This is a genomic window from Stenotrophomonas sp. I18B00994, assembly GCF_014145825.1.
Classification (GTDB): Bacteria; Pseudomonadota; Gammaproteobacteria; order Xanthomonadales; family Xanthomonadaceae; genus Stenotrophomonas; species Stenotrophomonas maltophilia.
The window spans coordinates 1-57,671 of sequence record NZ_JACIUW010000004.1 but is presented as its reverse complement, the minus strand read 5'-3'; the positions used below and the strand labels follow the sequence as shown (position 1 = coordinate 57,671).

General features: G+C 66.1%; 45 protein-coding genes and 1 tRNA gene (1 of these 46 running past the window's edge). 16 read left to right on the top strand and 30 right to left on the bottom strand.

Features of this window, described 5'->3' with window-relative positions:
• Window positions 1–2,382: the 5' portion of a TonB-dependent receptor gene (locus H4O10_RS05580; protein WP_049433601.1), read on the bottom strand. It extends 642 nt beyond the left edge of the window; the window shows 2,382 of its 3,024 coding nt (coding positions 1–2,382); it begins with the start codon at window positions 2,380–2,382; its stop codon lies beyond the left edge, outside the window.
• A gap of 316 nt (window positions 2,383–2,698) precedes the next feature.
• Between H4O10_RS05580 and H4O10_RS05575 the strand changes: the two genes are divergently transcribed.
• Together H4O10_RS05575 and H4O10_RS05570 are read left to right on the top strand one after the other, a co-directional pair.
• Window positions 2,699–3,193 (top strand): VOC family protein, encoded by a 495-nt coding sequence (locus tag H4O10_RS05575; RefSeq protein WP_049403590.1) that lies wholly within the window; start codon window positions 2,699–2,701, stop codon window positions 3,191–3,193.
• A 76-nt stretch (window positions 3,194–3,269) separates the two neighbouring features.
• Window positions 3,270–4,853, top strand: a complete 1,584-nt coding sequence (locus tag H4O10_RS05570; RefSeq protein WP_033835307.1) for an NAD(P)/FAD-dependent oxidoreductase — start codon at window positions 3,270–3,272, stop codon at window positions 4,851–4,853.
• 140 nt (window positions 4,854–4,993) lie between these two features.
• Here the strand turns inward: H4O10_RS05570 and H4O10_RS05565 are convergent, their stop codons facing one another.
• From H4O10_RS05565 to H4O10_RS05535, 7 genes are all read right to left on the bottom strand, one after another.
• Window positions 4,994–5,668: a rhomboid family intramembrane serine protease gene (locus H4O10_RS05565; protein WP_005410509.1), complete on the bottom strand. Its 675-nt coding sequence runs from the start codon at window positions 5,666–5,668 to the stop codon at window positions 4,994–4,996.
• Between the two features lie 93 nt (window positions 5,669–5,761).
• Complete coding sequence (locus tag H4O10_RS05560) at window positions 5,762–6,100, bottom strand: MGMT family protein (RefSeq protein ID WP_239667810.1); 339 nt, start codon at window positions 6,098–6,100, stop codon at window positions 5,762–5,764.
• Window positions 6,097–7,017 (bottom strand): DMT family transporter, encoded by a 921-nt coding sequence (locus tag H4O10_RS05555; RefSeq protein WP_180845721.1) that lies wholly within the window; start codon window positions 7,015–7,017, stop codon window positions 6,097–6,099. The genes H4O10_RS05560 and H4O10_RS05555 overlap by 4 nt, the downstream gene beginning before the upstream one ends.
• A gap of 159 nt (window positions 7,018–7,176) precedes the next feature.
• Window positions 7,177–8,535 (bottom strand): glutathione-disulfide reductase, encoded by a 1,359-nt coding sequence (gene gorA, locus H4O10_RS05550; protein ID WP_033835312.1) that lies wholly within the window; start codon window positions 8,533–8,535, stop codon window positions 7,177–7,179.
• Window positions 8,532–9,785 carry an FAD-dependent oxidoreductase gene (locus H4O10_RS05545; protein WP_049453179.1) on the bottom strand — a complete coding sequence of 418 codons (1,254 nt, stop codon included), beginning with the start codon at window positions 9,783–9,785 and terminating at the stop codon, window positions 8,532–8,534. Before H4O10_RS05545 ends, gorA begins: the two co-directional genes overlap by 4 nt.
• 3 nt (window positions 9,786–9,788) lie before the next feature.
• Window positions 9,789–11,033 (bottom strand): DUF418 domain-containing protein, encoded by a 1,245-nt coding sequence (locus tag H4O10_RS05540; protein ID WP_049453181.1) that lies wholly within the window; start codon window positions 11,031–11,033, stop codon window positions 9,789–9,791.
• Window positions 11,034–11,132: 99 nt separating this feature from the next.
• Window positions 11,133–11,615 (bottom strand): peptidylprolyl isomerase, encoded by a 483-nt coding sequence (locus H4O10_RS05535; RefSeq protein WP_012480915.1) that lies wholly within the window; start codon window positions 11,613–11,615, stop codon window positions 11,133–11,135.
• A gap of 73 nt (window positions 11,616–11,688) precedes the next feature.
• On the opposite strand from H4O10_RS05535, the gene H4O10_RS05530 reads away from it, so the two are divergent.
• Window positions 11,689–12,267 (top strand): C40 family peptidase, encoded by a 579-nt coding sequence (locus H4O10_RS05530; protein ID WP_180845720.1) that lies wholly within the window; start codon window positions 11,689–11,691, stop codon window positions 12,265–12,267.
• Between the two features lie 197 nt (window positions 12,268–12,464).
• The gene (locus tag H4O10_RS05525) at window positions 12,465–13,172 is read left to right on the top strand and encodes a C40 family peptidase (RefSeq protein ID WP_223224737.1); all 708 of its coding nucleotides are present in this window, start codon (window positions 12,465–12,467) and stop codon (window positions 13,170–13,172) included.
• A 347-nt stretch (window positions 13,173–13,519) separates the two neighbouring features.
• Here the strand turns inward: H4O10_RS05525 and H4O10_RS05520 are convergent, their stop codons facing one another.
• Window positions 13,520–14,854 (bottom strand): dicarboxylate/amino acid:cation symporter, encoded by a 1,335-nt coding sequence (locus H4O10_RS05520; RefSeq protein WP_005410518.1) that lies wholly within the window; start codon window positions 14,852–14,854, stop codon window positions 13,520–13,522.
• 153 nt (window positions 14,855–15,007) lie between these two features.
• On the opposite strand from H4O10_RS05520, the gene H4O10_RS05515 reads away from it, so the two are divergent.
• Window positions 15,008–16,714: an alkaline phosphatase gene (locus tag H4O10_RS05515; protein ID WP_049453183.1), complete on the top strand. Its 1,707-nt coding sequence runs from the start codon at window positions 15,008–15,010 to the stop codon at window positions 16,712–16,714.
• The gene (locus tag H4O10_RS05510; RefSeq protein WP_033835317.1) at window positions 16,711–17,256 is read left to right on the top strand and encodes a WG repeat-containing protein; all 546 of its coding nucleotides are present in this window, start codon (window positions 16,711–16,713) and stop codon (window positions 17,254–17,256) included. Before H4O10_RS05515 ends, H4O10_RS05510 begins: the two co-directional genes overlap by 4 nt.
• A 440-nt stretch (window positions 17,257–17,696) precedes the next feature.
• Here the strand turns inward: H4O10_RS05510 and H4O10_RS05505 are convergent, their stop codons facing one another.
• Complete coding sequence (locus H4O10_RS05505) at window positions 17,697–18,701, bottom strand: LysR family transcriptional regulator (protein WP_012479753.1); 1,005 nt, start codon at window positions 18,699–18,701, stop codon at window positions 17,697–17,699.
• Between the two features lie 140 nt (window positions 18,702–18,841).
• Here H4O10_RS05505 and H4O10_RS05500 point away from each other — a divergent pair, with 140 nt between their 5' ends.
• Window positions 18,842–19,543, top strand: coding sequence for a pirin family protein (locus H4O10_RS05500; RefSeq protein ID WP_005409043.1), 702 nt, complete (start codon window positions 18,842–18,844; stop codon window positions 19,541–19,543).
• Window positions 19,544–19,587: 44 nt separating this feature from the next.
• On the opposite strand, the gene H4O10_RS05495 is transcribed toward H4O10_RS05500, so the two are convergent.
• Together H4O10_RS05495 and H4O10_RS05490 are read right to left on the bottom strand one after the other, a co-directional pair.
• A complete protein-coding gene (locus H4O10_RS05495; RefSeq protein WP_049397314.1) occupies window positions 19,588–21,792 on the bottom strand; it encodes a TonB-dependent siderophore receptor in 2,205 nt (734 codons plus the stop codon).
• Between the two features lie 132 nt (window positions 21,793–21,924).
• Window positions 21,925–22,620 carry an alpha/beta hydrolase gene (locus H4O10_RS05490; RefSeq protein ID WP_012479750.1) on the bottom strand — a complete coding sequence of 232 codons (696 nt, stop codon included), beginning with the start codon at window positions 22,618–22,620 and terminating at the stop codon, window positions 21,925–21,927.
• Window positions 22,621–22,804: 184 nt separating this feature from the next.
• Between H4O10_RS05490 and H4O10_RS05485 the strand changes: the two genes are divergently transcribed.
• The gene (locus H4O10_RS05485; RefSeq protein ID WP_012479749.1) at window positions 22,805–23,944 is read left to right on the top strand and encodes an MFS transporter; all 1,140 of its coding nucleotides are present in this window, start codon (window positions 22,805–22,807) and stop codon (window positions 23,942–23,944) included.
• Window positions 23,945–24,025: 81 nt separating this feature from the next.
• Here the strand turns inward: H4O10_RS05485 and H4O10_RS05480 are convergent, their stop codons facing one another.
• Window positions 24,026–25,144: an alpha/beta fold hydrolase gene (locus tag H4O10_RS05480; RefSeq protein WP_005409039.1), complete on the bottom strand. Its 1,119-nt coding sequence runs from the start codon at window positions 25,142–25,144 to the stop codon at window positions 24,026–24,028.
• A gap of 183 nt (window positions 25,145–25,327) precedes the next feature.
• On the opposite strand from H4O10_RS05480, the gene H4O10_RS05475 reads away from it, so the two are divergent.
• From H4O10_RS05475 to H4O10_RS05460, 4 genes are all read left to right on the top strand, one after another.
• On the top strand, window positions 25,328–26,674 hold the full coding sequence (locus tag H4O10_RS05475; RefSeq protein WP_012479748.1) for a cytochrome c: 1,347 nt from the start codon (window positions 25,328–25,330) through the stop codon (window positions 26,672–26,674).
• Window positions 26,671–27,597 carry a c-type cytochrome gene (locus H4O10_RS05470; RefSeq protein WP_049397316.1) on the top strand — a complete coding sequence of 309 codons (927 nt, stop codon included), beginning with the start codon at window positions 26,671–26,673 and terminating at the stop codon, window positions 27,595–27,597. The genes H4O10_RS05475 and H4O10_RS05470 overlap by 4 nt, the downstream gene beginning before the upstream one ends.
• Before the next feature lie 120 nt (window positions 27,598–27,717).
• The gene (locus H4O10_RS05465; RefSeq protein ID WP_012479746.1) at window positions 27,718–30,096 is read left to right on the top strand and encodes a TonB-dependent receptor; all 2,379 of its coding nucleotides are present in this window, start codon (window positions 27,718–27,720) and stop codon (window positions 30,094–30,096) included.
• A gap of 8 nt (window positions 30,097–30,104) precedes the next feature.
• Window positions 30,105–32,213, top strand: coding sequence for a phospholipase C, phosphocholine-specific (locus H4O10_RS05460; protein ID WP_044569819.1), 2,109 nt, complete (start codon window positions 30,105–30,107; stop codon window positions 32,211–32,213).
• A gap of 23 nt (window positions 32,214–32,236) precedes the next feature.
• Here H4O10_RS05460 and H4O10_RS05455 read toward each other — a convergent pair whose 3' ends face one another.
• The 4 genes from H4O10_RS05455 to H4O10_RS05440 form a co-directional block, all read right to left on the bottom strand.
• Complete coding sequence (locus H4O10_RS05455; protein WP_012479744.1) at window positions 32,237–33,832, bottom strand: alkaline phosphatase D family protein; 1,596 nt, start codon at window positions 33,830–33,832, stop codon at window positions 32,237–32,239.
• 10 nt (window positions 33,833–33,842) lie between these two features.
• The gene (locus H4O10_RS05450; RefSeq protein ID WP_049418559.1) at window positions 33,843–36,776 is read right to left on the bottom strand and encodes a TonB-dependent receptor; all 2,934 of its coding nucleotides are present in this window, start codon (window positions 36,774–36,776) and stop codon (window positions 33,843–33,845) included.
• A 141-nt stretch (window positions 36,777–36,917) separates the two neighbouring features.
• Entirely contained in the window at window positions 36,918–37,940 is a 1,023-nt protein-coding gene (locus H4O10_RS05445) for a FecR domain-containing protein (RefSeq protein WP_049397323.1), read from the bottom strand.
• Complete coding sequence (locus H4O10_RS05440) at window positions 37,937–38,452, bottom strand: sigma-70 family RNA polymerase sigma factor (RefSeq protein ID WP_005412945.1); 516 nt, start codon at window positions 38,450–38,452, stop codon at window positions 37,937–37,939. Before H4O10_RS05440 ends, H4O10_RS05445 begins: the two co-directional genes overlap by 4 nt.
• 38 nt (window positions 38,453–38,490) lie before the next feature.
• On the opposite strand from H4O10_RS05440, the gene H4O10_RS05435 reads away from it, so the two are divergent.
• Together H4O10_RS05435 and aceE are read left to right on the top strand one after the other, a co-directional pair.
• The gene (locus H4O10_RS05435; protein ID WP_049397324.1) at window positions 38,491–38,889 is read left to right on the top strand and encodes a hypothetical protein; all 399 of its coding nucleotides are present in this window, start codon (window positions 38,491–38,493) and stop codon (window positions 38,887–38,889) included.
• 245 nt (window positions 38,890–39,134) lie between these two features.
• Window positions 39,135–41,807, top strand: a complete 2,673-nt coding sequence (gene aceE / locus H4O10_RS05430) for a pyruvate dehydrogenase (acetyl-transferring), homodimeric type (RefSeq protein ID WP_049397326.1) — start codon at window positions 39,135–39,137, stop codon at window positions 41,805–41,807.
• Between the two features lie 58 nt (window positions 41,808–41,865).
• Here the strand turns inward: aceE and H4O10_RS05425 are convergent, their stop codons facing one another.
• Window positions 41,866–42,348, bottom strand: coding sequence for a hypothetical protein (locus tag H4O10_RS05425; RefSeq protein WP_033834139.1), 483 nt, complete (start codon window positions 42,346–42,348; stop codon window positions 41,866–41,868).
• A gap of 226 nt (window positions 42,349–42,574) precedes the next feature.
• Here H4O10_RS05425 and H4O10_RS05420 point away from each other — a divergent pair, with 226 nt between their 5' ends.
• Together H4O10_RS05420 and H4O10_RS05415 are read left to right on the top strand one after the other, a co-directional pair.
• Window positions 42,575–44,905: a TonB-dependent receptor gene (locus H4O10_RS05420; protein WP_049397330.1), complete on the top strand. Its 2,331-nt coding sequence runs from the start codon at window positions 42,575–42,577 to the stop codon at window positions 44,903–44,905.
• Between the two features lie 120 nt (window positions 44,906–45,025).
• Complete coding sequence (locus tag H4O10_RS05415; protein WP_080354117.1) at window positions 45,026–45,487, top strand: DUF4189 domain-containing protein; 462 nt, start codon at window positions 45,026–45,028, stop codon at window positions 45,485–45,487.
• A 74-nt stretch (window positions 45,488–45,561) separates the two neighbouring features.
• On the opposite strand, the gene H4O10_RS05410 is transcribed toward H4O10_RS05415, so the two are convergent.
• The 12 genes from H4O10_RS05410 to folP form a co-directional block, all read right to left on the bottom strand.
• A tRNA-Ser gene (locus H4O10_RS05410) sits at window positions 45,562–45,654 on the bottom strand.
• A 78-nt stretch (window positions 45,655–45,732) separates the two neighbouring features.
• A complete protein-coding gene (gene csrA / locus H4O10_RS05405; RefSeq protein ID WP_004152909.1) occupies window positions 45,733–45,936 on the bottom strand; it encodes a carbon storage regulator CsrA in 204 nt (67 codons plus the stop codon).
• Between the two features lie 147 nt (window positions 45,937–46,083).
• Window positions 46,084–48,732, bottom strand: a complete 2,649-nt coding sequence (gene alaS / locus H4O10_RS05400) for an alanine--tRNA ligase (RefSeq protein ID WP_049397331.1) — start codon at window positions 48,730–48,732, stop codon at window positions 46,084–46,086.
• 109 nt (window positions 48,733–48,841) lie between these two features.
• Entirely contained in the window at window positions 48,842–49,333 is a 492-nt protein-coding gene (gene recX / locus H4O10_RS05395; RefSeq protein WP_005409024.1) for a recombination regulator RecX, read from the bottom strand.
• 110 nt (window positions 49,334–49,443) lie between these two features.
• Window positions 49,444–50,481: a recombinase RecA gene (gene recA / locus H4O10_RS05390; RefSeq protein ID WP_005412937.1), complete on the bottom strand. Its 1,038-nt coding sequence runs from the start codon at window positions 50,479–50,481 to the stop codon at window positions 49,444–49,446.
• A 204-nt stretch (window positions 50,482–50,685) separates the two neighbouring features.
• Window positions 50,686–51,321, bottom strand: a complete 636-nt coding sequence (gene lexA, locus H4O10_RS05385) for a transcriptional repressor LexA (RefSeq protein ID WP_044569808.1) — start codon at window positions 51,319–51,321, stop codon at window positions 50,686–50,688.
• A gap of 207 nt (window positions 51,322–51,528) precedes the next feature.
• Window positions 51,529–53,211: a 2-polyprenylphenol 6-hydroxylase gene (ubiB, locus tag H4O10_RS05380; protein WP_012479735.1), complete on the bottom strand. Its 1,683-nt coding sequence runs from the start codon at window positions 53,209–53,211 to the stop codon at window positions 51,529–51,531.
• 34 nt (window positions 53,212–53,245) lie between these two features.
• Window positions 53,246–53,740 carry a nicotinamide-nucleotide amidohydrolase family protein gene (locus tag H4O10_RS05375; protein ID WP_044571262.1) on the bottom strand — a complete coding sequence of 165 codons (495 nt, stop codon included), beginning with the start codon at window positions 53,738–53,740 and terminating at the stop codon, window positions 53,246–53,248.
• Between the two features lie 120 nt (window positions 53,741–53,860).
• Window positions 53,861–55,171: a ribosome rescue GTPase HflX gene (gene hflX / locus H4O10_RS05370; RefSeq protein WP_005412934.1), complete on the bottom strand. Its 1,311-nt coding sequence runs from the start codon at window positions 55,169–55,171 to the stop codon at window positions 53,861–53,863.
• A 14-nt stretch (window positions 55,172–55,185) separates the two neighbouring features.
• The gene (gene hfq / locus H4O10_RS05365) at window positions 55,186–55,461 is read right to left on the bottom strand and encodes an RNA chaperone Hfq (protein ID WP_004152891.1); all 276 of its coding nucleotides are present in this window, start codon (window positions 55,459–55,461) and stop codon (window positions 55,186–55,188) included.
• Between the two features lie 96 nt (window positions 55,462–55,557).
• Window positions 55,558–56,511 carry a tRNA (adenosine(37)-N6)-dimethylallyltransferase MiaA gene (gene miaA / locus H4O10_RS05360; protein WP_012479733.1) on the bottom strand — a complete coding sequence of 318 codons (954 nt, stop codon included), beginning with the start codon at window positions 56,509–56,511 and terminating at the stop codon, window positions 55,558–55,560.
• A complete protein-coding gene (gene folP, locus H4O10_RS05355; RefSeq protein ID WP_012479732.1) occupies window positions 56,511–57,407 on the bottom strand; it encodes a dihydropteroate synthase in 897 nt (298 codons plus the stop codon). Before folP ends, miaA begins: the two co-directional genes overlap by 1 nt.
• Window positions 57,408–57,671 lie beyond the last annotated feature (264 nt).

The following is a 57,671-nucleotide window of genomic DNA, read 5'->3' as shown; positions in this document are numbered from 1 at the left end:
GTTGCCGTAACCCCAGTCGGCGGAGCTCATCTGCACCGGCGTGTAACCCGAGCCATCCGCGTGTCGAATCATGAAGGTGTTGGTCTTGCCCGGATTGAAGATCACACAGCCCGGGACATCGAGATTGCTGTCGTCGACGCCCATCGCGGCAAGCTTGTCGTGGATGCGATCGGAGTCACAGGTATCGTCGATGGCCGTCTGCAGGCGACGATAGGTGAACTTGGCACCGGAGCTCCAGCGCTCGCCCAGCGTCTTCTCGAAGCCAAGGATCAGCTCGTCCTGGTACTGCGACTTCAGGTCGGTCGGCGCAATCGACAACGGATCAGGGGTCTGGCCATATTCATTGTTGGCTGACACCGGGCCCGGGCCCAGAGCGGTCAACCCGGTCGGGTTGCCGTTGGCATCAATCCCGCTATAGGTGAAGTACTCGCGGGTGAACGTCGAGGCGGAAGCACCACGAATGGCAACGCTGTTGGGCAACGCCAGGTAGTAGCGGCCCAGGTTGGCGAACACCTTCAACGACGAATCGCCAAACACATCCCAGCTCGCGCCCAGGCGCGGCGCCCACTGGTCACCGCTGTCGACGTAAGGCTTGGCCGCACTGTTGTAGTTGGTGAACTTGTCATTGCGGATGCCGAGGGTCACCAACCAGTTCGGCGTGACCTGCCAGCGGTCCTCCAGATAGTAGGCCTTCTGCTTGACCGACATGCTGGTGGTCGTGGAGAAGATGTACTTCTGCACGAAGTAGCCGTTGCCGCCCGGCGGGGTGATATCAAAGCCCGGATTCGGCGACGAGGCCGGATCAACACGACCATAGATCCAGGCATACCCCGGCCCGGTCATCGCCTGACCTTCGTTATGCCCCTGGAAGTACATGTTATCGATACCACCGGTCAGCTCGTGGTTGCCGATGCGGTACTGCAGGTCTACACGCAGGCCTCGGGTCTTGCTGCCCGCATCTGACGACTTGGTATAGAGCGCCGACTGGTCGTTGCGGATGGGCCGGCCACCGGTAATGGACGGATCCTGATTGCCCGGGCTGCTGAGATAGGGGTTGGCCGTATCCAGCGGATTCGACTCCAGATTGCTCTCCTTGCTGCGACCCCATACCGCACTCAGGGTCAGGTCATCGTTCAGGTAGCCGGTGTACTTGAAGATGTCAAAGTCGTCCTTGAGCTTCGTGGTGTTCGGGAACGTGCCGGTGCGATCACCTTCGGCCAGGTCCTCGTAGTCGAACGATCGGTAGTAGCCACCGTTGCGATCGGTGTTCTGCACGCGGGTGTATTCCAGCGTGTTGCTGTCGTTGATGTTCCAGTCGATCTTTCCATAGAACTTCGGCGCATCAATGGTGTAGTGGTTGCGCACCTGCTGCGTTGCTGCAGAGCTGTTCGTGGACACACCTTCGGTGCGGTCCTTTTCCGCAGCCAGGTGAATGAACAGACGATCCTCGATCAGCGGGCCACTGGCATAGCCACTGTAGGTGGTACGCGTGGCGACATCGTCCTTGCGGTAGCGATAGAGCGAACCAGGCAACGAGTCATCGGTGTAGCTGTATCCATCTGGCAGAAGGCGATTGGGATAGATGACAGTGGCCGCAGAAGCCGACAGCGAGTCCGGGGCCCAGGTGGCCTGCACGCCGAAATGCCATTCATTGGTGCCGCGCTTGCCGAGCTGGTTGATCACACCACCGGTGGAGCGCCCGTATCCCGCTCCGTAGCCGCCCATGAACGTTTCCTGCTGGTCGATCGACCCATAGGGCAGGCTGATACCACCCAGGTTGCTGAGCGGATTGTTGGCCAGGAAGCCATTCAGATAGTAGGCATTCTCAGTAACACTGGAACCACCGAAAGACAGCACCGAACGCGAGCCATTGCTGAACGCGCCACTGCCTGCGACAACACCTGGCGCGAGCAATGCGATGGCTTCGGCGCTACGCCCCAGTGGCAACACATCCAGTTGCTCGGACGTAATGACCGACTTGGACACCGTATTGGTGACATCGATCTTCGGCACATTCGCCGCGACGACGTTCACGGCCTCCAGCGTGGTGGCGGCACTGCTGCCACCGGCAAACGACACCTCGGTGCCAACGCCGACCTTCAGCAGAACATTCTCGCGCTGATCGACGGTCTGGCCGTCACGCTGCTGGATGATGGTGTACTTGCCCACCGGCAACGAGCCGAGGTTGTAGCGGCCATTGCTGTCGACGGTCGCCGAGCGTTTCAGGCCCGTATCGCTCTGCACGACGATGGTCGTGCCGGCAGGCGCACTGCCGTACAACGAACCGGTCGTGCTCTGCGCGGCTGCGGCGCCGATGAAAGAAGTCAGGACGACCGCCAAGGCGGTACGCTTCAACCTTGCGACGTGCTTGCTGCTGGTCATGGAGTTTCCTTGATTCGGTGAAGATCAGGCTGCAGTTGCAGAATTGCTGCATGGAAGCGACAGCCCCATGTAGCTGAACCAAATATTAATTTCATCAATTCTTAATTTGCAATGGCGGCTGAACAAAAATAACCAATTGAAATTGAAGGAAAAGTTTTGATACAAACATGAACTTTGTTCAAGTTTTGTTTATTAATCAGCCGCTTGCAGCCCGCTCCACCCGTTACCGCCCCCAGTCTCCGGTCACCGTGATACCCATCCCGGTTTAACACCCGGCGTGCTATCGCTGCGGCCTCGTCCATCGCGGAGCCCCGACATGGCACACAAGAACACCATCTGTGTCTGGTACGACAACGGCGCGCTTGAGGCCGCCACCTTCTATGCCAGCCTCCTGCCCGACAGCGCGGTGACCGCCGTGCATCACGCACCTGGCGACTACCCCGACGGCAAGGAAGGCAACGTGCTGACCGTCGAATTCACCGTCTGCGGCATTCCCTGCGTCGGCCTCAACGGCGGCAGCGCGTTCAAGCACAGCGAAGCGTTCTCCTTCCAGATCCAGACCGAGGACCAGGCCGAGACCGACCGCCTGTGGAATGCGATCGTCGGCAACGGTGGCCAGGAGAGCCAATGCGGCTGGTGCAAGGATCGCTGGGGCATCTCCTGGCAGATCAGCCCGCGCATGTTGATCGAAGCAGTGACCAGCAAGGACAAGGCATTGGCCAAGCGCGCCTTCAACGCGATGATGCCGATGAAGAAGATCGACATCGCCACCATCGAAGCGGCAATAGAAAAAGGGGACGGAGGGGATTAAGTCGTTTCTGCCCACCGCTGCCGACCCTGTGCGAATTGCGACTTAATCCCCTCCGTCCCCTTTTTTTGAGGTGCTGATGTCCTGGGATGCAATCATCATCGGGGGTGGCCACAACGGCCTGGTCTGTGCGGCCTATCTGGCGAAGGCCGGAAAGAACGTGCTGGTCCTTGAACGGCGCGGCGTGCTCGGCGGAGCGACGGTCACCGAGGAGTTCCATCCCGGCTTCCGCAACTCGGTGGCGTCGTACACGGTGTCGCTGTTGCAACCGAAGGTGATCGAAGACCTGCAACTGCATGCGCATGGGCTGCGCATTGTCACGCGCCCGGCCAACAACTTCCTGCCATTGCCCGACGACCGCTACCTGTTGTCGGCACCCGGCCGCACCCAGGCCGAAGTCGCTGGATTCTCCGCTCGGGATGCACAGCGCCTGCCAGCGTACGAAGCACGCCTGGAGATCTTCGCCGATGTACTGCGCGCGTGGGCTCTCCGCGCGCCACCGGACATCGGCGCCGCCGGCGGCTGGCGCGGCCTGCCCGCACTTTGGCAGATGGGGAAGCTCGGCCGCGAACTGGCGGCGCTGGATGCACCGCTGCGGCAGGAGCTGCTGGACCTGTTCACTCTGTCGGCGGCGGAATACCTGGACCGCTGGTTCGAGAGCGAGCCGATCAAGGCGCTGTTCGGCTTCGATGGCATCGTCGGCAACTATGCCAGTCCATACACACCGGGCAGCGCCTACGTATTGCTGCATCACGTGTTCGGCCAGTGCAATGGCGTGAAGGGTGCATGGGGCCATGCGATGGGTGGCATGGGCGCGATCAGCCAGGCCATCGCCAGCGCGGCGCGCGAGGCCGGGGCCGAGCTGCGCGTGGATGCCGGCGTGCGACGGGTACTGACCGAACAGGGCCGCGCCGTGGGGGTGGAACTGGCCAACGGCGAAACCCTGCGTGCACGCGCGGTGGTCGCCAACGTCAATCCGAAGCTGCTGTACGAACAGCTGCTGGAGCCGGCGCAGGTACCGGCTGCCACACGCGAACGCATGACGAACTGGCGCTGCGGTTCCGGCACCTTCCGGATGAACGTGGCGCTGTCGCGGCTGCCGGAGTTCCGCGCCCTGCCCGGTCCGGGCGATCACCTCAGTGCCGGCATCATCATGGCCCCCAGCCTGGACTACATGGATCGCGCCTGGCTGGATGCGCGCCGCGACGGTTGGTCGCGCGAACCGATCGTGGAAATGCTGATACCCAGTACGCTGGACGATTCACTGGCACCGCCCGGGCAGCATGTGGCCAGCCTGTTCTGCCAGCACGTGGCGCCGGTACTTCCTGATGGGCGTCACTGGGATGACCACCGCGAGACGGTAGCCGACCTGATGATCGCTACCGTTGAACGCTATGCGCCCGGCTTCGCTGACAGCGTGCTCGGTCGTCAGGTGCTGTCCCCGCTCGATCTGGAACGCACCTTCGGTCTGGTCGGCGGCGACATCTTCCACGGCGCACTGAGCGCCAACCAGTTGTTCTCGGCGCGGCCGATGGTCGGCCAGGCCGGCTATCGCGGCGCCCTTCCCGGCCTGTATCTGTGTGGGTCGGGTACCCATCCCGGCGGTGGTGTTACCGGTGCACCGGGGCACAATGCGGCGCAGGTGGTGCTGCGGGACCTGTAGTGGTGTGCCGACCAACGGTCGGCACCGACAGCGTCAAATGGTCCCATTCAAAGCGTGCCAACCAAGGTTGGCACCTGCCCGCGTGGGAAAAGGTGTGCCGACCAACGGTCGGCACCTACGGCGTCAAATGATCCTTCGGATCATTTGACGCTGCGCAGATGGTTCGGGCGCTTCGGTGGGCCGGGCGGGCGGCGCTTGTTGAACGGCGGCTGCCCGCGCCAGTAACGGATCAGCAACCAGCCGAACAGCATGCCGCCCAGGTGCGCGAAATGGGCCACGCCCGGCTGCCAGCCGGTCATTCCCAGCACCAGTTCGCCCACGCCGAACAGGATCACGAAGGTCCGCGCCTTCATCGGGATCGGCGGGAACAGCAGCATCACCCGCTGGTTGGGGAACAGCATGCCGTAGGCCAGCAGCAGGCCAAACACGCCACCGGAGGCGCCCAGCACCGTCGCCGGGTTTTCCAGCAGCGTGCCCACCAGCAGCTGGCAGACGCCTGCACCAGCCACGCACACCAGGTAATACAGCAGGAAGCGCTTCTCGCCCCAGGTCTGCTCCAGCGGCGCGCCGAACATGAAGACCGCCAGCATGTTGAAGAACAGGTGGCCGAAGCTGCCATGCAGGAAGCCATAGGTCAGCAGCTGCCACGGCTGGAAGTTGCCGCCCGGCGAGAACGCATCGAAGCCCTGCTGCAGCGGTTGCAGCATGAACGGCTCGAAGGTCTGCATGCCGAGCAGGAACGGCTGCTGCAGCAGGAACAGGATCGCATTGGCGATCAGCAGGGCCTTGGTGACGGTTGGCAGTCGCGGGAACATGGGAGTACCGGCATGGAACGGCCTCCATCATAGCCGCAGCACCGTGTCTTGTTGGCGGCCCTCAGGTCCGGCCTGTTCAGTCGCCAGCGGTGCTCAGCCCGGGCCCCACACAGCGGCATCCAGTGCCGCTGCCGGATCAGCCGCCGGCATCCGCACCCGGCCGTTATCCACCACCACGCCCTCCGCGCGCAACCGCTGTGACTGCTCGCGCCATCCGGCCGACCCTTCTTCCATGGCGATGCGCCCATCCGAGCGCAGCACGCGGTGCCAGGGCAGGTCCGGGTCGTCGTTCTGGCCCAGGATGCGCGCGGTCAGCCGCGCACGCCCGGGCAGGCCCGCGCGCATCGCTACCTGCCCATAACCCATCACCTGCCCTACGGGGATCGCGCGGATCACCGCCAGGATGCGCGCACGCGCCTGCTCCGGTGTCAGCGCCGCAGGCGGGTCACCAGCAGTACGCCGATCAGTACCAGCACGGTGCCGGCGATCTGCGCCGGCCCCATCGGTTCGTCGAGCAGCCATAGGCTCATCACGATGGTGGAAACAGGGCCCAGCATACCGACCTGCGCGGCCAGCGACGAACCCACGCGCTGCACCGCCAGCATGATCGCCAGCACCGGCAGCACCGTGCACACGGTGGCATTGACCAGCGACAGCCATTGCACTGGCGCCGGTGCCTGCCACAGCAACGGCAGCGGATGGGTCACCGCGAAATGCAGCAGCACCAGCACGCTGGCCACGCAGCTGGCATAGGCGGTCAACCGCACCGCGCCGATGCGTGCGACCACCTGCCCACTGCCGAACAGGTACAGCGCGTAGCTGAGCGCACTGCACAGTACCAGCAGGCTGCCGACGATGATCTGCCCGCCCTCGCGCTGCAGATCGTGGCCGAAGGCGAGCAGCACGCCCAGATAGCTCAGCACCAGCGCGCCGATCTGCCACCGACCGGGCCGCTGGCGCGCCAGCAGCACGTTGATCAGCAGCACCAGGGTCGGGTTCAAGTAAAGAATCAGGCGCTCAAGGGTCACGCTGATGTACTGCAGGCCCTGGAAGTCGAGCAGACTGGACAGGTAGTAGCCGGTGAAGCCCAGCCACAACACGCGGGCACGGTCGGCCCAGGACAGCGGCTCGGCCCGGCGCGCGGACCACAGTGCCATCAGTACGAACAGCGGTAGCGCCATCAGCATGCGCAGGGCGAGCAGCGTGGTGGCATCCACGCCGTGACGCAGGCCGAGCTTGACGATGACGGCCTTGCCGGAGGCGGCGATGGCGCCGATCGCGGCCAGGCCGATGCCTCCCAGCGCGATGCGTGGGGAAGCGGTGGCGATACGGGAAGCGGGGCTGGACATCAGGACGACGGCGGGCCGCACGGGGCGGCCAGGGAAGGCGTAAGGGCGTCCATTGTCGCATGGGTGCGCCTGGTGACCTGGAGAGCCGAGCCTGCGCTCGGCTGCCCCTGTCTGCACAGAACGCAGCCGAGCATAGGATCGGCTCTAAAACCGTCCAGCTCAGCGCATCAGCACCACTTCCTCGGCCGAGGTCGGGTGGATCGCCACGGTGTCGTCGAACTGGGCCTTGGTCGCGCCCATCTTCACCGCCACCGCAAAGCCCTGCAGGATCTCGTCGGCCGCTTCGCCCAGCAGGTGGATGCCCACCACCCGTTCTTCCGGACCGGCACAGACCATCTTGAACAGGCTGCGCTGGGTGCCGTTGGCCAGCGCCTGCAGCATCGGACGGAAACGGCTGTGGTAGACGATCACCTGATCGAACCGCGCGCGCGCCTCTTCTTCGCTCATGCCCACCGCGCCCAGCGGTGGATGCGAGAACACCACGCTGGCCACGTTCTCGTAATCCATCTTCGACTGCGGGCGGCCACCGAACAGGCGGTCCATCAGCCGCCGCGAAGCGGCCACCGCCACCGGGGTCAGGCCGACCTTGCCAGCGATGTCGCCCACCGCGTGCACGCTCGGCACACACGTGGTCTGCCATTCGTCCACCTGCACCTGCTGGTGTTCGCCGATGCCGATGCCGAGCGCTTCCAGGCCCAGATCGCGGCTGTTGCCACGGCGGCCGGTGGCAAAGAACACCGCGTCGAACACGCTGTCGAGCGGGCCATCATGGCCGAATGCACGTACGCGTTCGCCATCGCGCTGCAGCTCGCGCAGGCGATAGCCGAAATGGATGCGCACGCCCTGCTGCTTCAGGTTCTCGGCCAGCTGATCGGTCAGCTCGTAATCGAAGCGATCCAGCAGCCGCTGGCCACGCACCAGCAGGCTCACCCTGCTGCCCAGTGCCTGCAGCAGGCCGGCCAGCTCCACCGCGATGTAACCGCCACCGATGATCGCCACCTCGGCCGGTGCCGCGCGCAGATCGAAGAAATCATCGGAGACCAGGCCCAGTTCGGCACCGGGGATGTCAGGCCGCAGCGGGTGCGCGCCGGTGGCGATCAGGATGTGTTCAGCGCTGTAACGCACGCCATCGCTGCAGGCCACGGTATGCGCATCGAGCAGATGACCGCGCGCCGGAATGCGCACCACGCCGGTTTCGTCCAGGCGCTTGTGGTAGCTGGTGTGGATGTTGCTGATGTAGGCCTGGCGATGGATCACCAGCTCCTGCCACGACAATGCCGGGCGTGCCTTGACATCGAAACCCATCGCACTGGCCAGGCCGATGCGCTCGTGCAGGTCGGCCGCCAGCCACATGGCCTTCTTCGGCACGCAGCCGACGTTGACGCAGGTCCCGCCCAGTTCACCAGGCTCCAGCAGCGCCACGCGCTTGCCGTGCTGCGCGGCGCGGATCGCGCCAGCCAGGCCGGCGGAACCACCGCCAAGGACGATCAGGTCGTAATCATAGGGTGCAGTGCTCATCGGAATCGCTCGGGTCGGTAAGGGGCAGGATCGATCGCCGGCGTGCGGCCGCAGACGAGATCGGCGATCAGCTGGCCGGTGCCGGCGCTCATGCTGATGCCGAGCATGCCATGCCCCGCTGCAAGCCAGACGTGAGGATGCGCGGGCGCGCGGCCGATCAACGGCACGTCGTCCACGCTCATGGGGCGCCAACCGCACCATTGCTCCTGCAGCTTCGCACCACGTGGCGTGCGCAGGTAACGGTCGGCGGCCTGTTGCAACGCCTGCAGGCGGGCCGTGCGCAGCTGCGGGTCGGCACCGGCGAATTCCATGGTGCCACCCAGTCGCAACGCCTCGCGCCAGGCAATCACGAACACGGAATGGTCCTTCAGCACCACCGGGCGCTTTGGTACCTGCGCCGGGCGCGACCAGGTCAGCGAATAGCCCTTGCCGGGCTGGATCGGCACGCGCAGATCCAGTTGCCGCGCCCAGCGCGGCGACCACGGCCCGGTGGCCAGCACCAGCTCGCGTGCGTGCAGCATGCGCTCGCCGACGCGCACGCGCACGCCGTGCGCGTCGGCATTGAAATCCTGCATGTCCGCCTGTTCCTCTATCACCACGCCCTGAGCGCGCAGCACGCGTGCCAACTCGGCGGTGTAGCGGTCCGGACGCAGCTGCGCATCACCGGGGAAGTGGATCGCACCCGCAAGGCGGTCATGGAACGCCGGGTTGTCGCGTGCATAGTCGGCGCCATCGATGCGGTCCGTGGCAATGCCCTGCGCGTTCAGCGCCTCGCATTCGGCAGCATGGTGATCGAAGTTGCGGGCGTCGCCGAACACATAGTCCAGACCGCGCGCCTCGAATTCGCACGCCAGTGCGTGCGTCTGCACCCATTGCGCCAGGCGCCGCCGTGAATCATCAAGCAGCGCGCCGCGCGCCCGCGTGGAGTGCAGCCAGTCACGCGCATTGCAGCGCGCGCCGAACTGCAGCAACCAACACCACAGTATGGGATCCAAGCGCGTGCGTATGTACAACGGCGCACGCGGATCGAGCATCCAGCGCAGCGCGCGCAACGGTACGCCGGGCGCTGCCAGCGGTGGCGCGTGACTGGGAGTGATGGTGCCGCAGTTGCCATGCGAGGTGGCCGCACCAATATGTCCCCGCTCAATCACACGGACCTGCCGGCCCTGCGCGCTCAGTGCAAGCGCAGTGGCCAGGCCGATGGCACCGGCGCCCACCACGATCACGTCCTCGCGCGCGCCCTGCGTCATTGTTCAGCCCTGCCCGGCTCCGCGCCGCATCGGCGGCCACTGCCGGTAGGTCATCGCACGCCACAGCCATTCAATCGGACCGAAGCGGAAATGACGCAGCCAGGCATGCGAGATTCCCACCTGTGCGGCGAACAGCAGCAGTGCGAACAGCAGCTGCACGCTGCGCGGCATCACGTCGAACGCACCCAGGCCATAGTGGTAGAACAGCCAGGTGCACAGCAGCGACTGGCCCAGGTAGTGCGTCAGCGCCATGCGCCCTACCGGCGCCAGCCATCCCAGCCGCGCGCGCCAGTGTACGATCCAGGCCAGGTAACCCAGGCACATCGGCAGGCCGCCGATCGTCACCAGCGCCATCGCCGCCGTAACCGGCAGATCGTAAGCGCCCGGCGCCAGATACGGCTTCCAGGCAACACCCAGCAGCGTGACCAGCAGGCCGAAGGGCAGCGCCCCCCAACGCAACACCGCATACAGCCGCGGGAAGCGATCCGGCGTGGCCAGCGCGCCGCTGCCGGCAAACCAGCTGCCGATCAGGAACATGCCCAGCACTTCCGGGCCGGTGATCAGCATCGCCCCCATCGACGTGCCGAACTCGCTCAGCCGCTGCGCATTGGCCTGCATCCAGCTGCCCTGCCCGTACACCAGGCGCTGCAGATCGATGCTCTGCTGCGCGTCGGTGAGCATCTTCCGCACGTCCTCCGCCGAAGCCATCGACACCATCGCGCCGACCAGCAGCATCATCGCCACACCGCCGAGATAGACCGTTACGCCCATCCACGGCAGCCAGCTGCGCGGCGCCTCGCGGCAGGCCAGCAACGGCAACGAGACCAACGCGTACATCACCAGGATGTCGCCGGACCAGACCAGCAGCGCGTGGCACAGGCCGATCAGCAGCAGGCCAGCGCTGCGGCGCAGGTAGAACGGGGTGAAGTCACGCCCGGCCGCCTCGGCGCGCTGCGCCATCACCGCGAAGCCGGCGCCGAACAGCAACGAGAACAGGGTGAAGAACTTCCCCTGCACGAATACGTAGACAAAGGCATCGGCCCAGTAGTCGATACCCTGCCAATGCACGTCGATGCCGGTGAAGGCCAGGTCCAGCGGTCCGCTGAAGGCCTCGATGTTCATCAGCAGGATGCCCAGCAGCGCAGCACCGCGCAGCACGTCCAGCACGGCGATGCGTTCGCCGGAAGCCACCGGTTGCAGGGAAGGAGAAGCGGCGTTCACGGGGCGTCCGTCGGGCAGGTCCGCCATTATGCCGCCGGCCCGCGTGCCATGGATGGCCGCGCCGTGTTCCAGAAACGCAATGGCCCGCCGAAGCGGGCCGTTGCTGCCATCATGACCGCGCTGCGATCAGTGGTGGTGACCGCCGTCGCCGTGGACGTGGCCGTGGTCGATCTCTTCCTTGCCGGCTTCGCGCACATCGACGATTTCCACGTCGAAGTGCAGGTCCTTGCCAGCCATCGGATGGTTCAGGTCGACGTCGACGACGCTCATGCCGACCTTCTGCACGGTCACCGCACGCGGGCCGAAGTTGGTCTGCAGCACGACCTGCTGGCCCGGAGCCAGCTTGGTGTTGCCGAAATGCTTCTTCGGCACGCGCTGGGACAGGCCCTCGCGGCGCTCGCCGTAGGCATCGGCTGCGTTGACGTCAACGCTGAAGGTCGCGCCGGCTTCCTTGTCCATCATGGCGTTTTCCAGGCCCGGGATGATGTTGCCGTGGCCGATCAGGATCGCCAGCGGCTCGCCGCGGTCCTTGGACGATTCGATCGGCTCCTGGCCGACTTCGGAAACGGTGTAGTGGAAGCGGACAACGCGGTCTTTTTCGATCTTCATGCGCAACTCTGTCTGGATCTGCCGGAGGCAGGCGGGTTGGGGCGGGTTGTCGCCCGGCGGGGACGCCGCCATCATGACGGCCAATCCCAAGGTGGCGCATTATCCGGAGAACATGCACATCACGCCAGTTTCGTCCGGCCTGCGCCGGCTCCTCGCCCCGGCCCTGCTGCTGGCCCTGCCCGTGCTGATGACCGCCTGCGGCGGCGGCAAGGCCACCCGCCCCGCTCCGCCCCCGCCGACCGCGAACTGGCCGAAGACCGTGCCGGACAACCCCGAGGCGGCCAACTCGGTACTGATGCGTGCCATCAACCTGGTCGGCACCCCCTACCGCTATGGCGGCAACACCCCGGATTCCGGCTTCGACTGCAGCGGCCTGGTGGCCTATGTCTATCGCGAGATGCTGGACCTGAAACTGCCGCGCACCTCGCGCGACCTGGCGGCGGTACAGGGTCCGAAGATCGATCCGCAGCGCCTGGCCACCGGCGACCTGGTGTTCTTCGGCAGTCGCGGCAGCGTCACCCATGTCGGTATCTATGTCGGTGAAGGGCGTTTCGTGCATGCGCCGAGCACCGGCGGCACCGTGCGCCTCGACTCGCTCAGCGGTCCCTACTGGAAGGACCACTACACAGGGGCGAAACGCGTCCTTCGCTAAAATGAACAGGCGATATGTTCAAAACTGTGACGAACATCACCATGCAACTAACGAATTACTAACGGAATTTTTAACTTATCCGCGCTTTTACAGGGCATGATGCCCCATCGTTTTTTTCCTGTGACCGACGCGTGACGACTGACGACCTGAAAAGCGAAGGCCAGACTTCCGTATCTTCACGTAGTGCCCGCCCGCTGTTGCTTGGCCTGGCACTGTGTCTGACCAGCCTTCCGGCCTGGTCGCAGACTGCTCCGAACCGTTCCGATGTGACCCCGGCCCCGGTGGCCGAGAGCACCGCCCGACCGGCCGCCAAGGCCGAGGCTGCCGCTCCGCAGCGCAGCCGCGTCGACGCCGCCGCCAGTGCTACCCTGGCGGCCCTGCTGCCTCACCTGGCCGCCAACGACACCATTCCGCTGATGGACCGCTCGGCCGTGGTGGCCGGTGACCTCAGCCGCCTCCTCGCCAACTACGACACCAGCAGTGCCGCCAATGGCAGCGTTGTCGGTACCGCCGCCGACAACGGCAAGGTGCAGTCGCTGCTGCGCCGCGCGATGACCCTGCTGGGCACCCCGTACCGTTGGGGTGGCAGCAACCCGGACAGCGGTTTCGACTGCAGCGGCCTGGTCGGCTACGTGTTCCGCTCGGCCCTGGGCATCGAACTGCCGCGCGTCTCGCGCGAGATGGCCCACGATGACAATGCCGAACTGATCAACGACCGCACCGCGCTGGCCGCCGGTGACCTGGTGTTCTTCGGCCGCAAGGGCCGCGTCGATCACGTCGGCATCTATGTGGGTGATGGCCGCTTCCTGCACGCACCGAGCTCGGGCAAGGACGTGCGCGTGGACACCCTGCTCAGCGGCTACTGGGGCAACAAGTTCATGCAGGCCCGCCGGGTCGATCTCTGATCTGGCCGGTTGGCGCTACCACGCCGCCTGACACGAGAAGGCCGCTGCCCTGCAGCGGCTTTTTTGTTAGGCCCGCGCAATGGTGGGTAGCTGCCGATCTTGGTCGGCACCGCCTTCATCCACGCATGGCGTGGATCTACCGACCTCTGGTGGGTACCGACCTCTTCTGGTGGGTACTGACCTTTGGTGGGTACTGACCTTTGGTGGGGGCCGACCGTTGGTCGGCACCGCCTCCATCCACGCATGACGTGGATCTACCAGGCCCGGCTTGACCGCCACCGCGCCAGCCAGCTCCCAAACAAAAAGCCCGCCGTTCAGGGCGGGCCTATCGTCGTCTCCACACACCCTCAGCCGCGTGGCGGCGTCGGATCGGGGTCGTCCACACCCACATTGCTGGACGGATTGTCATACACCGCCTGGTCGAGCAGCCCGGTTTCCTTGGCCACGATCACCGGCACCAGCATCTGGCCGGTCACGTTCGTCATCGTGCGCATCATGTCGAGGATGCGGTCGATGGCATACAGGTAGCCGATCGTCTCCAACGGCAGGTTGGCCGCGCTCAGCACCACCGTAGCCATGATCACCGCGGTACCCGGAACACCGGCCGTACCGAAGCTGCCCAGCACCGAAGCAATCAGCACCACCACGTACTGTTCAGGGGTCAGCGGCACACCGCTGTACTGCGCGATGAACACCGCGCACAGGGCCGGGTAGATGGCACCGCAGCCGTCCATCTTGATGCTGGCGCCCAGCGGCACCGCAAACGAACCGTAATCCTTGTTCACGCCCAGGTTGTGGGTGATCGAACGCAGTGCCACCGGCATCGCCGCGAAGCTGGAAGAGCTGACGAACGCAACCTGCATGCCCGGCGCCGCACCACGGAAGAACTTCAGCGGGTTCAGTCCGTGCGCCAGCAGCAGTGCGCTGTACACCACCACGATGTGCAGGGCGCAGGCCACGTACAGGGCCAGCACGAAATGCCCCAGCGGCAGCAGCTTCTCGAACCCGTAGCTGCCGACCAGGCCGGCGATCAGGCCAAAGGTGCCGATCGGGGTGACTTCCAGCACGAAGCGGGTCACCTGGATCATGATGTCGCTCATCTGGCCGACCAGCTTGCGCGCCTCGGTCACCTTCTCGCCGAGCTTGACGATGGCGAAGCCGACCAGGCCGGCGAAGAAGATGACCGGCAGGATCGAGCCACGGCCGGCGGCCAGCACGGTTTCGCCGGCCGCGTTGACCTTGGTGCCGATACCGGACAACGCATAGAAGACATTGGCCGGTACCACGTCCAGCAGCACCTGCACCACGCTGGGCACTTCGCGCGGCACGTAATTGCTGGCCATCGTCAGCTGCAGGCCACCGGCGCCGGGCTGCAGCACGGTGCCCACGCCAAGGCCGACGCACACCGCCAACGCAGCGGTGATCACGAACCAGAGGAAGGTGCGGCCACTGAGCGCGGCAACCGACTTCTGGCCGTGCAGCGAGGAGATCGCATTGATGACCGCGAAGAACACCAGCGGCACCGCGATCATCTTGATCAGGGTGACGTACAGCTCGCCAAGCGGGCCGAACCACGTTTCCGCGGCCGGGCCGAGCGCCCAGCCGGCCAGCGCGCCGAGCACGAAGCCACCGACCACGCGCTGCCAGAATGGAATCCGCAGCCAGGCAGAGACCAGCTTCATAGGCAATCCAGAGGGAAGGAAGGGATGCTGGCACGATAGCCCATCAACGGCTGGGGAACGACCGCCCGGCCGGCAAATCAGTGTGTCATCGGCGTGCCTTGCGAGGGCGGGCATAATGAACGTCCCGTTACAGTTTGTGAGATCCCAGCGTCCATGCGCCGTTCCGTCTCCCTGTTGGCCGCCTGCGCCACCACCCTGCTGCTGGGCGCCTGCGCCAGCACCACCCCCGCCACTGCCCCGGCCAGCCTCAAGGTCGCCGTCGACCCCGTCGCCCACCCGGCCGGCGAGACCCCGCAGTGGTGGTACCGCAGTGGCGCCGCCCAGGCCGCCGCCAACGGTGCGATGTCCGGCAAGGCCAAGAACGTCATCCTGTTCCTCGGCGACGGCATGAGCCTGACCACCGTGGCCGCCTCGCGCATCTACGAGGGCCAGCAGAAGGGTGGCTCCGGCGAAGAGAACCTGCTGTCCTGGGAGCGCTTCCCGGCCACGGCATTCAGCAAGACCTACAACACCGATTCGCAGACGCCCGATTCGGCCGGCACCATGACCGCCATCACCACCGGCGTGAAGACCCACATGGGTGCGATCGGCGTCAGCGCCGGCAGCCGCACGGACTGTGCCGACAGCCTGTCCAAGGGCCTGCTGACCTGGCTGCAGCTGGCCGACAGCGCCGGCCTGGCCACCGGCGTGGTGTCCACCGCACGCCTGACCCACGCCACCCCGGCCGCCACCTACGCGCACTCGCCCGAGCGCAACTGGGAAAACGACACCGACCTGACCGAAGCCGCCAAGGCGGCCGGCTGCAAGGACATCGCCCAGCAGCTGCTGTCGACCTCGCGCTATGGCCGCGGCCCCCTGGTCGCCCTCGGTGGCGGCCGCGGTGAGTTCACCACCGTTGAAGAGCGCGATCCGGAGTACGACGACAAGGTCGGCCAGCGCCTGGATGGCCGCAGCCTGGTGCAGGAATGGCAGCAGGCGCACCCGCAGGGTGCCTACGTGTGGAACAGCAAGCAGCTGGCCGCCGCCGCCAACGCGCCGGCCATCCTCGGCCTGTTCGAGCCGGACCACATGCGCTACGAGTACGAGCGCCCGCAGGATCCGGGCGGCGAGCCGAGCCTGGCCGAACTGACTGCCGCAGCGATCAAGAATCTGTCGAAGCACCAGGAAGGCTACGTGCTGATGATCGAAGGCGCGCGCATCGACCACGCCAACCACAGCGGCAATGCCTACCGTGCACTGACCGAGACCGTGGCCCTGTCCGACGCAGTGCGCGTGGCCAACGAACTGACCTCCGCCGACGACACCCTGATCATCGTCACCGCCGACCACTCCCACACGCTGAATTTCATCGGCTACCCGGCACGTGGCAACCCGATCCTGGGCAAGGTGAAGGACAAGGGCGGCGAAGACGGCGCCGGCAAGCTGGACTACGCCCTGGACGGCACCGGCCAGCCGTACACCACCCTGAGCTATGCCAACGGCCCGGGCCACACCGGCAGCAGCAACCAGCAGCCGGCCGGCCCGAAGCGTTACCCGCACAACCCGAGCAGCTTCGAACCGGCCAACGGCCGCCCGAACCTGCGCGAGGTCGACACCGAGCATCCGGACTACATGCAGGAAGCACTGGTGCCGATGAAGTCCGAATCGCACGGCGGCGAAGACGTCGGTATCTGGGCACGCGGCCCGGGCAGCAAGGCGATCCGCGGCACGCTGGAACAGAACGCGATCTATCACATGATCGTGCAGGCCACCCCGGCCCTGCGCGAGCGCTTGTGCCAGGCCGGCACCTGCGATGACAAGGGCGTGCCGGTGCAGCTGCCGGCACCGACCGCGTTCGAGCGCAAGGCCGAGGCCAAGTGATCGCACGGCAGGCCCGCCCTGACGCTGCCAGCGGCCGCTTCGCGCGGTCGCTGGCCCTGCTAGGCGTGCTGGTCAGCGCCACTGCAGCGGCACAGGCACCGGCATGCAAGCTGCTGACCGATGAACACGGGTTGTGGCCACTGCCCAACTGCGAGGTGATCGATCACCGGCCGAAGATCAGTGCCGACACGCTGAAGGCCCTGAATTACGACGACCACGGCCTGGCAGTGGTGTACGCCGACCAGGGTTTCCACTACGTCGACCGCAAGGGCCGCAGCCTGCCGGTGCTGACCTGGGACAACGGCCCGGAAACGCCGCAGGAAGGCCTGCTGCGCGCTCGCGTCGGCAACCGCGTGGGCTACTTCGACCTGACGTTCCGCCAGGTGGTGCCCGGCACCTTCGATTTCGCATGGCCGTTCCAGGACGGCGTGGCCGAGGTCTGCAATGGTTGCCGTCGTGGTACGCCGGATGCCGATGGCCACACGCCGATGGAAGGCGGAGAGTGGTTCCGCATCGACCGTTCGGGTCGTCGGGTGAAGTAGGGTTTTCGGCAGGGCTGCGCCCTGCACCTGCAGACGCCAAAGCAAGATCAAAAGCGGCTCTGGTTTTCTGTGAGTTGGGTGGGGCGGTGTGGGTGGGCAGGACACGCCGTAAACCCATCCCTGGGGGCTCGATGGCGCCATCCATGGCGCCAACGGTCCTGCCCACCCACACCGCCCCACCCCCGACAGTTTTCCGGTGACGGTTGGACCATCCACGCTTTGCGTGGATCGTATCTGTCAGATATCGAATTGAATCCGGGGTCAGATCCGTTTTCCGCAGGAAAACGGATCTGACCCCATGAGCAACCCGACAGTTCGCAGGAAACTGTCGAAGGCGGGGTGGGTCCGGTTGCGGGAGTGTCCGCGGCATGGATGCCGCGGCCAAGCCCCCAAGGACGGGTTTACGGCGTCTCCCGCAACCGGACCCACCCCGCCATCCCTCAGGAAACCAGCTTCTGCTGTTGCTGTTGCTGTTGCTGTTGCTCTGGATCGTAGCGGGTGCAGGGCGCAGCCCTGCCAAACCCCTCCCCCCTGGCCATTGCCTGCCACCACTGCGACAGCAGCTCCGGCCTGCGCAGGCGCTCGCGCCACCAGCGCAGTGCGGCGCCATCCTCTCCGGTGCGCCAGGCCAGCCAGAAGGTCTCTTCCGGCTTGTGTTCCTCCACCTCACGGATCACCAGCTGGCCGCGCGCCACCGCAGCGCGCGCACACGGTTCGGGCAGGAAACCGAATCCCACGCCTTCGCACTGCAGCTTCAGTTTGCTGGCCATGTCCGGCACCGTCAGCATCTCCTGCCCCATCAACAAGCCGACCGTGCGCGGCAGCAGCCTGCGCGCGGAATCAGAGACCGCGATCGCGCAGTGCTCGACCAGCTGCTCGCGACCCAGCACACCCGGCACTGCGGCCAACGGATGACCGGGCGCGACCGCGAACACGAACTCCACCGTGCCCAGCGGCTCGACCACGTAACCACCGCCACTGGGGCCCTCACCCGGCGCGCCGACCAGCAGGTCGGCACGGCGGTCCAGCAGGGCCTCCCAGGTGCCGGACAGGGCCTCGCCGATCAATCGCAGCCGGGTCGGTGCCTCGGCCTCACGAAACGCGGCGATATCCGGGCCGAGCAGCCAGGTCGGGAACACCGAATCCACCGCCAGCGTCAGTTCGGTCTCCCAGCCCGACGCCACCCGGCGCACCCGCAGTTCCAACTCGCGGGCGGCGCGCAGCAGGTGCCGGCCCTCGTCCAGCAGCGCGCGGCCGGCCTCGGTCGGTTCGGCGCGCGGGCCGACCCGGTCGAACAGCTGAACACCCAGGTCCTCCTCCAGCTTGGCCACGGTGTAGGAGATGGTCGAGGGCACTTTGTGCAGGGCCTTGCCGGCGCCGGCAAACGAGCCGCGGCGGTCGATGGCATCCAGGATCTGCAGGGCATCGAGGCTGAGCTTGAGCATTCGAATTTTTCGATGATGGACGTCAAAACTATCCGTTTTTCAAACCCAAGGCGCAAGCGGATACTTCTCTCCAACGGGGAAACACAGCGGCTGCCAGCCCACCCCGCCCCATCGAAACCATCGAACAAGGAGATTCCATCATGCTGCAGATCCGCAAGAGCGCTACCCGTGGCCTGGCCGAGCATGGCTGGCTGTCCTCGCGCCACACCTTCTCCTTCGCCAACTACTACGACCCGCGCTACGTCAGCTTCGGCCCGCTGCGGGTGATCAACGAAGACAAGGTGATCGGCGGCCAGGGCTTCGGCACCCACGGCCACAGCAACATGGAAATCATCTCCTACGTGCTGGGCGGTGCGCTGGAGCACAAGGACTCGATGGGCACCGGCTCGGTGCTGCGCTACGGCGACGTGCAGCGCATGAGCGCCGGCAGCGGCGTCACCCACAGCGAGTTCAACCACTCGGCCGACGAGACCGTGCACTTCCTGCAGATCTGGATCTTCCCGGACACCGAGAACATCACGCCGTCGTACGAGGAGACCCACTTCGCGCCGGAGACCAAGCGCGGCCAGCTGCGCCTGATCGCTTCGCCGGACGGTGCCGACGGTTCGCTGCGCATCCACCAGGATGCCCGCATCTTCGCCACCATCCTCGACGGCGGCCAGAAGCTGCACCATGCCCTTGGCAACGGTCGTGGCGCCTATGTGCAGGTGGCCCGTGGGCAGCTGCAGGTCAACGGCATCACCCTGGAAGCCGGTGATGCGCTGCAGGTCAGCGACGAAGCCCAGCTGACGCTGGAAAACGGCAACGATGCCGAAGTGCTGGTGTTCGACCTGCCGCTGTAACCACATCGCCCGCGATGCTGCAGAGCATCGCGGGCGCATCTGCGTCAGAACCTGTAATTCAAGCTCAACCGCACGTTGCGCGGCTCGCCCCAGGTGTAGGTGCTGTACCAATTGAAGATCGTGTAGTAACGCTTGTCGAGCAGGTTGTTGACGTTGACCGTGGCCGACAGGCGATCGTTGAACTGGTAGCGCGCCATCGCATCGAGCAACCAGTACGGCTGCGTGCGATGCACCACCTTGGCCCGCGTGGCCGGGTTGGTGATCTCGCCGAAAGTCGAATCCTGCCAGCGTGCGCCACCACCCAGCGTCAGCGCCTGCCAGGCGCCACGCAGACGGTAGCGGGTGTGCAGGCTGAACTGGTTCTCCGGTTCCAGCGTGGTCACCTTGGTGCCCGCCTGGCGGGCAATCTTGTGGGAGAACCCACCCTGCACCTGCCAGCCCTCGGCCAGCTGACCCGACATTTCAAGCTCGTAACCCTTGGTGCGCACGCCCATCAAGGCGCGGTAGGCATCCTGGCCATCCGGTGTCTTGCCGCCGGTGGGCTGGGCGAAGTTGTCCTGATCAAGCTGGAACAGCGCCGCACTGGCATTGAGGCGTCCATCGAAGAACTCAGCCTTCAGGCCAACCTCGTAGCTGCGGCCCTCCAGTGGATCCAGTGCCTTGCCCTGCTCGTCACGCTCGCCCTGCGGCTTGAAGATGGTGCTGTAGCTGGCATACACCGAGTAATGCTCGCCGAGGTCGTAGACCACGCCGGCATAGGGCACATGGACGCCGGTCTCTCGCGTGTCCGGCGAGCGGTAACTGGCCAGGCGGCTGCCGACGATCAGCTTCAACGGATCGGCCAGATCGAAGCGGCCAACCACGTACAGCCCATTCTCGCGGGTCACTTCATTGTTGTCATAGGTGCGCTGCCACTGCGGTTCGGCAATGTCGCCATTCCAGGTCCTGTAGTCCGGCACGGTATCCGGGAACCCCGCCTGCGGGCCGTAGCCGGTATTGGTCCAGCGCTTGCGCGAGGCACTGCCACCGACCACCAGCTCATGCTCTCGCCCGAACAGGCCGAAACGCCCGCTCACATAGAAGTCGGCGGCATTGCTGACGGTCTTGCCAACGTACTTGCCGAGCCACAGGCTGACGCCCTCGCCGGTCAACGGATCAGGATTGCCGGCGGCGGCACCGGCCAATGCGGCGTCATAGCCGTTGACCTGGTGGTTGAGCTGCAGCTTGGCAATCCAATCGTTGGCGAACGTGTGCTCCAACGTGGTGAAACCGGTACGCACGTACTGGCGCCAGCCGGCCCATTGCGCACCATTGTTGAACGAGCGCGGCATGCGGTTGAAGTTGCCGGCGCTGTCCAGCAGCGGAATGCCGCCCCACGTCGCCCCCTTCGGGTCGCTGTCCATCACGTCGCCACCGACCGACAGCAGCGTGCGATCGCCCAGATCGGCTTCCACCACGGCATAGCCGACCTTGCTGGTGCGCTGGTAGTTGTCCAGGTTGGAGCGCTTGTCTTCCCAGGCACCCACGGCACGGCCACGCACGCGGCCATCGGCAGTCAGCGGGCCACCCACATCGAGCTCGGCGCGGTAGTCGTCCCAGCGGCCGACACCCAGTGAGGCGCTGCCGGCGAAGTCCTTGCCCGGCTTCTTGCGCACCAGGTTGATGGTCGCACCCGGATCGCCCATGCCGGTCAACAGGCCGGTCGCGCCCTTGAGCACCTCGATGCGGTCGTAGATGGCGGTATCGCTGAGCGTGTTACCGGCGGAGTACGCCGAATTGCGCGACATCGGAATGCCGTCGTACTGGAAGTTCTGGATCGCGAAGCCGCGCGCGTAGTACTCGGTGCGTTCGCTGTCGTAGGTGACGATGCTGATGCCGGGGGTCACCCGCATCACGTCGTCGATGCCGTGCAGGCCGAAGTCATCCATCTGTGCGCGGGTGATCACGCTGATGGTCTGCGGGGTCTGCCGTGGCGTCAGCACCAGGCGGGTCGCGGTGGCAATGGTGCCGGGCGTATAGGCGCCGCTGCCCTCGGTGATGGTACCGAGCAGGTTGGCGGTGACCTGCACGGTCTGCAGGGTCTGTGATGCAGGCGCCTGCGAATCCTTGGCTGGATCCGTACTGGACTGCGCAGCAGCAATACCGCTGCTGCCCAGTGCAGCGATCAGCAAACCCCGGGCCAGCGCCTGCGGCAACGCGCGGCGACGCGGCAAGGGGGACGGCGTATGGACAACAGGCACAGACAGCACGGCGGGACCTCCACGATAGGGTGGGATCCTCTGGCGGCGGCTGGAGGGAAGAGAGGGACGCGGCCGGACAGCCGCGGCGCAGGAGTGTACTCCCCTGCGCCGCGGCTGTCGTGCAACGCGCTGCCGCAGCTATCAGCCGCCGATGGCGGCGCACGCCTCCAGGATCAGCGCCGTCACTTCCTTCGGCTGCGAGGCCAATGAGGCATGGCTGGCATCCAGCTCCAGCAGGCGCCTGGGCTGCATCCTTGCGGCCATGGCCTTCTGGTTTTCCGGCGCGATCATGCGGTCCTGGCGGGACAGCTGGTACCAGCTCGGCATGTGCTTCCACGCCGGGTCGCTGACCGCATCACCGAAGGTGCTGGCCAGCGGTGCCTTCTGGATAACGGCCATCACCCGGCCTTCGTCCTCGCTCAGATCCTGGCAGAAGCTCTCATGGAACTTGTCCGCACGCAGCCACAGGTAGCCATCACTGTCAGGTGCCAGGTTCGGTGCCGCCTCCGGCAGGTGCTGCTGGGTGATGCCACCGGGACTCTCGCCGGCATCAGGCGCGAACGCGGCGATGTAGACCAGGCCCTTCACGTTGGGCTCGTTACCGGCCTGGCTGATCACCGCGCCGCCATAGGAGTGGCCGACCAGCAGTACCGGCCCGTCGATCTGCCGGATCATTTTCCGGGTGCGCCCTGCGTCGTCGGCCAGCGAGGTCAGCGGCAGTTCTACCGCCTGCACACGGTCGTGGCCGTTGCGATGCAGTTCCAGGATCACCTTGGCCCAGTGTGCGGCCCCGCCCCAGAATCCATGGACGAGGAGGATGGTCGGTGTCGTGCTCATGTACGGATCTCCGGCAGCGGCCGGCGGGATGCCGACCGTGCAGCCACTGTCCGTGGGCGACGTTAATCGCCAGTGACGCGAGCGGGTCACTGCAATCGTATGCGTCGCCCGATGTCACGCATGGCACTTGCCGAGCCGACCTGAAAACGTTTCCATAAACGTCCCTTGGAGCTTCGCATCGCGCATGACGCCTTCATCCCCACGTGCCCAGCAGCACGCCACCCGCGCCGCCTTCTTCATTCCCGGATTCGCCACCGCCGCGTGGGCGCCCATGGTGCCCTACGCCAAGGCCAAGGCCGGGCTGTCCGACGCCAGCCTCGGCGCCGTGCTGCTGTGCCTTGGGCTCGGCTCGCTGCTGGCGATGCCGTTGGCGGGCGCGCTGACCGGGCGGCTGGGCTGCCGCCGGGTGATGGTGATCACCTGCGCGATGATGCTGTGCGCCCTGCCCTTGCTGGTGCTGGCGCCCTCGCCGGTGGCGCTGGGTGCGGCGCTGTTCGTGTTCGGCGCCGGCGTCGGTGCGCTGGATTGTGCGATGAACATGCAGGCGGTCGCGGTCGAGCGCGACGCCGGGCGCGCGATGATGTCCGGCTTCCACGCCTTCTACAGCATCGGTGGCTTCGTCGGCGCAGGCTGCATGACCGGCCTGCTGATCCTGGGTACACCGCTGTGGCTGGCCGCGCTGGTTTCGGTGGCGGCACTGCTGCTGGTCGCGGTGCTGTCGGCGCCGCACTGGCGCCCGCAACGGATCCTGCACGACGGCCCACTGCTGGCGCTGCCGCACGGCGTGGTGCTGTTCATCGGCGTGCTGGCCTTCGTGGTGTTCCTCGCCGAAGGCTCGATGCTGGACTGGAGCGCGGTGTTCCTGGCCGAAGTGCGGCAAGTGCCGCGTGACCAGGCCGGCGCCGGCTTCGCGCTGTTCACCCTGGCGATGACCGCGATGCGCCTGTTCGGCGACGGCATCGTCGAGCGCCTCGGCCGCACCCGCACCCTGGTCTTCGGCGGCATCACCGCCGCAGCAGGCTTCACCCTGGCCACGTTGGTGCCCTCGTTTCCGGTGGCGCTGGCGGGGTATGTACTGGTCGGGCTGGGCTGCGCCAACATCGTGCCGGCACTGTTCTCGATGGCCGGCCAGCAGCGGGTGATGCCGGAGAGCATCGCCATCACCGCAGTCACCACGCTGGGTTACGCCGGCATCCTTGCCGGTCCGGCAGCGATCGGTGCACTGGCACACGGCACCAGCCTCGGCTTCGCCTTCCTGTGCGTGGCCGCGCTGCTGCTGGGCGTCGCGGCGTCTGCCCGCTCGCTGGCACGACGGGTGGCCTGACAGAAAAAGGGGACGGAGGGGATTAAGTCGTTTATGGCCCAGCTGTGCGGGAAACGACTTAATCCCCTCCGTCCCCTTTTTTCAGCGGTGGGCCAGCCACTCGGCCTGGGCCGGCAGCTGTGGGGCCGGGCAGGCGCTCTTCGGGTGGTGTTCGTCGCGCGCCATCCAGTCATCGACCACGCCGGCCAGCAGGTCCAGCCGCAGCGGCAGGGTGATGTGGTCCTCGCCGCGCATCTCGATGTAGTGCGCGCGCGGGTTGGCCTGGGCCAGTTCGCGGCCCTGGCTGACCGGAATGTGCTGGTCGCCCTGGCCGTGCAGCAGCAGCACGCAGGCGCGGGTATCGGCCAGCGCGCGCGCTACATCCACGCGGTCCAGATCGACGTCGATACGGCGGCTGGCGGCGGCGATCACCTGGTTGATGTCCTGGCCGCCGTAGCGCCAGCGCGCGTACGACGCCATCGCCTGCGCCTTCAGGCCTTCCGGCTGCAGTCCCATCAGGTGTGGAATCATCGTGCGGATCGCCACACCGGCATTGGCGAACGATTCCATCGCCACCACCCCTTCCACCTGGTCGCCGAGCTTGTCGGCGGTGAATACCGCTGTGGCGGCGCCATAGGACACGCCGAACAGGTACAGCGGGCCGGTTACTTCACCACGCGCGCGCAGCTCGCCGATCACATCCACCACATCGTCGGATTCATAGGTGCCATAGCCCGACGGCCCGGTACCGGACTGTCCATGGTTGCGCAGGTCAAGCGTGACCACGCGGTAGCCGGATTCGGCCAACTGCAACGACCACGGCAGCATCGAATCACCGTTCATCATCCAGCCGTGCAGCAGCACCACGGTACCGCGCGGTGCCTGCGCGCGGAACGGCTGCGGTACTGCCAGGCTCAGGCCGGTATCCAGCGGCAGGCCGTTCTCGTGGCGCTGCGGCAGGTAGTGGTAACGCGCGCCGTAATCGCCAGGATCGAACACACGCCAGAAGATCGGCACGCCATCGCGGCCCGGCGCGAAGCCGTGGCGATTGGGCAGTTCGGCAATGGCCGCGGCAATGCGCGGACGATCGAGCAGGGTCGATACGCCACCCGGCGCGATCAGCCGATCGGCAAGCGAGGTGGACGAGGCATTGATCGAGGACGAGCATGCAGCCAGCCACAGGCCGGCGCACGCCAGCAACAACAGCAGCAGGCGCTTCATGGGCAATCGGGGAAAAGGTGCGACAGCGGGGCAGATTAGCGACGCGCGCGTGGGCCATCTATCGCGCATGGATGACGGCTTGATGACAACGCAGGAACGATTCAGCTTGGTGTACAAGCTGTATCTGTTCAGTCATTGATCCGGATCAATGAACGCGCGCGCGGGATTGCCCACAGTGCCGCCATGCGCACCTCGTTCAAGCTCGCCATTGCCCTGGCCGCCACGCTGGCCGCCGCCTACGGCGTCGCCCGCACCACGCCCTACTGGTTCGCACCGCGACAGGCCGCGCAGGTCGACATCCACGATCCGGCATTGATCGCGCAGGGACAATACCTGTCGCGCGCGGCCGACTGCGCGGCCTGCCACACCGCGCCCGGCGGCAAGCCGTTCGCCGGTGGCCTCGGCATGCAGACGCCGATGGGCACGATCTACTCGACCAACATCACGCCCGATCCGGACACCGGCATTGGCGCCTACGACTACGCCGACTTCGAGCGTGCGGTACGTCGCGGCATCCGCCACGATGGGCAGCCGTTGTATCCGGCCATGCCGTACGCCTCGTACGTGATCGCCAGCGACGCCGAGATCAAGGCGCTGTACGCCTACTTCATGGGCTCGGTGCAACCGGTGAAGCAGGACAACGCCGACAGCACGATCCCGTGGCCGGCCAACATGCGCTGGCCACTGGCCTGGTGGCAGCTGCTGTTCGCACGCCCGCGCACGTTCAACCCGGATCCGTCGCTGGATGCCAGCCAGCAGCGCGGCGCCGAACTGGTGGAAGGCCTGGCCCACTGCGGCGCCTGCCACACGCCACGCGGGTTGGCGTTCCAGGAAAAGGCGATGGCCGATGATGGCAGCCGCCAGTTCCTGTCCGGCTCGGTGCTGGAAGGCTGGTATGCGAAGAACCTGCGCAATGAATCGACCGGCCTGGCCAGCTGGAGCGAGGGCGAGATCGTCGACTTCCTGCGTACCGGCCGCACCGATCGATCGGCGGCGTTCGGCGGCATGGCCGACGTGGTCGAGCACAGCACGCAGTACCTGTCCGACGCCGACCTGCTGGCGATGGCCCGCTACCTGAAGCAGCTGCCCGCCCGCGAAGGACGCAGCGCACAGTGGTCGCCCGGTACCGACACCACCACCGCCGCACTGCGCAGCGGCGACTACCGCGTGGCAGGTTCGCTGGCCTATGCCGAGCACTGCCAGGCCTGCCACCGCGCCGACGGGCGCGGCATGCCGCGCGTCTATCCTGCCCTGGCCGGCAACTCGATCGTGTTCGCCGATGACCCCAGCTCGCTGGTGCAGGTGACCCTGATCGGAGGCCGCACGCCGCATACCCCGCATGACCGCATGGCCTTCACCATGCCCGGCTTCGAGCAGCTGCCGAATGCGCAGCTGGCACAGATCCTGACCTTCATCCGCAGCAGCTGGGGCAACCAGGCCAGTGCCGTGAGCGAGGTCGACGTGGCGCGCATGCGCCGGGTGGTGCGCGACAAGCCGGTGCACTACGTTCCGCAGGAGGCCGCACGATGAAACGTTCGCGCAAACGCTTCCGCCTGCTGATCGGCAGTGCGATCACCCTCGTGATGCTGGCCGGGGCCGGCACCCTCGCTTACCGTCATCTGTTCCCGGACCTGGATGCCGCCGTGGCCAGCACGATCGATATCCTCGATGCGCAGGGCAAGGTGGTCGGGCACTACCATGCGCCCAGCGCCGAAGAAATCACCGGGCTCGGCAATGCCGAATCGGTGATGCTCGGCCGCCGTATCCTCAACGAGACCGCACGGCTGCTGCCGGACAATGTCGGCAACGATCTGAACTGCAACTCGTGCCACATGGCCGAGGGCAAGCGGCCTTTCGGCAATCACTACTTCAATACCGGCGGCGGCGCCTATCCGCGCTACATGCCGCGCCCGGGCAAGGTGATCGGGCTGACCGAGCGCATCAACGGCTGCCTGCAGCGTTCGATGAACGGCAAGCCGCTGCCGAAGGACTCGCCGCAGATGCGCGCGATGCTCGATTACATGGCGTGGTTGAGCAGTCCTGTGCCAGAAGGTGCAAAGGTGGCCGCCCCCAGTGAGGGACCGATCGACAGCACGCTGACCCCGGACCCGATCCGCGGCCAGGCGCTGTACGCCGTGCAGTGCGCCGCCTGCCATGGCGACAACGGCGAAGGACGGCGCGACGCCAGCGGTGACATCGCCTTCCCGCCGCTATGGGGCGACCACAGCTTCAACATCGGCGCCGGCATGGCGCGCCTGTACAAGGCCGCCGGCTTCGTCAAGCACAACATGCCACCGGCGGTGACCCGCGAGCCCCCGCTTGGGCAGCAGATGATGCCCGACCAGGATGCGGTGGACATCGCCAGCTACTTCATCAACCAGCCGCGCCCGGACTTCGCCAACAAGGCCAAGGACTGGCCACGCGACCCGAAACCCAAGGACGCGCGGTACTGACAGGCAGGCGGCCGGGGGCGTCGGCCGTCACACAACACGGTTCCTGCATCTCTACGTCATGTCGATGTCATTGGTGCTGTCGACACTCGGGGGCTTCTCTCCCCCCAAGGTCCGGTATCGATGCGAACGATTGCGCGCTTTCCCCGTGTTTCGCTGCTTGCCCTGCTGATCGCCCCCACCCTGGACGCCCTCGCAGAAGCACCGCAGGGCGATACGGGCGAAGCGCGCAGCAGCGATGCGCGTACCCTCGACCAGGTACAGGTGATCGGCCAGGCCACCAGCTATGCGAAGACTTCGGTGCGTGCGGAAACGCTGAACCGGCAGACCGTGATGAGCAGCGTCAACGACGCGCTCAACGAGGTACCTGGCGTGGTGGTCAGCGAAGCCGATGCCACCGGCTCGTCGGTGTGGGGTACGCAGATCAGCATGCGCGGGTTCGTCACCAACCGCGACACCCAGCAGATCGGCACCACCATCGACGGCCTGCCCAACGGCGGCTCCGGCTACGGCGGCGGCTCGCTGGCCAACCGCTACATCGACACCCTCGACCTGGAGACGGTGGAAGTCAGCCAAGGCACCGCTGACATCTCCTCGCGCTCGAACGAAGCACTGGGCGGCACGCTCAACTTCCTCACCAGCGATCCGCTGCAGGACAGCCGCCTGCGCTTCGTGGTCGGCGCCGGTGACAACGATGCGCGCAAGTACTACGTGCGCTACGACACCGGCCTGCTCGGCGGCCACACCCGCGCGTGGATCAGCGCCTCCTCGTCGAAGGTGCACGACTGGATCGACGGCACCGGCCACGCCAGCAACGACCACATCGCCGGCAAGTTCATCACCGAACTGGATCGCTGGACCCTGACCGGCTACCTGTCCTACAACGATGCCGACGAGCCGGAATACACCAGCGTCTCACCGAAGGGCTTTGCTACCAATCCGGATCGCGACAACCTGGTCGGCACCCTCACCGGCATTCCGTATCTGGACCAGAACTACCGTTCCGGCTCGCGTGCGCTGCGCGAGAACACCTTTGGTTACCTGCGTGCGGCCTTCGACGGCGGCAACGGGTTCAAGGCCTCGGTGGCCGCCTACGGGCACCGCATGCAAGGTCGTGGCGACTGGCTTCCACCTTACCTGGCACAGGTCAGCGATGAGGGTGCGGGCCGCCCCGAATCGGAATATCTCGGTGGCAAGACCGTGTACGGCGGCAGCAACCGCGGCCAGATCTTCTTCGTCAATCCCGATGGCAGCGCCGCGCAGCGCCTGGCCAGCTGCACCCCGCGCCTGGGCTTCACCGCCGAGTACGATCCGAACTGCTACGCGGGCAACGTGCTGGGCGCGCAGTCCTACCGCCACACCCACTACGACAACGACCGCATGGGCGTGACCGCCGACGTCGAATGGCGGCAGACCTTCGGTGCGATCGACAACACCATCCGTGGCGGCCTGTGGGTGGAGAAGCTGGACCGTTCGGCACGCCGTGACTGGCACCGCCTGCTCAATGTCGGCCAGGACATCGCCTTCGACCATCAGCCGTACTGGGTGCAGTTCGAGGACAAGTACAAGGTTGACGAGCAGATGTACTACGTCGAGGACGTGGCCCGCTTCGGGCCGTTCAGTGCCCGCCTGGGCGTGAAGCAGTTCTTCGTCGACCAATCGCGCCGCCGCGTGATCGGTGCCAGCGAGCACGTGAAATCCGATTCCAGGTCCGATCCGCTGCTGTCCACCGGCTTCACCTGGGCACCGGGCGTGGAAGGCATGGAGCTGTTCGCCGGCTTCTCGCAGAATTTCGCCGCCATTCCTTCAGGCGTACTTGGCGAAACCGACCCGCAGCGCTTCCGCAATGTCGAACCGGAGACCGCCGACAACATCGAAGTGGGCATGCGCATCAGCCGCTGGCCGCTGACCGCCTCGGTGACCCTGTACAACATCAAGTTCGACAACCGCATCGTCTACCTGCCGGCGGGCTTCGTCAGCGGCATCGACTACCTGGGCGAGACCGACGGCGTCTACGAGAACTTCGGTGGCGTGGAAAGCAACGGCCTGGAAGCGGCGTTCGGCTATGGTTGGGACAATGGCTGGCGGATCAACGCGGCCTACACCTACAACCGCTCCAAATACCTGGGCAGTGGCAATGCCGCACGCGATACGCAGCTCGGCATCGTCGACGGTGCCAAGGTGATCGGCCAGCCGGAGAACACCCTGGTGCTGTCGGCCGACTGGCAGGGCGCCAACTGGAACTTCGGCCTCTCCGGACGGTACCTGGGCACGCGCTACCTTGATGCCGCCAACGTCAACAAGCTGCCCTCGGCCACCGTGTTCAATGCCAACATCGGTTTCGACCTGCAGGGCCTGTCGCCGCGCCTGAAGGGCATGGGTGCCAACCTGGTGGTGAGCAACCTCACCGATAAGCGGTATCTTGCGGGGGTGGACGGCCGCGACAACGCCTTCATCGGCGCCCCGCGCACCGTCGGCATCTCCTTCCGCGTGGACCTGTGAGTGAGCCCGTGACCGATATCGGCCGACGCCGGTTGTTGCAGGCCGGCGTTGCCGCCGGCCTTGCCCCGCTGCTGCCCAGCATCGCCCGGGCCGCAGCGATCGCCCCCGCCGCGCAGACGCGCAGCCTCGAAGACCTGCAGCACATCGTGGTGTTCATGCAGGAGAACCGTTCGTTCGACCACTACTTCGGCACGCTGCCGGGCGTACGTGGTTTCGGTGACCGCTTCGTGGCCCCGGCCGCCTCGCTGCAGGCCGGCGGCCGCGCGCGCAGCCTGTGGCTGCAGCCCGATGCCAGTGGCACGCGGGCGATCGCACCGTTCCCGCTGGATACCGCCGCGCACTTCGGCTACATGCGGGTGGAAGGCACGCCGCACACCTGGGCAGACGCCCAGCGTGCCTGGGACCACGGCCGCATGGGGCACTGGCCGAAGGCCAAGCAGAACCACTCCATGGGCTACTTCCAGCGCAGCGACATGCCGTTCCAGTTCGCGCTGGCCGATGCGTTCACGATCTGCGACGCCTACCACTGCGCGATGCAGGCCGGCACCAATCCGAACCGGGTGTTCCTGTGGACCGGCCACAACGATGCACGGGCCCGCGCCGGCGGCCCGGTGATCGCCAACTCGCATGACAACTTCCCCGAACACGGCGGGCATCCGGCGTCCTACCGCTGGACCAGCTATGTCGAGCGCCTGCAGAAGGCCGGCGTGTCCTGGCAGATCTACCAGGACATGGCGGACAACTTCACCGACAACCCGCTGGCCGGCTTCGAGGCGTTCCGTCGGGCGTACAGTGCTGCACCCGGGCATGACCCGCAACTGCGCGCACGCGGGGTCAGCACACGTGGCCTGCCACAGCTACGCCAGGACGTACTGGCCGGGCGCCTGCCGCAGGTCAGCTTCATCATCGCCGACGCGGCCGGCAGCGAGCACCCCGGACCCTCCAGTCCGGCGCAGGGCGCGGCCTATACCGCGCGCGTGCTGGATGCGCTGACTGCCGATCCGGAAGTCTGGAGCCGCACCGCCCTGCTGCTGATGTTCGATGAGAACGACGGCTTCTTCGACCACATGCCGCCACCGGCACCGCCTTCGCCGGTGGATGGCGGCTGGGCGGGTGCGTCCTCGGTCAGTACCGAGGGCGAATACCACCGCCATCCCGCACCGGGCGACGAGAAGTACGATGCCGCCGAACTGCGCGGCCGCCCGTATGGACTGGGCCCGCGCGTGCCGCTGTATGTGATCTCGCCGTGGAGTCGGGGTGGCTGGGTCGACTCGCAGGTCTACGACCACACCTCGGTCATTCGACTGATCGAACGCCGCTTCGGTGTGGCGGCACCGGACATCTCGCCGTGGCGCCGCGCGGTCTGCGGTGACCTGACGGGTGCCTTCGACTTCGCCCAGCGCGATACCCGCCCGTTCGTACGCGGCCTGCCCGACGTGAGCGCGGTGGCCGCACGCGCCGCTGCGTTGCCAGGGCGAACCGTGCCGGCGCTGCCGGAGGGGCTGAAACCAGCGAAGCAGGAAGTCGGCGTACGCCCTGCACGCGCCCTGCCCTATCGGCCGCAGGCATCGATGGCTGCGGTCGACGCCTCGGGCGTGGATCTGGCGCTGGCCTGCGAAGGTGCGGCGGCGGTGCTGCATGTCTACGACCGGCTGCGGCTGGATGCGGTGCCACGCCGCTACACGCTGCTGCCGGGCATGGCGCTGCGCGAGCGCTGGCCGCTCGATGCCCAGGACCGCTATGACCTGTGGCTGCTGGGCCCGAACGGCTTCCACCGCCACTTCCAGGGGGCGGCCAAGGATCCTGCGCTGCAGGCTTCAATTGATCGCACGGATGGCCAACTGCGGCTGCGGCTGCGCAACCTGGGTGACGGCGCGCAGCAGGTGCGTGTGCAGCCTGGTGCCTATGCCGGGCACATGCCCGATCAGGCGCTGGTACTACCCGCACACGCAGAAACCGCGTTGGCGTGGGACGCAACGCCCACGGCGGGCTGGTATGACCTGCAGATCGGCGCGGGCGAGAGCATGCTGCGCCTGGCCGGTCGCGCCGAGGATGGGCGCCCCGGCACGAGTGACCCGGCGATGGGCAGCGAACCACTGCGGTTCGAGCAGGATTGAAGGATCTCTGTAGAGCGGTAGATTCAGGCCTCCTGCAGCCCCGGCCGGCCGTGCTCCACCGCATAGCGCTTCCAGCTCTGCACCGCGCCATTCGGCTGCATCACGGTATCCAGCGTCTTCATGTCGCCGATCCACGCATCGCGGGTGACATCGCACAGCACGTAGCCACGCTTGTCGGTGGTCGCCTTCAGATAGGGGCTGTGCGCAAGCTGGTTCCTGGCATACGCGTCCACACCCTGGCCATCGGCGCCGGAGGTGATCGACGTGGCGAGGAACTCGCTGGAGACCACGCCCGAGTCACGGTGGTCCTGCACCAGATCGCTGGCATAGTGGCGATGCGCGTCGCCGCAGGCGGTCACCACGTTGCCGAAGCCCACCTTCTGGATGTGGTCGAGCAAGCGCCGGCGGCTGTCCAGATAGCCCGACCACTGGTCGTCGGACGACTGCACCACCCCGTCCTTCTCGCGCATGTAGTTGCCCAGCGCCACCTGGTGGGCGATGGTGTGCCAGCGCGGTGCGGCATCGGCCAGGCCGTCGAACAGCCAGCGCTCCTGCTTCGCCCCCACAATGCTGCGCTCCGGCGATTCCACCTCCTCACGAAGCGCCATGTTCACCTGCTTGCTGCGGTACTGGCGGGTGTCGAGCAGGTGCAGGTCCATCAGCGTGCCGTAGCGTGCACGTCGGTACATCTGCATGTGGCCATCGCGCGGGAATGCCGAACGGCGCAGTGGCATGTTCTCGTAGTAGGCCTGGAACGCCTGTGCGCGGCGCAGCAGGAATACTTCGCTGGGCGTGTCATCCTGGTCTTCGGCGCCGGCCCAGTTGTTGTCCACTTCATGGTCGTCAAAGGTGACGAACCACGGTGCCGCCGCATGCGCGGCCTGCAGGTCGGCATCGCTCTTGTACTGGGCGTAGCGGCGCCGGTAATCATCCAGCGTGTAGATCTGCGGGCCGACGTGGTTGCGCAGGTTGGTGAACGGCTGGCCGTTCATCTTCCGCAGGCCCGGCTGGCTTTCGCCTTCGTAGATGTAATCACCATAGTGGAAGACGAAATCGAGCGGTTCCTCGGCAATGCGCCGCCACGCGGTGTAGTGGCCTTCTTCGTAGTGCTGGCAACCGGCCACTGCAAAGCGCACGCGATCCACCGCGGCCGTGGCTGCGGGCAGCGTACGGGTGCAACCAACCGCACTGGCGTGGCCACCGACACTGAAGCGGTACCAGTACGGCCGTCCGGGCGCCAACCCGTCCAGCTCCACGTGCACGGCGTGGCCGAGTTCGGGATGCGCCATCGCCGCCCCCTGGCGTACCACCCTGCGCATGCCTTCGTCTGCGGCCAGTTGCCACTCGACCAGCATCGGCCGGGTCGGCATGCCGCCGCCGAACACCAGCGGTTCGGTCGCCAGGCGCGTCCACAGCACCATGCCATCGGCCGAGGGATCACCCGAGGCCACGCCCAGGGTGAAGGGTGTGCTGGCAAAGCGCGGCTTGGCCAGCAGGTTGCGCGGGTTCAGCGCGGTGGCATCGCCCTGCGCGGCCAGCGCGTGTGCCGTGCCCATCCAGGCACCGGCAGCGGACAGGCCGGCCAGGGCCAGGAATCGCCTGCGATTGATCGTCTCCACGGCTGTGCCCTCAGTTGTAGATGATGTGGAAGTAGAAGAAGCGGCCGTAGTCGTCGATCTCGGTACGGAAGCGCCCGTTCGGGCCGGTGCTGTAGGTCGGCTGGGTGTTGAACAGGTTCTTGGCCTCGTACTTCAGCGTCACGTGCTTGCTGACCTTGTGGCTGAAGCCCATGTTGAAGGTCATGTACGGGTCGTAGTACGAATCCAGCCACTGGGTGTCGCCGAAGTCGACCAGCATCCGGCTGCGGTAGGTGCCGGACAGGCGCAGTTGCGCGCTCTTCCACGGCATGCGCCAGATCACCGAACCGTTGAGCGACCAGTCCGGCTGGTACAGCAGCCGGTCCAGGCGGCGCTCGGTGCCATCACTGATGCGGTAGTTGGTCTGGCCTTCCAGCCGCGTGGCGTTGAAGTACATGTCGAAGCGCTGGCGGCCCCACTGCAGGTTGCGGTTGGCCACCGCGAACTCGACACCGCGCAGCTTGGACTCATCGGTGTTCATCGGCTGGGTCACCCGGTAGCGGGTATCACCCACGTCCTCGAAGGTGGTCAGGGTGTAGATGTCGTCCTTGATTACCTTGTCGAACAGTGCCACCGAGACCAGGCCGTTGTTGCCGTTGAAATACAGGTCCCACGCCAGGTCGATGTTGGTGGAACGGCGCGGCTGCAGGTCGGCATTGCCCTGCTTGATGCTGCAGAAGCCCCTGCCCTCCTCGTCATCGCCACAGCTGGTGCTGGTGGCCTGGGCGATGTTGCTCGGCGTCGGCCGGCCCAGCGTGCGGCTGGCGGAGAAGCGCAGGCGCTGGTCCTCGGTGAGCTTGAACGTCGCATTCAACGAGGGCAGCAGGTTGTTGTAGCCACCACTCGTATTGCGGAAGGCGGAGGTATAGGTAGTGCCGCCATCATCGCTGAACGGACTGTAGGCATCGAAGCGGGTGTGGTCGTAGCGCAGGCCGCCGATCAGCAGCAGCCGATCCCAGGCGTAGTGCGCGGACACATAGGCATTGGTGATGTCCTCCACGTACTTGTAGTCGCTGGTGAAGTTGGCATTCGGATAGGCCTTGTTGTTGTTGCCCAGCGTCGGCGCCAGCTCCTCGTTCCACTTGCGGTTGTCGATCAGCGGGAAGCCCGGCACGCTGCCCAGCAGCGTCGAACCCGGGTACAGGTAATCGTTCAGTGTCGCGCTGCTCTTGTAGTAGTCGAAGTCGATGTCCTGCCAGATCTTCAGGTGGCGGTACTCGGCGCCGGCGGCCAGGCCGAAACCTCTCGCATCGGCGTCGATGTTGTAGCTGAAGTCGGCGCGCAGGTTGTCGATGCTCTCCTTGGCATCGCGCGGGGAGACGTAGGCCTGCGCCGGATTGAGCTTGAATGCGGAACTGGTCAGCAGGCTGGAATCGGAAACGGCCACCGCGCTGGGGAATCCGTGGCTGTCGTTCTCGTAGTCGACGAACAGGTTGCTTGGATAGGCGCGCACGCCCCAGTAGACCTGGCTGTTGTGGAAGGTCTCTTCGGTATGGCCACCGCGCAGGGTCAGCCGCGAACGGTCACCCATGTCCCAGTTGAAGCTGGCGATGGCGCCACGGTTGCTGCGGTCCCAGCGGTCGTGGCGGTTCTTGATGTAGATGCTGTTGATCTGGGTGGTGCCGCTGTCTTCGGTCTGGTTGCGGACCGGAAACTTGGCGTTGCCGTACAGATCCGTCTTGTTCATCGTCGAGTTCTCGTAGAACCGGTACGAATACAGCAGCAACGATGCGTAGAACGGATCATCCGAGGGCTTCCACTCAAGCTTGGCGGAGCCACCGAAGTTGGTGATGAAGTTGGTATAGGTGCCAGTGCTGAAGTTGCCAGGCGCACGCAGCCCGTTCCAGCCCTTGGCCTGGTCCGGACCCGTGGTACCGTCGGTAAGGTATTTGCCAGCGTCGTTGTAGTAGTAGTTCGACTCCACCCAGCGCTTGACGCTGTTGCGCGAACGCTGCTCGTAGCGTGCCACCGCAACGATGCCGAACTCCTGGTCGACACCAAACTGGTTGGAGAACACCATCTTGGCGCTCTTGCCGAAGTGACCCAGGGTCTCGTGGTTGCCGCCTGCGCTGCGCTCGACGTTGGTCTCGGCGGTGGAGTAGATGCCTGCCACATCGGCAAACACGTACTTGCCTGACCGGTCGAAGGCACTGCGGCTGATGATGTCGATCACGCCGCCGATCGCATCCGGTGCCTGCTCGGCACTGAAGCTCTTGTAGATGTCGGTACGGGTGCCGATGTCGCTGGGAATCAGCTGCAGGTTGTTCATGCGCTCGCCGGAGCCACTGCCCCCCACGCTGGCAATCGCGATGCCATCGATGGTGGTGTAGTTGAGGTTGGCCTGCACGCCGCGCACGGTCACGTAACGTGGCTCGCCGGCATCCTCCACCGCACTCAGCCCTGGAGCGGCCATCAGGCTCTCGGCCAGGGTCTCGTCGCCGTAGCTGTCCATCTCGTCATACACCACCGAATCCTTGATCACCGGCGACGACTTCTTCTGGTCGATGACCTCATGTGCGGCAATCACCTTCACCGTGTCCAGGGTCGGCGCCACCATTGCCTCGGCCTCGCGCGGCTTCGGCGCGGCCGGCTTCGGTTGGTTGCGAGCTGGCGCCGGATCGATGGCGATGACATTGCCATCCACCACGGTGTACCCCAGGCCGGTACCGGCCAGCAGCGCGTCCAGCGCCTGCCTGACGGTGGCACCGCGCGGCACCGCACCGGCCATGCGGGCATCACCGCCGGCCGAGTACAGGAACTGCCCCCCGGAACCGCGCGACAGCTGCTCCAGCGCACGCGCCAACGGCTGCGCCGCGATCGGCGTGGATACACGCGCCTCCAGGCCATCGGCACCGGCGGCGAAGGCCAGCGGCACGCTGCAGGGGGACAGGGCGAGGATGATCGACAGGTAGAGCGTGTTGCGCATCACGGGTCCTTGGAAGAGAGAAGGCAGCAGGCGCCGCTGCGCGGATCGGCAGCGGCTTCTCCCAAGTAAGAGCCGGCATCCACCGAAGTGGAGAACGCGGATTCGATGAATTTTTTCTGACAGTCCACGACCGCACGGGCCTCAGCGGCTGCCAACCCGCACGGTGTCGCCTTCGCGCCTCACCACGAAGCGCGGGTCGCGTTCGAGGAAGGCCTGCAGCGCACCGATGCGATGCGCATCGAGGCTGCCGGACAACCGTGCCGATGCCGCACCTTCGTCCAGCACGCGTACCTGCACCTGGTTGTGCCGGTTGAAGGCAGCGGCCACCTCGTCAAGCCGCTCGTCGAGGAAGGACACTTTGCGCTGCTGCCAGTCCAGCAGCATCGACAATGGCAGGTCCAATGACTCGACCACATGGCTGCGCGCGTCGACCTGCACCACCCGGCCTTCGCGCAGTTGCGCAAGACGCCGGGGGTCCACACCCTGGCTCCATACCTCCACCTCGCCGGAGACCACGCCGATGCGCGTGCTCTGCAGCCGTCGCGATACATCGAACACCGTGCCGATGTCGCGGATCTCCAGGCCGTTCACCGCCACCTCGAACGGACGGCGGTCGCGGGCGATGTCGAACGTTGCCTCACCCTGCAGCAGCTCCACCTTGCGGCTGAACCAGCCCATGCGTACCCGCAGGCGGCTGTCCGCGTTGAGCCGCACCTGGGTCTGGTCGGGCAGCACCAGGTCGCGAAGTTCACCCTGTCCGGCACTGTAAAGCTGCTCGGTGGGCATCACCTGCGGAACCAGGCCCACGCCGAGCAGGGTGATACAGGCTGCGGCCGCCGCCACCCACCAGCGCGCACGACCGCGACGCGGCACAGCGCGCGGCGGCGCGTGCACGCTACCGAACAGCGGCACCACCTTGGCGGCGACCTGCCGCGGTGGAACCGCCGCGTCGTCAGGCAACGGCGATTGCAGCGCCTCGCCCACCTGCCGGTGCAAGGCAAGGGCGTGCATGTAGGCGCGCACGTGCTCCGGCGAGCGCTTCATCCAGTCCAGGAACGCGAGGCGCCCGGCCTCATCCAGCGCCCCCTCGCGATTGCGCAGGAACCAGTCCATGGCCTCGCAGGCGATCGTGTCGTCGGCCACGGGCGATGAGGTCCGGTTCATGTGAGCTCCCTGGCGCCCAGCGCCTTCCTGCAGGCCTCCAGCCCCTTGCCGATGTGCTTGCGCACCATGTGCACCGACACCTGCAGCTGCTGGCTGATTCGCGGGCAGTCCAGCCCGTCGCGGTAGTGCAGTTCCATCACCCGCCGCGTGGTCGCCGGCAGTCGTGCGATGGTGCTGCGGATATCGTTCCAGCGCTGCGCACGCTCGAATTCACCTTCGATGTCTTCTTCGCTTTTCAGCACTTCGGCCAGCAGGTCGACGTCTTCCAGCGGCGGCAGCGACGACCGCGCGCGCGCATGCTCGCGCGCCAGGTTGGCCGCCACGGTGAACAGGTAGGCTTCCGGGTTCTCGACCGCATCGGCATCCTCGCCGGTGCTGCGCAGCAGGCGCAGGTAGACCTCCTGCGCCAGGTCTTCGGCATCCTCGCTGGCCGAACCGCGACGCAGGAAGAAGCCACGCAGCAGCCGGCGCCGCAGCGCGTAGCTCTTCTCCCAGATCCTCACGCTGTTCACGGCCGGCCAACCACCCCGAGGCTGGAAAGCCACGCAGGGTGACCGCCATCGATGACAGTGGCGTTTCAACGACCGGCAGGCAGCCGCTAGAATGCGGCCCCTGCAATGTCCCGGCAGCCCGCACAAGGAGTGCTCCCATCAACGCACGCACCGCCATCAACACCCTCAGCAGCCTGTTGTTCCTGCTGCTGGTCGTCCACACCACCGCCTACCAGCAGCAGATGTGGCCGCCCAGCCGGGTCATCCATGTGCATCCGGTGATCGTCGTCCTCGCCTATGCGCTGGGTGCGCTCACGCTGCTGTTGTGGATCGGCGGTCGTCGTGCGCCGGAACCTGCCCAGCGCCTGGCGCGCTGGTTGCCCATCGTCGCCTGGTGCCTGCTGGGCATCGGCGTGGCGATCATCCCGGTGTTCCTGCCGGGGTTGTCCCCGGCCTGATCAGCGGCCGCGCCCAGCGTATCGGCCCATGATACGGCGCGCGGCACCAACCCTTGCTTGCCAGAGACCCAAGCCCCGCCCGCCTACCGAAGCGTGGGGGGCAGGCCTACGCTTGTCTTCTCGGTGGCCGCCACGGTCGCCCTTCGCGTCACGGCGCCCGCCGTTGCGACCCCGCTCCAGTGCCGTGCGCCCTGCCGGTGTTGTCGCCCAGGCAGACGTCCGACCGGCGCCCTCTGGAGACAGCCATGAACCAAGCCCTCATTCCCTTCGATACCGATCCACTGGAAACCCAGGAGTGGCGTGAATCGCTGGAGGCGGTGATGCAGGCCGGCGGCCGGCCGCGCGCGCACTACCTGATCGACCAGCTGAGCGATCTGGACGCCCGGCAGCACGGCGACCTGCATACCCGTGCCTGGACCGCCTACGTCAACACCATCCCGCCCGAGCGCCAGCCGGCCTACCCGGGTGACCTGGCCATCGAGCGCCGCCTGAACGCGATGATCCGCTGGAACGCGATGGTGATGGTGCTGCGTGCCGGCAAGCATTCCAACGTCGGCGGCCACATCGCCACCTACCAGTCGGCGGCAGTGCTGTACGACGTGGGCTTCGATCATTTCTTCCGTGGCCGTACTGACACCTTCGACGGCGACATGATCTACATCCAGGGCCACTCCGCGCCGGGGATCTACGGCCGCGCGTACGTGGAAGGCCGCATCGATCCGGCACGGATGGACAACTTCCGCCGCGAAGCCGGCCGCGAAGGCCTGTCCTCGTATCCGCACCCGCGCCTGATGCCGGAGTTCTGGCAGTTCCCCACCGTGTCGATGGGGCTGGGCCCGCTGACCGCCGCCTACCAGGCGCGCTACATGCGCTACCTGGAATACCGCGGCCTGAAAGAACACCAGGGCCGCAAGGTCTGGGCCTTCCTCGGCGACGGCGAGATGGACCAGCCCGAATCGCTGGCGGCAATTTCCCTGGCCGGCCGCGAGCGGCTGGACAACATCGTGTTCGTGGTCAACTGCAACCTGCAGCGCCTGGACGGGCCGGTACGCGGCAACGCCAAGGTCATCCAGGAACTGGAAGGCACCTTCCGCGCGGCCGGCTGGAACGTGATCAAGCTGATCTGGGGCAATGGCTGGGACGACCTGCTGGCCCGCGACCACAGCGGCCTGCTGCGCCAGCGCATGATGGAATGCGTGGACGGCGACTACCAGACCTTCAAGTCGCAGAGCGGCGCCTACGTGCGCGAGCATTTCTTCGGCCGCTACCCCGAGCTGCTGGAGCTGGTCGCGCACATGAGCGACGACGACATCTGGGCGCTGGCACGTGGTGGCCACGATCCGCAGAAGGTGTACGCCGCCTACCAGCAGGCGGTGAACACCAGCGGCCGGCCGACGGTGATCCTGGCCAAGACGGTCAAGGGTTTCGGCATGGGCGAAGCCGGCGAAGGCCAGAACATCAACCACCAGCTGAAGAAGATGAGCGCCGATGCGGTGCGCGCCTTCCGCGACCGCTTCAACCTGCCGGTCAGCGACGACCAGCTGGAGGAGATGCCCTATCTGCGCCCGGAACCGGACAGCGCCGAAGCAGCCTACTTCGCCGAGCGCCGCCGCATCCAGGGTGGGCAGCTGCCGGCGCGCCTGGCCAAGGTCGATCCGCTGCCGCTGCCGCCGCTGTCGATCTTCAACACCCAGCTGCAGGGCAGCGGCGATCGCGGCCAATCCACCACCATGGGCTTCGTGCGCATCCTCACCAGCCTGCTGAAGGACCCGGAACTGGGCAAGCTGGTGATTCCGATCGTGCCCGATGAATCGCGCACCTTCGGCATGGAAGGCCTGTTCCGCCAGATCGGCATCCACTCCTACCTGGGTCAGCTGTACACCCCGCAGGACGCCGGCCAGCTGAGCTATTACAAGGAAGCCAAGGACGGCCAGATCCTGCAGGAAGGCATCAATGAATCCGGTGCGATCTGTTCGTGGATCGCCGCCGGTACCGCCTACAGCAACCACGGCCTGGCCACGATCCCGTTCTACATCTTCTATTCGATGTTCGGCCTGCAGCGCGTCGGAGACCTGGCCTGGGCCGCTGCCGATGCGCGTACCCGCGGCTTCCTGCTCGGTGCCACGTCGGGCCGCACCACGCTGATGGGCGAAGGCCTGCAGCACGATGACGGCCACAGCCACGTGCTGTCGTCGGTGATTCCCAGCTGCGTGTCCTACGACCCGACCTACAACTACGAGCTGGCGGTGATCATCCATGACGGCCTGCGCCGCATGTATGTCGACCAGGAAGACATCTACTACTACATCACCGTACTCAACGAGAACTACCCGCAGCCGGCACTGCCCGAAGGCGCCGAGGCCGGCATCCTGAAGGGCCTCTACCTGCTGCACCCGGCGGCCGCCGACAGCGACTCGCAGCCACGCGTGCAGCTGATGGGCAGCGGTTCGATCCTGCGCGAAGTGGAAGCCGCGGCAGAACTGCTGCAGCAGGACTTCGGCATCGCCAGCGATGTGTGGAGCGCGACCAGCCTGACCGAACTGCGCCGCGACGGCCTGGCCGCCGAACGCTGGAACCTGCTGCACCCGGCTGAGGAACCGCGCGTACCCTACGTGCAGGAGTGCCTGCAGGGCCATGACGGCCCGGTGGTGGTGGCCACCGACTACATGAAGATCGTCGGCGACCAGATCCGTCCCTTCATCAACGACCGCCGCTTCATCGCACTCGGTACCGATGGCTTCGGCCGTTCCGACACGCGTGAGTCGCTGCGCACGTTCTTCGAAGTGGATCGCCACTTCATCGTGCTGGCCGCCCTGAAGTCGCTGGCCGACGAAGGCCGCATCGAGCGCTCGCGGATGCAGGAGGCCATCGACAAGTACGGCATCGACACCGGCAAGCGCGACCCGGCCTCGGTGTAAGGCTGCCGGTGCCATGCCCGCGGATTCCCTCCCCGTGGGCATGGTGCAGGCGGCGCCGCTACGGTATCCGCTTGAACAGGTTGGTCTGCAGGATCGGCGTGCCGTCGTGGCCGTAGAACGCCTTGGTCTCGGTCATCGTCGTACGGTCCGCCGCCACGGTATAGATGCGGGTGGAGGCCGGCGTGCCATGGTCCACCAGCTGCATCACCAGGGTATTCGGCGCCGGCAGTTTCAGGTTGGCCTTGTCCGCGCCGTAGGTGCCGGACAAGGGCCCGGGCGTACCGTCCAGCGCCAACGTGCCGTCGGATTTCATCGTCTTGCCGTCGTGCAGGACGATGTCGACGTGTGAACTCCACCGCCCCGCACCGGCGTCCTTGAACTCCAGCACCACCTGCTTCGGGCGCTGTGCTTCGGGTAACGCAGACGTGGCGATATCCAGCGACCAGCGCCCCAGCAGCGGTGAGGGCGAAGCTTCCACCGCCAGCGCCGGAACGGCGGAGAGCGAAAGCGCAGACAACAACACAGCGGACAACAGCTTCATACGGGGCTCCGTTTGAATGAGGAAGCTCTGCGTGGGGCGTTGCGGGGCAGTGCCCAGATCGTGCCGGTCGCCAGCAGCACGCGCAAGGCGGTGCGCTGAACGAGGGAGACTCCGTCCCATCCCGAGAGGCCAAAGCACCCTGCCCCATTGAATCGAGGCGGTTTCCGCTCTTGTTGACCTGAATAGTTACGTTATAACATTTCACGTCAATTTCACGGACCGTGCCATGCGTCGCCATCTCCTTGCTACCGCCCTTCTGTTCGCCGTCCACAGCGCCCAGGCCGCGGACGAACCCACCCTCCCCACCCTCCAGGTCCAGGCCAGCCAGCCCTCCCGTATCGACAGCCGGGTCACCGTCGACAACCCACAGGCGCAGAACCGCACCCTGGGCGGCCTGCTCGAACACGTCTCCGGCGTGCAGAACAGTGCTTTCGGGCCGAACGCGGGTGCCCCGGTCATCCGCAGCCTCAGTGGCAACCGCGTGCAGATCCTGCAGGACGGCCAGTCCATCCTCGGGATGAACGCGATCAGCGGCGACATCAACATCCCGTTCGATCCGCTGTTCGTACGCAGCGTCACCGTCAACAAGTCTTCCGACACCGTGCGCTACGGCGGCAATGCGATCGGCGGCAGCGTGGAGATCGATTCGGGCCTGATCTCGCGCCGCATGGAAGACAAGGACCAGTCGATGGAACTGGTCCTGCGCAAGGGCTTCAACGCCGCCGACGCGCAGGGCTTCCGCATGAACTTCAACAACCAGCGCAATATCTCAACCAACCTGCAGGTTTCGCGCCAGCGCATCTCGCACTACGATATTCCCGGCAACAGCAAGGCCGGCGTCTGCAACAGCGGGCTGTTCCCGGCCTCCGGTGGTGTCAACTCGGCCCTCGCCGACAGCTGCCAGAAGGAAGCGCGCGTCCAGCAGATCTACAACAAGGCGTCGCAGCCCTACATCGACCAGTTCATGACCGAGAACCCGGACTGGGCCGACGGTGATTTCTCGTTCTACACCAACAACCCGACTTCGGTCTGGCAGCGCCGCACCTACATCAATCCGGTCAACCCGGCCTACGTACCCGGCACGCCTTCGTACGTGCAGAAGCAGATCAACAACGATGTGACTCCCGACTATCACCACACGCTGGGCAACAGCTACGCGCGCAACTCGCAGGTGGCGTTCGGTTCCACGCTGTTCTTCGATCGCGGCTATGTGGGTATCAGCATCGATGCCAAGGACAGCGAGTACGGCGTGCCGGGGTTCTCGATGCAGAACCTGTCGTTCGGTTCCAACTATGCCAACGGGCTGCCGGTGGGGGTGGTGATCAAGCAGGAACGCTATGCACTGGAAGCCCTGCTGCGCGATCCGCTGCCGTGGTTCGAGCGTGCCGAACTGCGCGTTTCCAAGCTGGACAACACCTCGGGCGAGCGGCTGGGTGCCACCCGCGCCAACGACTACGATTTCGAGAGCACCCAGGCCGAGCTGCTGCTCAGCCATCAGCGCGTCGGTCCGCTCAGCGGCATGCTGGGCTTCAGCCACCAGTCGCGTGATGTCACCGGCAGTGGCTCGCTGCGCTACCTGCCTGACGTCGACACCCGCAGCAACGCGGTGTTCCTGAAGGAGACGCTGGACTTCGGCTGGGCCAGTTTCGACGCTGGCATGCGCCACGAGCGGGTTGACCATGACCTGCAACCAAGCCGCTTCAAGACCGCGCGCAATGCCGCCAACGCGAAACTGCAGGACCGCGACTACCGGCTCAACAGCTACAGCCTGGGATCGTATGTCGAGCTCGGTCCGTTGTTCGCCGCCAAGGTGCGCTACTCGTCCTCGCAGCGCGCACCGGAGATCAACGAGCTGTATGCGAGCAATGCTCACTATTCGGTGATGACCCAGGAAGAAGGCAACCAGAACCTCGAGCCGGAACGCGCGAAGAACCTGGAACTGACCGGCCTGTTCCACCTTGGTGGTTTCGAACTGTCGGCCACCGCGTACCGGATGAAGTACGAGAACTATCTGTACCTGGGTTACTCGGGCATGCAGACCGCCAACCGCCTGCCGCTGAAGTACTGGAAGCAGACCGACACCACGGTGAAGGGCTTCGAGATCGATGCCTCGCAGGCATTGGACCTGGGCCGCTACGGCACGTTGAACGTGTCCGCCTTCGCCGACGTGGTGAAGAACAAGGCCGATCACCCGGATTCGTTGCGTGCCCACAATGACGGCGAGTACCTGCCGAACATGCCGACCAACCGCTACGGCGCCACCCTGCAGTGGCAGCGCGAGGGCTGGAAGGCGCGGCTGTCCAGCACCTACTACGACACGCAGAAGTACCTCGGCCGCAACGTGAGCGAGGAAGTGCCGCTGGATGCGTTCAACCTGGTCGACCTGCAGGTCAGCCGTGAGCTGCCGGTACGCAACAGCTACATCGCCGGCATGGAGGTGTTCGTCAACGGCAGCAACCTGCTCAATCAAGAAGCACGGCCGCACAACTCGCCGCTGAAGTACATCGCGCCGCTGCCCGGGCGCGGTTTCCAGGTGGGCGTGACGGTGAAGCTCTGAGGATCGAACGCGTCGGTAGGCGCCTGCGGGCAAATGGCCTGCAGGCGTTCTCCCCCGCCGCCCTGCGGGGTTGCGCCACATTCACCGGTTGATTCACCATCGGCAAAAGAGGAGAGCGTGATGAACTGGAAGCATGCGGTTTCACTGGCGCTGTTGTTGTCCGCTTCATCAGCCGCAAGTGCTGCGTCTGCGATCACCTACGACAAGGATGGCCGCTACGGCTATTCGATGAACCAGTCTTCCCTCACCACTGCGATGCAGCAGTCGCTGCACTACTGCGCAGCGCGATCGCGCAATTGCGGTCAGTCCGCCAGCACCACCAGCGAAGGCTATTCGGCCATAGCGACCGGCACGATTGCGTTGGGCTTTGCACTGGGCGAGAAGACGGCGGACGCCGCGCAGCGGAAGGCCGAAAGAATGTGCAGGGAACGTGCCAACGACTGCACGCTCGCGTTGCTGTGGCGGGAAATTCCACCTCGTCACATTGAACCGCCACAGCTGCCGGGTACACCCGCTCCGGCACCGGCGACGACACCCGCGCCCATGCCAACGCCTGCCTCCCGCACCGATCAGCCAGGATAGTCAGCTCCACGCTGCGAGTGTCGGATAAAGAAAAACGCCTGCAGATCGAGGATCTGCAGGCGCTTCTTTGTATCTGGCGGAGTGAGAGGGATTCGAACCCTCGATAGAGCTTTTGACCCTATACTCCCTTAGCAGGGGAGCCCCTTCGGCCACTCGGGCATCACTCCGGGGTTTTCTCCGCGTCTGGTGCGTTGCACCTCAGCGGGGCGTGAATCATAACGTTAATCGAGTGCGAAGGTAAAGCGTTATTCGGCAGAATTTTCGCTACCGGTGCCACCGGCTTCGTCACCGCGCTGGATGCGCTGATAGATCTCTTCGCGATGCACAGCAACGTCCTTCGGCGCGGTGATGCCGATACGCACCTGGTTACCCTTGACGCCAAGCACGGTGACGCTCACCGAGTCTCCGATCATCAGGGTTTCGCCGACGCGGCGAGTCAGGATCAACATTTTTGTAAGTCTCCATGGAACCGTGTGGAAGGGTATCCCCCACCGGCTTGACGCTCCGTCAAGAAGCGCTACCACGACAAAGGGAAAAGATTCGCAATGGTACCGTCAGCCGTCCCGCTCCTACAAGGAGGGGGACGGCCAGGTTCATCACAGGCGGGGGCTGACCCATTCGACGACTGCAGCCAGCGCAGTGGCAAGGGCGGGCCCGTCCTCGCCACCACCCTGGGCGAGGTCCGGGCGTCCGCCGCCCTTGCCCCCGATCTGACTGGCGATATGGGACAACAGTTCCCCGGCCTTGACCTTGCCCATTGCACTGCCGTTCACACCCGCGACCAGGGCGGCCTTGCCGTCCTGGGCGCCGGCCAGCACGATCACCGCGTCGCCCAGCTGCTGCTTGAGGCGGTCCATGGCGTCACGCAGGGCCTTGGCGTCGAAGCCCTCCAGGCGGGCAGCCAGTACCTTCACGCCAGCAACCTCGACGGCCTGGCCGGACAGATCGGCCGTGGCACCGGCGGCGACCTTGGCCTTCACGGCCTCCAGTTCGCGCTCCAGCTGCTTCTGGCGCTGGCCGAGGGCACGGATCTTCTCGACCACGTCGGCAGCGCTGCCACCGAGCAGTTCAGCGGCCTCGGCCAGGCGGGCCTCTTCGGCGTCCACGTAATCCAGCGCACCCTGGCCGGTAACAGCCTCGATGCGGCGCACGCCCGCGGAGACGCCGCCCTCGGAGGTGATCTTGAACAGACCAATGTCGCCGGTACGGTTGACGTGGGTACCACCGCACAGTTCGGTGGAGTAGTCACCCATCTTCAACACGCGCACGTGCTCGCCGTACTTCTCGCCGAACAGGGCCATCGCGCCGAAGTCCAGCGCTTCCTGCATGCCCATGTTGTGTACTTCGGCGGCGTTGTTGGCGCGCACCTGCTGGTTGACCTTGCGCTCGATCACGGCAAGCTCTTCCGCGCTGATCGGCTGGAAGTGCGAGAAGTCGAAACGCAGGCGGTCCGGAGCGACCAGCGAGCCCTTCTGCTGCACGTGGCTGCCCAGCACTTCGCGCAGGGCGGCGTGCAGCAGGTGGGTGGCCGAGTGGTTGAGGATGGTGGCGCCACGGCGCTCGCCATCGACCTGGCCGGAGAGCACGTCGCCGACCTTCAGGCCGCCTTCGGACAGGGTGCCGACATGGCCATGGAACTGGCCGGCGAACTTCTGGGTGTCGTCCACCGGCAGGCGCACGCCGTTGCCGGTCAGTACGCCGGTGTCACCGACCTGGCCGCCGGACTCGGCGTAGAACGGGGTCTGGTTGGTGATGACGATGACTGCGTCACCGGCATCGGCCGACTGCACCGGACGGCCGTCCTTGAGCAGGGCCAGCACGGTCAAGCCGTCAGCCTGCAGGCGGTCGTAGCCCAGGAACAGGGTCGGGCTCAGGGTCGCCACCAGCTCAGCGGGCAGGGTCACGCCACCACCGAACTTGCCGGCCGCGCGCGCGGTCTCGCGCTGCTGCTCCATCGCGGCATCGAAGCCGGCAATGTCGACGGTCAGGTCGCGCTCGCGGGCGATGTCCTGGGTCAGGTCGAGCGGGAAACCATAGGTGTCGTACAGGCGGAAGGCGTCAACGCCCGGGATCACGCCATTGCTGGCCTTGCCCGCGACGTCCTCGAAGATCTTCATGCCGGCATCGAGGGTTTCGGCGAAACGCTCTTCTTCGGCCTGCAGCGCACGGGTGACGGTGTCCACCGCAGCCGGCAGTTCCGGATAGGCTTCGCCCATCTGCTCGACCAGGGTCGGCACCAGCTTGCTGAAGAACGGCTGGCGCACGCCCAGCATCCAGCCGTGGCGCAGTGCGCGGCGGATGATACGGCGCAGCACGTAACCGCGGCCTTCGTTGGACGGCAGCACGCCATCGACGATCAGGAACGAACAGGCACGGATGTGGTCGGCGATCACGCGCAGCGACTTGTTTTCCAGGTCGGCGGTGCCGGTCAGCTCGGAGGCCTTGCGGATCAGGGCCTGGAACAGGTCGATCTCATAGTTGGTGTGCACGTGCTGCAGGATCGCCGCCAGGCGCTCCAGGCCCATGCCGGTATCCACGCACGGCGCCGGCAGTGGCACCAGGGTGCCGTCGGGCTGGCGGTCGAACTGCATGAACACCAGGTTCCAGATTTCGATGAAGCGGTCGCCGTCTTCATCCGGGGAACCCGGGGGGCCACCGGCGATATGGTCACCGTGGTCGTAGAAGATTTCGGTGCACGGGCCGCACGGGCCGGTGTCGGCCATCTGCCAGAAGTTGTCCGAGGCAAACGGTGCGCCCTTGTTGTCGCCGATGCGCACGATGCGCTCTTCCGGCACGCCGACCATGTCGCGCCACAGCGCGTAGGCTTCGTCATCGGTCTGGTAGACGGTGACCAGCAGGCGTTCGGCCGGCAGCTTCCAGACCTGGGTCAGCAGTTCCCAGGCCCAGGCGATCGCGTCCTTCTTGAAGTAGTCGCCGAACGACCAGTTGCCCAGCATTTCGAAGAAAGTGTGGTGGCGCGCGGTGTAGCCGACCTGGTCGAGGTCGTTGTGCTTGCCGCCCGCGCGCAGGCAGCGCTGGACGTCGGCCGCGCGCACGTAGCTGCGCTTTTCCGCGCCAAGGAACACGTCCTTGAACTGCACCATGCCGGAGTTGGTGAACAGCAGGGTCGGATCATTGCCCGGCACCAGCGGCGCCGACGGCACGATGGTGTGGCCTTTGCCCTTGAAGAATTCAAGGAAGTCGCTGCGGATCTGGGAAGTCGTGAATTTGGCGGATGCGTTCATTGGGGGCTGGCAGTCTGCGGGCCGGCGGACCCGGACCACCGGCCGCGTTGGCCAGGGTCGCGAGGGACCGCCGAAAACCTAAAGGGTATCAGGCCCGGCGCCGCCAGTCTCAGTCATCCGGGTCGTAGCGGGTCGCGCGGCGGATGCTGTCGCCGTCGAAGCCCCGCCGGGCCAGCAGATCGGCAGCCTTGCGCCGCTGTGTCAGGTCCTGCGGGCCGGCCTCGCCAAAGCGTCGGCGGACCAGATCACGGGCGTTTTCCTGCCAGTCGCCTTCGTAGCTGTCCATCGCTGCGGCAATCGCGGCACTGTCCAGGCCGTGGGTCCCCAGCTCGGCGCGGACATGGATCGGCCCATAACCGGTGTTGGCGCGCATCCTCACCAGGTTCTCGGCAAAACGGGTGTCGTCCTGCCAGCCGGCCTCGGTCAACTTGGCGACAGCGGCCTGCGCGGCTTCGTCTTCGATGCCACGGGCGGTCAGCTTGCGGGTGAGTTCCTTGCGCGAGTGCTCGCGGCGGACCAGCAGGCCCAGTGCCCGTTGCACGGGGGTCTGCTCACGCGGCCGGCGCTTGCGGCCGGTCGGAATGTCTTCGGCGTCGGACATGGGTACTCCAAGGGTGGCGCCATCCGTGGCGCCCAGCCCATCCCTGGGCGATTCGAACCTGCGGGACAGGGCAACGTCACTGACGGCGCCACCCTGCCCCACAGCAAGCCTTATTCGTCTTCGCCTTCGTCGTCGCCTTCCTCGCGGGCCGCTTCGGCCGGCTGGAATTTCTCGCGCAGCTCGGCCTCGAGCTTGGCGGCGACAGTCGGGTTGTCGCGCAGGTAGCCGCGGGCGTTGTCCTTGCCCTGGCCAATGCGTTCTTCACCGTAGCTGTACCAGGCGCCAGCCTTCTCGACCAGCTTGGCATCCACACCCATGTCGATCAGCTCGCCTTCACGGCTGATGCCTTCGCCATACAGGATCTCGGTGATGACCTGCTTGAACGGAGGTGCCAGCTTGTTCTTGACGACCTTGATCTTGGTCTGGTTACCGATGATCTCGTCACCCTTCTTGATCGCGCCGATACGGCGGATGTCCAGGCGGACCGAGGCGTAGAACTTCAGCGCGTTGCCACCCGTGGTGGTTTCCGGGCTCTGGCCCGGCATCATCACGCCGATCTTCATGCGCAGCTGGTTGATGAAGATCACCAGGGTGTTGGAGCGCTTGATGTTGCCGGTCAGCTTGCGCAGCGCCTGGCTCATCAGGCGGGCCTGAAGGCCTGGCAGCTGGTCGCCCATCTCGCCTTCGATTTCGGCCTTCGGGGTCAGCGCGGCAACCGAGTCGATCACCAGGATGTCGACCGAACCCGAACGGACCAGCATGTCGGCGATTTCCAGCGCCTGCTCACCGGTATCCGGCTGCGACAGCAGCAGGTCGTCCACGTTCACGCCCAGCTTGGCGGCGTAGATCGGGTCCAGCGCGTGCTCGGCGTCGATGAACGCCGCGGTGCCGCCCATCTTCTGGCATTCGGCGATGGCCTGCAGGGTCAAGGTGGTCTTGCCCGAGGATTCCGGCCCGTAGATCTCAACGACACGGCCCTTCGGCAGACCACCAATGCCCAGCGCGATGTCGAGCATCAGCGAACCGGTCGGGATGGCTTCGACGGGTTCGACCACGCGGTCGCCCATGCGCATCACCGAGCCCTTGCCGAACTGCTTTTCGATCTGGCCCAGAGCTGCAGCGAGGGCGCGCTTCTTGTTCTCGTCCATCGGATTGGTCCTTGCAGAGGTCGTGTCGTTGGAGGTGCTGTCTTTGGGGGTCTTCTTTGCCATGGGTTCACTTTAAGTCGGACGTATCGCACAGGCTGAGATTCTGCCCGGCGCTCTGAAAAGAATTATCGGACATCCGTACCAACCTCAGTGGAACCAGAGAATCGCCACAAAAGACCGCGGGGTAATGCGCTATGGAACGGGTCAACGGTTGGGCCGCAGCAGGCCGCAATAGAGGCCCTCGATCGCGAAGTCCTGATCCGGCAGCACCTCGATCGGCTTGTAGTCGGGGTTGCGCGGCAGCAGGCGGATACGATCCTTGGCGATCTTCAGCAGCTTGACCGTGATCTCGTCATCGATGCGGGCCACCACGATCTGCCCGGAATGGGCGTCGCGGGTACGATGCACGCCGATCAGGTCACCGTCGAAGATGCCCTCGTCGATCATCGAATCGCCCTGCACCTTCAGCAGGTAGTCCGGCGCTGGCGAGAAGAACACCCGGTCCAGCACCACGAAATCGTCCGAGCCGATGTCGGCGCCGATCGGGAGGCCCGCCGCAACCCGGCCGAGCACCGGCAGGCGCAGCACACTGTCGGGCAGGTCCGGCTCGGCCAGCTTCTCGACCGGCGGCGCCTGCATCAGGCGGATGCCGCGGGCCTGGCCCGGGATGCGACGGATCGCACCGGCCTGCTCCAGGGCTTCCAGGTGGTACTGGGCCGCGCGCACGCCCTTGAAGCCGAACGCACGTGCGATTTCAGTCTGCGAGGGCGGCGCGCCTTCGCTCTCGATACGCTCGGCGATCAACTGCAGGATCGCCTGCTGGGTGTCGGTCAGGTCCATGTTTAGTAGTATTACTACTAATATCCGGGACTGCAAGTGCCGCAAACGACATGGAGTGGTGCGGGCCTGTTGGGCCGAGGCATGCTCGGCAAGCGTCGCCGGGTATGGCCCAGCACCAGGAGCAAAGGCAGCCGACCAGCGGTCGGCTCTACAGGAATCGCGCAGCGATTCCGCGGTTCCCGTTGGGAACCGCTGCGGTAAACACACTCACGTGTGTTTACCGCTTCTCCATATCGAGAACAGGATCCACACGCCGCAGAAGCCGGCGCCGATGAAGCCGCAGACGCCCAGCGCCAGCAGCCAGCGGCTGGAGACGCCGCCGACGCTGTGCATCACGATCGAGGAACCGATGATCAGCGCAGCAGTGACGATGCCCATCACCAACCGGTTCGCTGCGCGGTTCACCTGTTCGCCGAAGCCCTGCAGCGCCGTGGTTTCCACCTTCAACTGCAGGCGTCCCCGGCGCGCCGCCTGCACCAGCTTGCGCAGGTCGCGGGGAAGCTCACCGGCGAAGTCGACCAGGCCCAGCAGGCTGCGGCGGCCGCGCTTGAGCAGCGCCTTGGGCGCATAGCGCTGCAGCACCACCCGCTCCAGGAACGGGCGCGCGGCACTGGCCATGTCGAAATCCGGGTCCAGCTGCCGGCCCATGCCTTCCAGGGTCAGGAACGCCTTGATCATCAGCGCCAGGTCAGCCGGCAGGGTCAGGCTGTAGCTGCGCAGCAGCTGGGTGATGTCACCCAGCATCAGGCCGATGCGCAGGTCCTTCAGCGGCACGCCACGGTATTGATCTACGAACTGGCTGATGTCGTGCTGCAGCCGGTTCTCGTCCACCTCAACACCGCCGGCCCAGTCCAGCAGTACGTCGGCCACGCCCTGCGGGTCCTGCTCGACCAGCCCGTGCAGCAACTGAGCCACCTGGAAACGCCGCACTTCCGACAAGGCGCCGACCATGCCGAAATCGATCACGCCGATGCGGCCGTCACGCAGGTAGATGATGTTGCCGGGGTGCGGGTCGGCGTGGAAGCTGCCGTCCTCCAGCACCATCTTCAGCACGATGCCGGCGCCACGCCGTGCCAGCTCGCGCCGGTCCAGGCCCGCCGCATCGACGCCGGCCAGGTCTCGGCCAGGAATGCCGTCGACGAAGTCCTGCACGTTCAGGCTCTCGCAGGTCCACTGCCAGTGCACCTTCGGAATCAGTATGTCGTCACGGCCGCTGAAGTTGCGCGCGATGCGCTCGGCATTGCGGCATTCGGCAGCGAAATCCAGCTCGCGGCGCAGCGACACGGTGAACTGCTGCACGACTTCGGCCGGGCGGTAACGACGCAGGTCCGGCAGTCGCGCTTCAACGATCTCGGCCAGGCGGGCCAGCAGACGCAGGTCGGCCTCGACCACATCGCGGATGCCGGGGCGCCGCACCTTCAGCACCACCTCGCGACCATCATGCAGGCGCGCGCGATGGGCCTGCGCCAGCGAGGCGGCAGCCATCGGGGTTTCATCGAGGAACGCGAACACCTCTGCAGGCGGTGCGCCAAGGTCGGCCTCGAGCTGCTCACGGATGTCCGCATACGGCAGCGCAGGTACCGCGTTCTGCAGTTCGGACAGCTCAGCGATCCATTCCGGCGGCAGCAGGTCAACGCGCGTCGCCAGCACCTGCCCGAGCTTGACGAAAGTGGGACCGAGATCCTGCATCGCGCTGCGCACGCGCACCGGTGCGGTCATCCGCAGCAGTTCCTGCCGCTCCTCGTTCCAGTGCAGAAGGCGCCCTGCCCGCTCCAATGTGCTGGCCAGGCCGATGCGCCGCACCACGTCGCCGAAGCCATAGCGGATCAGGACGACGGCAATTTCCTGCAGTCGGCCCAGGTCACGGACCGTGCCCAGCGTTTCCCACATCATGCGTGCTCCGGACGATTACCGGAGCAGCATGTCACAGCTGGGCGTCGATACCGCGCAATGCCGCCGCCACGGTTTGCCGGCGGATGGCTTCGCGGTCGCCATCGAACTGGAACAGCTCGGCGCGGGCATAGCCGCCCCGGCGCTTCCAGCCAATCCAGACGCTGCCGACCGGCTTGTCCGGGCTGCCGCCGCCGGGACCGGCGATGCCCGTCACCGCGACGGCGATGCCGGCACCCGAATTGACCAGCGCACCGGACACCATTTCCAGCACGGTTTCGCGGCTGACCGCGCCGAACTGCTCCAGGGTCTGCGCGCGCACGCCCAGCAGGCGCTGCTTGGCTTCGTAGCTGTAGACCACCATGCCGCAGTCGAAGAACGCCGAGGAACCGGCGATATCGGTCATGCACTTGGCGATCCAGCCACCACTGCAGCTTTCAGCGCTCACCAGCTGCAGCGAAGCCTGCTGCAGGCGCTGCCCGAGCGCGGCGGACTGGGCGTTGAGGTCGGCGTCGGTGGGGATGGACATCGGCATGACGGTGGGGTGAAGAACCTGCACGTTGTACCGCAGATGACAGGCGGATGTCGCGCCCCTCCAGCACGGTGGTTGCCGGCCAGCGGCCGGCACTACCGGGGATTGGCCGCTACCTCACCACTCCGGCAGCTTCTCCGGCAGCAGCGCCCGGATCGGCGCGCCGTCGGCACTGGCAGCCAGCTTTTCGGCTTCGGCGATCGGCAGGTCGACCTGCAGCAGCCAGCCGTCTTCATCGGCCTGCTCGCTGCGGATCACTTCCAGCTGGTGCAGGCGCGCGCGCAGGCGGCCGGCATCGGGTGGCAGGCGCAGTTCGCCGGTGACGTGCTGCAGGCCCAGCCGCTTGCCCAGCACCGCCTGCAGCAGCTCCAGGCCCTGCCCGTCGCGTGCGGAAATCCACACCCGCTCGCGGCGCGATTCGTCCGGGATGCCATCCTGGCCGTCGTGGCGGACGTCGGCACCGTCGATGCGGTCGATCTTGTTGAACACCAGCAACTGCGGCAGGTCACCGGCACCGACTGCGGTCAGTACCTCGTCGACCTGTGCGATGCGCTCCTCGCGGTGCGGATCGGCGGCGTCGACCACGTGCAGCAGGAAATCCGCCTCGCGCGCCTCGGACAGGGTCGAGCGGAACGCCGCAACCAGGTCATGTGGCAGGTCGCGGACGAAGCCGACGGTGTCGGCCAGGACCACGTTGCCACCCGGAACCGCAATGCGGCGCACGGTCGGATCCAGCGTTGCAAACAGCTGGTCGGCGGCATAGGCCTCGGCGCCGGTCATGGCGTTGAACAGGGTCGACTTGCCGGCGTTGGTGTAGCCCACCAGGGCCACGCGCGGCAGTTCGCTGCGCACGCGTGCACGGCGCATCTGGGTGCGCTGCACTTCCACCTTTTCCAGGCGTTTCTGCAGCTGTTCGACCCGCTTCTGCAGCAGGCGGCGGTCGGTTTCCAGCTGGGTTTCACCCGGGCCGCGCAGACCGATCGAACCACCGCGCTGGCGCTCCAGGTGGGTCCAGCCGCGCACCAACCGCGTGGCCAGGTGACGCAGCTGCGCCAGCTCGACCTGCAGCTTGCCCTCGTGGCTGTGCGCACGCTGGGCGAAGATATCCAGGATCAGGCCGGTACGGTCGATCACCCGGCGCTCCAGGAACCGTTCCAGGTTGCGCTCCTGGCCCGGGCTCAACGCATGGTTGACCAGGATCAGGTCGGCACCGCTGGCGTCGGCCGCGGCCTTGATCTCGTCCAGCTTGCCGCTGCCGATCAGGGTCGACGGATTCGGTCGGTCCAGGCGCGCAGTGATCGTCGCGGCGATGCTGGCCCCAGCCGAGCGGGCCAGATCACCGAATTCTTCCAGCACATCGTCTTCCAGCTTGCCGAAATGGGGCTGGATCAACAGGGCGTGTTCGCCCTTTTTCGAGCGGTCAAACATTCACCGCTCCGGTCTTACTCGTCTGCTTCATCACCTGCCTGACCACCTTCACCCGACTGCACGTAACCACCGCCCGGACCGACCTTCACGTTGCGTGCCGGAACGACCGTGGAAATGGCGTGCTTGTAGACCATCTGACTGACCGTGTTGCGCAGCAGGACCACGAACTGGTCGAACGACTCGATCGTGCCCTGCAGCTTGATGCCGTTGACCAGGTACACCGAAACCGGCACGCGTTCGCGCCGCAGTGCGTTCAAGAAAGGATCCTGCAGCGATTGCCCCTTGGACATTGCACACTCCTGATTATTGTTCTTATTGGGTTGCCGACGGTTGCCACGGCCCCCGAGCCGCCCGCCGACCGATGATGTTACACGGCTGGCGGGGGTTCAGCGTGCGACGAAGGTCGACACCGCGCCGGCCAGGCGCTCCCCATCGACATGGGGGTCGAACCAGCGCGCATCAAGCTCGCCGCGCAGCCAGGTCAGCTGGCGCTTGGCCAGCTGCCGGGTGGCGAAGATTGCCTTGTCACGGAAACGGGCGGCATCACCCTCCCCGTCCAGGTATTCCCAGGCCTGGCGATAGCCAACCGCGCGCACCGCCGGCAGGTCCAGCGGCGCCGTCACGGCGGCCATTTCCGGCATTGCACGCAGTGCCCGCACCTCGTCCAGGAAGCCCTGCGCCAGCATGGCGTCGAAGCGCGCCTCGATGCGCTGGTGCAGTACCGCGCGGTCACGCGGGGCGAGGATCAGCTTGAGGGTGCGCACCGGCAATGGCGCGACGCCCGGCCGGCGCTGCCATTCACTGATCGGCGTGCCGGTGAGGCGATAGACCTCCAGCGCCCGCTGGATGCGTTGCGGGTCGGTGGCATGGATACGTGCGGCTGCGGCTGGATCGACCTTGGCCAGTTCTGCGTGCAGTGCCGCCCAGCCCCGCTCGGCCGCCTCGGTGCTGAGTGCTTCGCGCATCACCGGGTCGGCCTCCGGCATCGGCGACAGGCCCTGCAGCAGGGCCCGGAAGTACAGCCCCGTGCCACCTGCCAGGATCGGCGTTTTGCCGCGTGCCACGATGTCGGCCACGACGCGGCCGGCATCGGCGGCGAACTCGGCCGCCGAATAGGTCTGCCACGGATCGCGCAGGTCCAGCAGATGGTGCGGCGCCTGCGCCCGCTCGGCCGCATCCGGCTTGGCCGAGCCGATATCCAGATGCCGGTAGACCAGCGCCGAATCGACGCTGACGATCTCGCCATCCAGCTGCTTCGCCAGGGCGATCGCGGTGGCGGTCTTGCCACTGGCGGTCGGCCCCATCACGGCGATCGCCAGTGGCCGCCGGTCGATGCCCATCAGTCTTCGTCCGGCCAGCGGATCGTCGGCGTGGCGTCGGCGCGCGGCGTTGGCACGGCCTCGACTGCCTGCCAGATCTTCAATGCATCAACGGTGGCGGCCACGTCATGCACGCGCACGATGCGTGCGCCACGCTGCACCGCGATCAGGTGCGCGGCCACCGAGGCGGCCACGCGCTCGGACGGCGTGTCGCGACCGGTCAGTTCGCCCAGGCTGCGCTTGCGCGACAGGCCAGCCAGCATCGGCACGCCCAGCTCCAGGAACCGCTCGGAGCGTGCCAGCAGGGTCATGTTGTGGGCGGTGGTTTTGCCGAAACCGAAACCGAGATCGATCAACAGGTTCTTCTTCGCAAAGCCCGCCATCTCGGCAGCGAACAGGCGCTGGACCAGGAAGCCGTGCACCTCGGCGACCACGTCGTCGTAATGTGGATCGGCCTGCATGTGGCCTGGCTCGCCCTGCATGTGCATCAGCACCACCGGCACGCCGGTTGCAGCGGCGGCGTCCAGCGCCCCTTCCTGACGCAGTCCGTAGATGTCATTGATCATGCCGGCGCCAGCCGCCACCGCCGCGCGCATCACTTCCGGCTTGAAGGTGTCGATGCTGATCGGCACCCGGGTGCGTGCGGCCAGCTGCTCGATCACCGGAATCACCCGGCGCAGTTCCTCCTCCACCGATACCGGCGCAGCGCCCGGCCGGGTCGATTCGCCGCCGATGTCCAGCAGGTCCGCGCCCTCCTCGACCAGCTTGAGGCCATGTGCGACCGCGGCCTCGGTGGTGTCGTGCGCGCCGCCATCGGAGAACGAGTCCGGGGTGACGTTGACGATGCCCATGACCCGGGCACGGTCGAGGCGCAGGATGCGGCCGGCGCAATCGAGCTGGGGCGAGGTATCGAACATGGGCAATCCTGCAGGGACAACGGCGGGTAGTTTAGTTCGGCAGGGCGGCGCCCTGCACCCGCAGAGGCCAGAGCAACAGCAACAGCGGGTTTCCTGTGGGATGGCGGGGTGGGTCCAGTTGCGGGGGACGCCGTAAATACGTCCATGTAGCAACTGTGTTGATGGAGGGACTTGGCCCCTCCATGAGACGGGCACGGTAGTGCCGGCCGCTGGCCGGCAGCCTTTGGTCTTGCGCCCTGGCTGGCCTTAGGCAGGGACCAGCCC

Excerpts from the sequence above, each read along its gene's own strand:
- H4O10_RS05575 (WP_049403590.1), top strand. The coding sequence starts at position 2,699 with ATGGCACACAAGAACACCATCTGTGTCTGGTACGACAACGGCGCGCTT.
- H4O10_RS05570 (WP_033835307.1), top strand. The coding sequence starts at position 3,270 with ATGTCCTGGGATGCAATCATCATCGGGGGTGGCCACAACGGCCTGGTC.
- H4O10_RS05565 (WP_005410509.1), bottom strand. The coding sequence starts at position 5,668 with ATGTTCCCGCGACTGCCAACCGTCACCAAGGCCCTGCTGATCGCCAAT.
- H4O10_RS05555 (WP_180845721.1), bottom strand. The coding sequence starts at position 7,017 with ATGTCCAGCCCCGCTTCCCGTATCGCCACCGCTTCCCCACGCATCGCG.
- gorA (WP_033835312.1), bottom strand. The coding sequence starts at position 8,535 with ATGAGCACTGCACCCTATGATTACGACCTGATCGTCCTTGGCGGTGGT.
- H4O10_RS05545 (WP_049453179.1), bottom strand. The coding sequence starts at position 9,785 with ATGACGCAGGGCGCGCGCGAGGACGTGATCGTGGTGGGCGCCGGTGCC.
- H4O10_RS05540 (WP_049453181.1), bottom strand. The coding sequence starts at position 11,033 with ATGGCGGACCTGCCCGACGGACGCCCCGTGAACGCCGCTTCTCCTTCC.
- H4O10_RS05535 (WP_012480915.1), bottom strand. The coding sequence starts at position 11,615 with ATGAAGATCGAAAAAGACCGCGTTGTCCGCTTCCACTACACCGTTTCC.
- H4O10_RS05530 (WP_180845720.1), top strand. The coding sequence starts at position 11,689 with ATGACGGCCAATCCCAAGGTGGCGCATTATCCGGAGAACATGCACATC.
- H4O10_RS05520 (WP_005410518.1), bottom strand. The coding sequence starts at position 14,854 with ATGAAGCTGGTCTCTGCCTGGCTGCGGATTCCATTCTGGCAGCGCGTG.
- H4O10_RS05515 (WP_049453183.1), top strand. The coding sequence starts at position 15,008 with ATGCGCCGTTCCGTCTCCCTGTTGGCCGCCTGCGCCACCACCCTGCTG.
- H4O10_RS05505 (WP_012479753.1), bottom strand. The coding sequence starts at position 18,701 with ATGCTCAAGCTCAGCCTCGATGCCCTGCAGATCCTGGATGCCATCGAC.
- H4O10_RS05500 (WP_005409043.1), top strand. The coding sequence starts at position 18,842 with ATGCTGCAGATCCGCAAGAGCGCTACCCGTGGCCTGGCCGAGCATGGC.
- H4O10_RS05490 (WP_012479750.1), bottom strand. The coding sequence starts at position 22,620 with ATGAGCACGACACCGACCATCCTCCTCGTCCATGGATTCTGGGGCGGG.
- H4O10_RS05485 (WP_012479749.1), top strand. The coding sequence starts at position 22,805 with ATGACGCCTTCATCCCCACGTGCCCAGCAGCACGCCACCCGCGCCGCC.
- H4O10_RS05480 (WP_005409039.1), bottom strand. The coding sequence starts at position 25,144 with ATGAAGCGCCTGCTGCTGTTGTTGCTGGCGTGCGCCGGCCTGTGGCTG.
- H4O10_RS05475 (WP_012479748.1), top strand. The coding sequence starts at position 25,328 with ATGCGCACCTCGTTCAAGCTCGCCATTGCCCTGGCCGCCACGCTGGCC.
- H4O10_RS05470 (WP_049397316.1), top strand. The coding sequence starts at position 26,671 with ATGAAACGTTCGCGCAAACGCTTCCGCCTGCTGATCGGCAGTGCGATC.
- H4O10_RS05465 (WP_012479746.1), top strand. The coding sequence starts at position 27,718 with ATGCGAACGATTGCGCGCTTTCCCCGTGTTTCGCTGCTTGCCCTGCTG.
- H4O10_RS05450 (WP_049418559.1), bottom strand. The coding sequence starts at position 36,776 with ATGCGCAACACGCTCTACCTGTCGATCATCCTCGCCCTGTCCCCCTGC.
- H4O10_RS05445 (WP_049397323.1), bottom strand. The coding sequence starts at position 37,940 with ATGAACCGGACCTCATCGCCCGTGGCCGACGACACGATCGCCTGCGAG.
- aceE (WP_049397326.1), top strand. The coding sequence starts at position 39,135 with ATGAACCAAGCCCTCATTCCCTTCGATACCGATCCACTGGAAACCCAG.
- H4O10_RS05425 (WP_033834139.1), bottom strand. The coding sequence starts at position 42,348 with ATGAAGCTGTTGTCCGCTGTGTTGTTGTCTGCGCTTTCGCTCTCCGCC.
- H4O10_RS05420 (WP_049397330.1), top strand. The coding sequence starts at position 42,575 with ATGCGTCGCCATCTCCTTGCTACCGCCCTTCTGTTCGCCGTCCACAGC.
- H4O10_RS05415 (WP_080354117.1), top strand. The coding sequence starts at position 45,026 with ATGAACTGGAAGCATGCGGTTTCACTGGCGCTGTTGTTGTCCGCTTCA.
- csrA (WP_004152909.1), bottom strand. The coding sequence starts at position 45,936 with ATGTTGATCCTGACTCGCCGCGTCGGCGAAACCCTGATGATCGGAGAC.
- alaS (WP_049397331.1), bottom strand. The coding sequence starts at position 48,732 with ATGAACGCATCCGCCAAATTCACGACTTCCCAGATCCGCAGCGACTTC.
- recX (WP_005409024.1), bottom strand. The coding sequence starts at position 49,333 with ATGTCCGACGCCGAAGACATTCCGACCGGCCGCAAGCGCCGGCCGCGT.
- recA (WP_005412937.1), bottom strand. The coding sequence starts at position 50,481 with ATGGACGAGAACAAGAAGCGCGCCCTCGCTGCAGCTCTGGGCCAGATC.
- lexA (WP_044569808.1), bottom strand. The coding sequence starts at position 51,321 with ATGGACCTGACCGACACCCAGCAGGCGATCCTGCAGTTGATCGCCGAG.
- ubiB (WP_012479735.1), bottom strand. The coding sequence starts at position 53,211 with ATGTGGGAAACGCTGGGCACGGTCCGTGACCTGGGCCGACTGCAGGAA.
- H4O10_RS05375 (WP_044571262.1), bottom strand. The coding sequence starts at position 53,740 with ATGTCCATCCCCACCGACGCCGACCTCAACGCCCAGTCCGCCGCGCTC.
- hflX (WP_005412934.1), bottom strand. The coding sequence starts at position 55,171 with ATGTTTGACCGCTCGAAAAAGGGCGAACACGCCCTGTTGATCCAGCCC.
- hfq (WP_004152891.1), bottom strand. The coding sequence starts at position 55,461 with ATGTCCAAGGGGCAATCGCTGCAGGATCCTTTCTTGAACGCACTGCGG.
- miaA (WP_012479733.1), bottom strand. The coding sequence starts at position 56,511 with ATGGGCATCGACCGGCGGCCACTGGCGATCGCCGTGATGGGGCCGACC.
- folP (WP_012479732.1), bottom strand. The coding sequence starts at position 57,407 with ATGTTCGATACCTCGCCCCAGCTCGATTGCGCCGGCCGCATCCTGCGC.